Annotated in this window: 56 protein-coding genes, 3 tRNA genes and 2 pseudogenes (2 of these 61 only partly in view); 43 read left to right on the top strand and 18 right to left on the bottom strand. The window is 60.6% G+C overall.

Going from position 1 to position 56439, the window contains the following annotated elements:
• From ACM3N8_RS10905 to ACM3N8_RS10885, 5 genes are all read left to right on the top strand, one after another.
• On the top strand, positions 1-333 hold the 3' portion of the coding sequence (locus ACM3N8_RS10905) for an OmcA/MtrC family decaheme c-type cytochrome (protein ID WP_416016092.1). Its footprint begins 1782 nt before the window's first position; the window shows 333 of its 2115 coding nt (coding positions 1783-2115); its start codon lies off the left edge, out of view; its stop codon occupies positions 331-333.
• A 53-nt stretch (positions 334-386) separates the two neighbouring features.
• The gene (locus ACM3N8_RS10900; RefSeq protein ID WP_416016091.1) at positions 387-1361 is read left to right on the top strand and encodes a DmsE family decaheme c-type cytochrome; all 975 of its coding nucleotides are present in this window, start codon (positions 387-389) and stop codon (positions 1359-1361) included.
• A gap of 11 nt (positions 1362-1372) precedes the next feature.
• The gene (locus tag ACM3N8_RS10895; RefSeq protein ID WP_416016090.1) at positions 1373-3364 is read left to right on the top strand and encodes an MtrB/PioB family decaheme-associated outer membrane protein; all 1992 of its coding nucleotides are present in this window, start codon (positions 1373-1375) and stop codon (positions 3362-3364) included.
• A gap of 157 nt (positions 3365-3521) precedes the next feature.
• Complete coding sequence (locus tag ACM3N8_RS10890; RefSeq protein ID WP_416016089.1) at positions 3522-3707, top strand: hypothetical protein; 186 nt, start codon at positions 3522-3524, stop codon at positions 3705-3707.
• Positions 3708-3902: 195 nt separating this feature from the next.
• Entirely contained in the window at positions 3903-4079 is a 177-nt protein-coding gene (locus ACM3N8_RS10885; RefSeq protein ID WP_080741165.1) for a DUF3606 domain-containing protein, read from the top strand.
• 309 nt (positions 4080-4388) lie between these two features.
• Here the strand turns inward: ACM3N8_RS10885 and ACM3N8_RS10880 are convergent, their stop codons facing one another.
• Positions 4389-4832, bottom strand: coding sequence for a winged helix-turn-helix transcriptional regulator (locus ACM3N8_RS10880; RefSeq protein WP_290019552.1), 444 nt, complete (start codon positions 4830-4832; stop codon positions 4389-4391).
• Between the two features lie 104 nt (positions 4833-4936).
• Between ACM3N8_RS10880 and ACM3N8_RS10875 the strand changes: the two genes are divergently transcribed.
• The 4 genes and pseudogenes from ACM3N8_RS10875 to ACM3N8_RS10860 all read left to right on the top strand — a co-directional run.
• The gene (locus ACM3N8_RS10875; RefSeq protein ID WP_416016088.1) at positions 4937-5869 is read left to right on the top strand and encodes an alpha/beta fold hydrolase; all 933 of its coding nucleotides are present in this window, start codon (positions 4937-4939) and stop codon (positions 5867-5869) included.
• A gap of 14 nt (positions 5870-5883) precedes the next feature.
• Complete coding sequence (locus ACM3N8_RS10870) at positions 5884-6900, top strand: NADP-dependent oxidoreductase (protein ID WP_416016087.1); 1017 nt, start codon at positions 5884-5886, stop codon at positions 6898-6900.
• 51 nt (positions 6901-6951) lie between these two features.
• Entirely contained in the window at positions 6952-7746 is a 795-nt protein-coding gene (locus tag ACM3N8_RS10865) for an SDR family NAD(P)-dependent oxidoreductase (RefSeq protein WP_416016086.1), read from the top strand.
• Between the two features lie 106 nt (positions 7747-7852).
• Positions 7853-8269: pseudogene (locus ACM3N8_RS10860) on the top strand (replication endonuclease); the annotation flags it as partial.
• Between the two features lie 10 nt (positions 8270-8279).
• On the opposite strand, the pseudogene ACM3N8_RS10855 reads toward ACM3N8_RS10860, so the two are convergent.
• A pseudogene (locus ACM3N8_RS10855) lies at positions 8280-9437 on the bottom strand (IS3 family transposase).
• 92 nt (positions 9438-9529) lie between these two features.
• On the opposite strand from ACM3N8_RS10855, the gene lysB reads away from it, so the two are divergent.
• From lysB to ACM3N8_RS10750, 21 genes are all read left to right on the top strand, one after another.
• Positions 9530-9955 (top strand): Rz-like lysis system protein LysB, encoded by a 426-nt coding sequence (gene lysB / locus ACM3N8_RS10850; protein ID WP_253852692.1) that lies wholly within the window; start codon positions 9530-9532, stop codon positions 9953-9955.
• The gene (lysC, locus tag ACM3N8_RS10845) at positions 9840-10094 is read left to right on the top strand and encodes an Rz1-like lysis system protein LysC (protein WP_253852888.1); all 255 of its coding nucleotides are present in this window, start codon (positions 9840-9842) and stop codon (positions 10092-10094) included. Before lysB ends, lysC begins: the two co-directional genes overlap by 116 nt.
• Positions 10069-10539: a phage tail protein gene (locus ACM3N8_RS10840; RefSeq protein ID WP_275909271.1), complete on the top strand. Its 471-nt coding sequence runs from the start codon at positions 10069-10071 to the stop codon at positions 10537-10539. Before lysC ends, ACM3N8_RS10840 begins: the two co-directional genes overlap by 26 nt.
• On the top strand, positions 10521-10973 hold the full coding sequence (locus ACM3N8_RS10835; protein WP_416016085.1) for a phage virion morphogenesis protein: 453 nt from the start codon (positions 10521-10523) through the stop codon (positions 10971-10973). Before ACM3N8_RS10840 ends, ACM3N8_RS10835 begins: the two co-directional genes overlap by 19 nt.
• Positions 10974-11036: 63 nt before the next feature.
• Entirely contained in the window at positions 11037-11969 is a 933-nt protein-coding gene (locus ACM3N8_RS10830; protein ID WP_416016084.1) for a hypothetical protein, read from the top strand.
• Positions 11941-12201, top strand: a complete 261-nt coding sequence (locus ACM3N8_RS10825; protein WP_416016083.1) for a hypothetical protein — start codon at positions 11941-11943, stop codon at positions 12199-12201. The genes ACM3N8_RS10830 and ACM3N8_RS10825 overlap by 29 nt, the downstream gene beginning before the upstream one ends.
• A gap of 97 nt (positions 12202-12298) precedes the next feature.
• Positions 12299-13468: a hypothetical protein gene (locus tag ACM3N8_RS10820; RefSeq protein WP_416016082.1), complete on the top strand. Its 1170-nt coding sequence runs from the start codon at positions 12299-12301 to the stop codon at positions 13466-13468.
• 86 nt (positions 13469-13554) lie between these two features.
• Complete coding sequence (locus tag ACM3N8_RS10815; RefSeq protein WP_416016081.1) at positions 13555-14127, top strand: phage baseplate assembly protein V; 573 nt, start codon at positions 13555-13557, stop codon at positions 14125-14127.
• Positions 14124-14495 carry a GPW/gp25 family protein gene (locus tag ACM3N8_RS10810; protein WP_416016080.1) on the top strand — a complete coding sequence of 124 codons (372 nt, stop codon included), beginning with the start codon at positions 14124-14126 and terminating at the stop codon, positions 14493-14495. Before ACM3N8_RS10815 ends, ACM3N8_RS10810 begins: the two co-directional genes overlap by 4 nt.
• A complete protein-coding gene (locus tag ACM3N8_RS10805) occupies positions 14492-15373 on the top strand; it encodes a baseplate J/gp47 family protein (protein WP_416016079.1) in 882 nt (293 codons plus the stop codon). The genes ACM3N8_RS10810 and ACM3N8_RS10805 overlap by 4 nt, the downstream gene beginning before the upstream one ends.
• Positions 15374-15384: 11 nt before the next feature.
• Complete coding sequence (locus ACM3N8_RS10800) at positions 15385-15786, top strand: hypothetical protein (RefSeq protein ID WP_416016078.1); 402 nt, start codon at positions 15385-15387, stop codon at positions 15784-15786.
• Entirely contained in the window at positions 15786-17201 is a 1416-nt protein-coding gene (locus ACM3N8_RS10795) for a phage tail protein I (RefSeq protein ID WP_416016077.1), read from the top strand. Before ACM3N8_RS10800 ends, ACM3N8_RS10795 begins: the two co-directional genes overlap by 1 nt.
• A gap of 1 nt (position 17202) precedes the next feature.
• Positions 17203-18471 carry a phage tail protein gene (locus ACM3N8_RS10790; RefSeq protein WP_416016076.1) on the top strand — a complete coding sequence of 423 codons (1269 nt, stop codon included), beginning with the start codon at positions 17203-17205 and terminating at the stop codon, positions 18469-18471.
• Between the two features lie 19 nt (positions 18472-18490).
• Positions 18491-18913: a tail fiber assembly protein gene (locus ACM3N8_RS10785; RefSeq protein ID WP_290043409.1), complete on the top strand. Its 423-nt coding sequence runs from the start codon at positions 18491-18493 to the stop codon at positions 18911-18913.
• Positions 18914-19100: 187 nt separating this feature from the next.
• Positions 19101-20273 (top strand): phage tail sheath protein, encoded by a 1173-nt coding sequence (locus ACM3N8_RS10780; protein WP_416016127.1) that lies wholly within the window; start codon positions 19101-19103, stop codon positions 20271-20273.
• Between the two features lie 9 nt (positions 20274-20282).
• Entirely contained in the window at positions 20283-20801 is a 519-nt protein-coding gene (locus tag ACM3N8_RS10775; protein WP_416016075.1) for a phage major tail tube protein, read from the top strand.
• 66 nt (positions 20802-20867) lie between these two features.
• Positions 20868-21182: a phage tail assembly protein gene (locus ACM3N8_RS10770; protein ID WP_416016074.1), complete on the top strand. Its 315-nt coding sequence runs from the start codon at positions 20868-20870 to the stop codon at positions 21180-21182.
• An 8-nt stretch (positions 21183-21190) separates the two neighbouring features.
• Entirely contained in the window at positions 21191-21322 is a 132-nt protein-coding gene (locus ACM3N8_RS10765; RefSeq protein ID WP_024943529.1) for a GpE family phage tail protein, read from the top strand.
• Positions 21319-23826, top strand: a complete 2508-nt coding sequence (locus ACM3N8_RS10760; RefSeq protein WP_416016073.1) for a phage tail tape measure protein — start codon at positions 21319-21321, stop codon at positions 23824-23826. The genes ACM3N8_RS10765 and ACM3N8_RS10760 overlap by 4 nt, the downstream gene beginning before the upstream one ends.
• A gap of 12 nt (positions 23827-23838) precedes the next feature.
• Complete coding sequence (locus tag ACM3N8_RS10755) at positions 23839-24330, top strand: phage tail protein (RefSeq protein ID WP_416016072.1); 492 nt, start codon at positions 23839-23841, stop codon at positions 24328-24330.
• On the top strand, positions 24330-25490 hold the full coding sequence (locus ACM3N8_RS10750; RefSeq protein WP_416016071.1) for a phage late control D family protein: 1161 nt from the start codon (positions 24330-24332) through the stop codon (positions 25488-25490). Before ACM3N8_RS10755 ends, ACM3N8_RS10750 begins: the two co-directional genes overlap by 1 nt.
• 83 nt (positions 25491-25573) lie before the next feature.
• Here ACM3N8_RS10750 and ACM3N8_RS10745 read toward each other — a convergent pair.
• The 11 genes from ACM3N8_RS10745 to ACM3N8_RS10695 form a co-directional block, all read right to left on the bottom strand.
• Positions 25574-25660 (bottom strand) — tRNA-Leu (locus ACM3N8_RS10745).
• A 41-nt stretch (positions 25661-25701) separates the two neighbouring features.
• Positions 25702-25775 (bottom strand) — tRNA-Cys (locus ACM3N8_RS10740).
• 35 nt (positions 25776-25810) lie between these two features.
• A tRNA-Gly gene (locus ACM3N8_RS10735) sits at positions 25811-25886 on the bottom strand.
• Between the two features lie 183 nt (positions 25887-26069).
• Entirely contained in the window at positions 26070-26624 is a 555-nt protein-coding gene (gene pgsA / locus ACM3N8_RS10730; RefSeq protein WP_042036538.1) for a CDP-diacylglycerol--glycerol-3-phosphate 3-phosphatidyltransferase, read from the bottom strand.
• Positions 26625-27173: 549 nt separating this feature from the next.
• The gene (gene uvrC / locus ACM3N8_RS10725; RefSeq protein WP_416016070.1) at positions 27174-29027 is read right to left on the bottom strand and encodes an excinuclease ABC subunit UvrC; all 1854 of its coding nucleotides are present in this window, start codon (positions 29025-29027) and stop codon (positions 27174-27176) included.
• A 128-nt stretch (positions 29028-29155) separates the two neighbouring features.
• On the bottom strand, positions 29156-29800 hold the full coding sequence (gene uvrY / locus ACM3N8_RS10720; RefSeq protein ID WP_011706579.1) for a UvrY/SirA/GacA family response regulator transcription factor: 645 nt from the start codon (positions 29798-29800) through the stop codon (positions 29156-29158).
• A gap of 212 nt (positions 29801-30012) precedes the next feature.
• The gene (gene kdsB, locus ACM3N8_RS10715) at positions 30013-30774 is read right to left on the bottom strand and encodes a 3-deoxy-manno-octulosonate cytidylyltransferase (protein ID WP_098983579.1); all 762 of its coding nucleotides are present in this window, start codon (positions 30772-30774) and stop codon (positions 30013-30015) included.
• Positions 30771-30959 (bottom strand): Trm112 family protein, encoded by a 189-nt coding sequence (locus tag ACM3N8_RS10710; protein ID WP_042036532.1) that lies wholly within the window; start codon positions 30957-30959, stop codon positions 30771-30773. The genes kdsB and ACM3N8_RS10710 overlap by 4 nt, the downstream gene beginning before the upstream one ends.
• Positions 30960-31126: 167 nt before the next feature.
• Complete coding sequence (gene lpxK, locus ACM3N8_RS10705; RefSeq protein ID WP_416016069.1) at positions 31127-32122, bottom strand: tetraacyldisaccharide 4'-kinase; 996 nt, start codon at positions 32120-32122, stop codon at positions 31127-31129.
• Positions 32122-33891 (bottom strand): lipid A ABC transporter ATP-binding protein/permease MsbA, encoded by a 1770-nt coding sequence (gene msbA / locus ACM3N8_RS10700; RefSeq protein ID WP_274453894.1) that lies wholly within the window; start codon positions 33889-33891, stop codon positions 32122-32124. Before msbA ends, lpxK begins: the two co-directional genes overlap by 1 nt.
• A 191-nt stretch (positions 33892-34082) precedes the next feature.
• A complete protein-coding gene (locus ACM3N8_RS10695; protein WP_416016068.1) occupies positions 34083-36350 on the bottom strand; it encodes a DNA internalization-related competence protein ComEC/Rec2 in 2268 nt (755 codons plus the stop codon).
• 27 nt (positions 36351-36377) lie between these two features.
• Here ACM3N8_RS10695 and ACM3N8_RS10690 point away from each other — a divergent pair, with 27 nt between their 5' ends.
• From ACM3N8_RS10690 to ACM3N8_RS10680, 3 genes are all read left to right on the top strand, one after another.
• A complete protein-coding gene (locus ACM3N8_RS10690; RefSeq protein ID WP_043137408.1) occupies positions 36378-36896 on the top strand; it encodes a DUF2062 domain-containing protein in 519 nt (172 codons plus the stop codon).
• Positions 36890-37384: a DUF2062 domain-containing protein gene (locus ACM3N8_RS10685; protein ID WP_098983574.1), complete on the top strand. Its 495-nt coding sequence runs from the start codon at positions 36890-36892 to the stop codon at positions 37382-37384. The genes ACM3N8_RS10690 and ACM3N8_RS10685 overlap by 7 nt, the downstream gene beginning before the upstream one ends.
• A 137-nt stretch (positions 37385-37521) precedes the next feature.
• On the top strand, positions 37522-39024 hold the full coding sequence (locus ACM3N8_RS10680) for a helicase HerA-like domain-containing protein (RefSeq protein ID WP_416016067.1): 1503 nt from the start codon (positions 37522-37524) through the stop codon (positions 39022-39024).
• Between the two features lie 188 nt (positions 39025-39212).
• Here ACM3N8_RS10680 and ACM3N8_RS10675 read toward each other — a convergent pair whose 3' ends face one another.
• The 3 genes from ACM3N8_RS10675 to ACM3N8_RS10665 all read right to left on the bottom strand — a co-directional run bounded on the left by ACM3N8_RS10675 (position 39213) and on the right by ACM3N8_RS10665 (position 42822).
• Positions 39213-40403, bottom strand: coding sequence for an amino acid aminotransferase (locus ACM3N8_RS10675; RefSeq protein WP_290064866.1), 1191 nt, complete (start codon positions 40401-40403; stop codon positions 39213-39215).
• Positions 40404-40562: 159 nt separating this feature from the next.
• Positions 40563-41504 (bottom strand): hypothetical protein, encoded by a 942-nt coding sequence (locus ACM3N8_RS10670; protein ID WP_290064868.1) that lies wholly within the window; start codon positions 41502-41504, stop codon positions 40563-40565.
• Positions 41505-41736: 232 nt separating this feature from the next.
• Positions 41737-42822, bottom strand: coding sequence for a porin (locus tag ACM3N8_RS10665; protein ID WP_290064870.1), 1086 nt, complete (start codon positions 42820-42822; stop codon positions 41737-41739).
• A gap of 382 nt (positions 42823-43204) precedes the next feature.
• On the opposite strand from ACM3N8_RS10665, the gene dinG reads away from it, so the two are divergent.
• The 3 genes from dinG (at position 43205) to ACM3N8_RS10650 (ending at position 47096) form a co-directional block, all read left to right on the top strand.
• The gene (gene dinG / locus ACM3N8_RS10660) at positions 43205-45277 is read left to right on the top strand and encodes an ATP-dependent DNA helicase DinG (RefSeq protein WP_043137422.1); all 2073 of its coding nucleotides are present in this window, start codon (positions 43205-43207) and stop codon (positions 45275-45277) included.
• Between the two features lie 174 nt (positions 45278-45451).
• Positions 45452-46111: a DUF2057 family protein gene (locus ACM3N8_RS10655; protein ID WP_416016066.1), complete on the top strand. Its 660-nt coding sequence runs from the start codon at positions 45452-45454 to the stop codon at positions 46109-46111.
• A gap of 76 nt (positions 46112-46187) precedes the next feature.
• On the top strand, positions 46188-47096 hold the full coding sequence (locus tag ACM3N8_RS10650) for a histone deacetylase (RefSeq protein WP_290064872.1): 909 nt from the start codon (positions 46188-46190) through the stop codon (positions 47094-47096).
• Between the two features lie 177 nt (positions 47097-47273).
• Here ACM3N8_RS10650 and ACM3N8_RS10645 read toward each other — a convergent pair whose 3' ends face one another.
• The gene (locus tag ACM3N8_RS10645) at positions 47274-48422 is read right to left on the bottom strand and encodes an MFS transporter (RefSeq protein ID WP_416016065.1); all 1149 of its coding nucleotides are present in this window, start codon (positions 48420-48422) and stop codon (positions 47274-47276) included.
• 441 nt (positions 48423-48863) lie between these two features.
• Positions 48864-49814, bottom strand: a complete 951-nt coding sequence (gene ylqF / locus ACM3N8_RS10640) for a ribosome biogenesis GTPase YlqF (RefSeq protein WP_043137435.1) — start codon at positions 49812-49814, stop codon at positions 48864-48866.
• Positions 49815-50145: 331 nt separating this feature from the next.
• Here ylqF and ACM3N8_RS10635 point away from each other — a divergent pair, with 331 nt between their 5' ends.
• From ACM3N8_RS10635 to uhpB, 7 genes are all read left to right on the top strand, one after another.
• Complete coding sequence (locus ACM3N8_RS10635; protein ID WP_290017473.1) at positions 50146-51537, top strand: alkaline phosphatase; 1392 nt, start codon at positions 50146-50148, stop codon at positions 51535-51537.
• Between the two features lie 23 nt (positions 51538-51560).
• Complete coding sequence (locus ACM3N8_RS10630) at positions 51561-52952, top strand: alkaline phosphatase (RefSeq protein WP_290017474.1); 1392 nt, start codon at positions 51561-51563, stop codon at positions 52950-52952.
• Between the two features lie 53 nt (positions 52953-53005).
• Positions 53006-53689 (top strand): hypothetical protein, encoded by a 684-nt coding sequence (locus ACM3N8_RS10625; RefSeq protein ID WP_290017475.1) that lies wholly within the window; start codon positions 53006-53008, stop codon positions 53687-53689.
• A gap of 80 nt (positions 53690-53769) precedes the next feature.
• Positions 53770-54504 (top strand): substrate-binding periplasmic protein, encoded by a 735-nt coding sequence (locus ACM3N8_RS10620; RefSeq protein WP_209428875.1) that lies wholly within the window; start codon positions 53770-53772, stop codon positions 54502-54504.
• A gap of 230 nt (positions 54505-54734) precedes the next feature.
• Positions 54735-55130: a nucleoside diphosphate kinase regulator gene (rnk, locus tag ACM3N8_RS10615; RefSeq protein ID WP_043137446.1), complete on the top strand. Its 396-nt coding sequence runs from the start codon at positions 54735-54737 to the stop codon at positions 55128-55130.
• A 221-nt stretch (positions 55131-55351) separates the two neighbouring features.
• Positions 55352-55942, top strand: a complete 591-nt coding sequence (gene uhpA / locus ACM3N8_RS10610; protein WP_042036506.1) for a transcriptional regulator UhpA — start codon at positions 55352-55354, stop codon at positions 55940-55942.
• Positions 55939-56439, top strand: partial view of a signal transduction histidine-protein kinase/phosphatase UhpB gene (uhpB, locus tag ACM3N8_RS10605; protein ID WP_290017476.1) — the start only. It continues 1020 nt past the right edge of the window; only the first 501 of its 1521 coding nucleotides appear in the window; the start codon lies at positions 55939-55941; its stop codon lies beyond the right edge, outside the window. Before uhpA ends, uhpB begins: the two co-directional genes overlap by 4 nt.

Here is a 56439-nt window from a genome sequence, read left to right as displayed (position 1 = left end):
TCCTGCCACACCAAGGCGCAATACAACCTGCCCAACCAGCAAAACGAGCGCCCCTCCCTGGTGAGCACCACGGCAGACAACAAGCAACCCAAGTTCTTCAGCCCGACCCTGGTGGTCTGTGCCAGTTGCCACCTCAAGTCGCCGCTGGGTCTGGTCAAGCCGGACAACCCGGCCGCCGGGGACGAATGGGCCACCCACATGAAGAACAACGGCGCCATCTTTGGTGCAGACACGATAGAAGCCGCCACCGGGGTTGAACAGTGCGCGTCTTGCCATGCCGTCGGGCAGGAGCAGGGCGTCGACAAGGTTCACAAGGTGTATGACTTCCGTTGAGACCACCAGGCCAGGGGACTTGCCCCTGGCCCTTTGCCGTTGAAGGACACGATATGAAAATAACCACCCCGCAGTGGCTCCTGGCGGGTTTGCTGGCACTCAGTTGCCTGCCTGTCTGGGCCAAGAGTGATGCCCAGCCGGCAACGGCCGATGCCGATCCGCGCCTGCAGGTCGAGGCCACCCTAGACCAGAAATTCGATCAGGGAAAATACTCCCCCAAGGGCGCCGATACCTGCCTCAAGTGTCACGACGCCGACTCGCGCAAGCCCGCCACCGGCATCTTCCACAATGTGCACGGCAACCTTAGCAACCAGAATGGCCCCATGGCGGACAAGCAGTGCGAAGCCTGCCACGGCCCCGCCGGCAACCACCCGCGCAACCCCCGCAAGGGGCAGCAGCGGGAACCCATGATCACCTTCGGCCCCGACTCGCCGGTCCCGGTGGAGAAGCAGAACAGCGTCTGCCTCTCCTGCCATACCGACGCCAAGCGGATGGGCTGGCATGCCAGCGCCCACGCGGTGGAGGATCTCTCCTGCACCAGCTGCCACAGCCTGCACCAGGCCAAGGATCCTGTGATGGACAGCAAGAAGCAGGTGGAGACCTGTACCAGCTGCCACGCCCAGCAGAAGGCCGATCTGCACAAGCGCACCAGCCACCCCATCCTCAATGGAGAACTGCCCTGCTCCAGCTGCCACAACCCGCACCAGTCGCAGAACGAGGCCAGCCTGAAGCAGCCCAGCCTCAACGAGAGCTGCTACGAGTGCCACGCCGAGAAACGGGGCCCCTTCCTGTGGGAACACGAGCCGGTGACCGAGGATTGCTCCCTCTGCCACAGCCCGCACGGCTCCATCAACCAGGCGCTGCTCAACAAGCGGGTACCGCAACTGTGTCAGGAGTGCCACAGCGTGCCCCATGCCAACGTCTCCATCCCCGAGGGGGATCTCAAGGTGCGTGGCGGCAGTTGCCTGAATTGTCATAACCAGATCCACGGGACCAACCACCCCAATGGTCAATCCCTGCGACGCTGAGGAGAGAAGTCATGAAATATTCAACACTTTGGCTCTCCCTGCTGGCGGTCTGTTCGGCCCAGGCGGCCGAGCAGCCGCTGGCAATCGGGGATTACTCCCTGCAGCAGGCCAAGCCGGCCAAGACCGAGCGCTGGAGTTGCAAGTCATGCGAGCGCGACGAAGGCTGGTTTGGCGAGGTGGGGCTGGGGGCCGGCTATGCCAACGATGACGGCGCCACCCGCTTTCGCAACTGGGTGCCCAGCCAGCAGGACAGCGGCATGCTCGGCATCTTCAACGCCGATCTGCAATATCGGGGAGAAGGCTCCCGCTACGGCTCCCTCGAGGCGAAAAACCTCGGCATGGAGCGCTTCAGCCTGGCGCTGGAGCAGGGCCACTATGATGGGGTCCGTGCCAGGCTGGGCTACTCGGAGTCCCCCTTCTACTGGAATTCCCATGGCCGCAGCGTCTATCAGCCGGGAGAGAGCCAGCTGACCCAGGGCCAGCTGGCCGAGTTCGACAAGGAGGTGATGCGCAAGAAGCTGACCGCCGGGCTCGCCTATACGCCCAAGAGCCCGTGGCGCCCCTATGCCGATTTTTCTCATGAGAAAAAAGAGGCCACCCTCGCCTACTACCAGCCGACCGTACCCGGGGTCGGCGGCGTGCCCGGCCTCCTGCCCAAGCCCGTCGACGGCACCTCGACCACCCTGGTCAAGAGTGGTGTCAGTTATCTGGGCAAGGGCTGGCTGGTCGATCTCGCCTACAACGGCTCCCTCTACCGCACCGATGACACGGCCCTCTATTACGGCAGCGTCACCGACCCTTACGCCAACGAGCGCGCCTATGAGCCGGACAACAACTTCCACCAGCTGAGCCTCTCCGGCCAGTACAACTGGGACAGGCAGAGCCTGACCGGCCGCGTGCTCAGCAGCCAGGCCAGCTCCAACGGCAGCCTGACTGCCTTTCGCAATGCCCCCGTCGCCCAGGATGACTTCCACGGCGAGGTAAGCACCCTGCAGGCCGACGCCAAGTGGGTGGGCCGCTTTGGCCGGGATCTCACCCTGCGCGCCGGCGGCGAGTATCGGGATCGCAAGGACAAGTCGGACGAATACGCCGTGGTCGGCAAGCAGCGCAGCAAGAGCGATCGCACCCGCAGCAAGGCGGATCTGGAGGCCGACTACCGGCTCAGTCGCGCGGTCAAGCTCACCACCGGCTACCAGTACAAGGCCGATCAGCGGGAGCAGGCCGACCGGCGGGACACCGACGAGCACACCCTGTTCCTCAAGGGGCGCTATCGCCCGGCCGGGGCGCTGCAACTGGGCGGCAAGCTCGCCTGGAGCACCCGCAACGGCTCTGACTGGCGCCATGACAGCGACGGTGGCAACGGCAGTCCGACCCTGCGCCAGTTCTATCTGGCGGACAGGGACAGGGTGGAGCTCAGAACCGATCTCGGCTACCAGTTCAGCGAGGGGCTGGATGCCAGCCTGGAAGGCTGGTGGGCCAAGGATGATTACAAGGAGCCGGACATAGGGCGCAGCGAGGGCAAGGACTATGGCCTCGACCTCACCCTCAACCAGCAGTTTGACGACAATCTGAGCGGCCACCTGTTCAGCAACCTGCAGTGGATAAGCTCAGCCCAGAACCATGCCTACACAGGCGCGCCGGACTGGGATCCCTACAGCACGGCGGTGCGCGACGAGATCACCACCCTGGGGCTGGGACTGACCCAGAAGAAGGCGTTTGACCGGGATCTCGAGCTGGGGTTCGACTACAGCTTCGCCTATGGCCGCGGCAAGACGGACGCCAGCAAGGGCTATGACTACCCGGATCTGACCAGCAAGCAGCACAGGCTGGAAGGCTATGCCCTCTATCAGCTCACCAAGCAGCACTCGCTGCGCTGGGATGTGCGCTACGAATACTTCCAGGATGTGGATTACCTCTACACAGGCGAAGAGCGCAACCTCGGCAACCTGAATCAGGACTACAACGGCTACTTCACCGCCGTCTCCTGGCTCTACAAGTTCTGACCGCTATGCAACAAACCAAAGGGGAGCCTGGCTCCCCTTTTTCTTGCCTGATAAAGGGCCCCATACTCGCCACCCCGGCCTGAGGCTCGCTGATCTGGCCATGGCGCTTGCGGGCTCAAGCCTCCCGTGGCCATCAAGATGCTTTGGGGTATTCGGGATGCTCGGGATACTCGGGATACTCGGGATACTCGGGATGCTCGGGATGCTCGGGATGCTCGGGATGCTCGGGATGCTCGGGATGCTCGGGATGCTCGGGATGCTCGGGATGCTCGGGATGCTCGGGATGCTCGGGATGCTCGGGATGCTCGGGATGCTCGGGAGGATGACCCCGACAGCCACCTGATATGGCAACCTCTTTGCGCGCAATGCGCCTCATCCTGGCACCACGCCCGATGATTCGGGTAATGAGGGGCGCGTTGTTTCACCCGCTACCCGCGTTGTGTGAGCCCCATCACCACGCCCACGACTTATATAGAGGAACATGAGCACCGAGTCGGGACAGCTGTCTCGCCAACCATTTCAACAAGTTGAGGTTCCTATGCCTGACAACAATACCATCGCCCATCCCCTCGATGCCAAGAGCATCAACGTCAACGACCCCTATGAGATGAAGCTGTGGATCAAGACGTTCGAGTGCACCGAAGTCCAGCTGAAAAGAGCGGTGAAAGCCGTCGGCACCTCGGGCAAGGCCATCAGAAAGCACCTCAAAAAATAGAGGCCCGGATAAACATCACCTGACAACAAGCCCCACCCGCGGGGCTTTTGCATTCAAAGAGATGGCTGAAACACCCGGCTGCGCCCAGACCGACATCGCTAACCTCTTCGGGCTAGTGCTGCAGCGGATGAACCTGGTGGAGCAACAACATCCATTTCCCACCGACATGCCACATGAAGGGGCACAAGCAGGCCAATGAAGATTGCCCCCATCAGCCACCCACAATGGCGCAGCCGGTGTCAGTGCGAGCAGATCCAGGAAGTCGCCACCACATACCCTCTCCATCTATCCGTTTGCTCACATACCCCGTCAGACTTCTTCCGGCATGACCATACGCATAGGGCGAGTCCCTATCTTGGCCCCTGTGACCTCATCCACCGCGATGGCTTTGATTTCTGTGCCCGTTTCAGCATCGAGGAAACGAACCAGCTTGCCACCGCCCCTGTGCTGGCGTCCCCACGCGCCAATCATGAAGAGCACCGGCATAAAGTCGCGACCGGCAGCGGTCAGCAGATATTCCTCTCGTGGCGGATGCTCCGAGTAGCGCCGCTTCTCTAGCAGCCCCTCCTCCGTCAGTGTCGCCAGCCGGCGGGTCAGCATAGTCGGGGCAATACCCAGACTTTTTCTGAATTGGTCAAAGCGGGTAAGGCCCGCATGGGCATCCCGCAGGATCAATATGCTCCATGAATCACCCGCGACAGCCAAGCTGCGCGCGATCGGGCAGGAGAGATTGCAATTATTTTCCATGTTCATACTGTTTTGATAGTGACTTGTTGGTGAATCGATCGTATCGTTAGTACTAATTTGATACTAACACTTTGACTATGTGCAATCCACCCGGCACTGAGGTTTCATTGATGAGCACGAACGACAGAAGCATCGCCCCGGCAACCGGAGCATCTTCAGGTACCGACGCAGCGACTGCGGTACCACAGATAGGCAATGTGGCATGGAAAGATGTACCGACCCGCACGATTGACGTTGGCGGGGTACCTTTCGCCTACCGGGCCCTCGGTCCCGACTCCGGCGTACCGGTGATCTTTCTGCACCACCTGATGGCCGTGCTCGACGACTGGGATCCCCGCGTCATCGACGGCATCGCCGCACAGCGTCGGGTTATCGCCTTTGACAATCGCGGTGTGGGTGCCTCGGGGGGAGTGGTGCCGCAGACTATCGAGGAAATGGGGCGCGATGCCATCGCCTTCATCCGTGCCTTGGGACTTCGCAGCGTCGATCTGCTCGGATTCTCATTGGGCGGTGGCGTAGCCCAGATGGTGGCCTTGCAGGCTCCTGACCTGGTGCGTCGGATTGTCCTGGCTGGCACTGGACCACGGGGGGGCGGCGGTATCGATGGGATCACCAGCATTGCCGTCATCGCTTACCTCAAAGCGGCGCTCACGCTGAGCGATCCGAGGAATTTCTTGTTTTTCCCCCGCACGCCGGATGGCAAGCGCGCTGCGAAAGCGTATTTCTCCAGGCTGAAGGAGCGCACTCATAACCGTGACAAACCCATTTCCCTGCAGGCCAGACAGGCACAACTCAAGGCCATCAGAACTGCAGGATTGAGTGGGCCAGATGACCTATCTGTGATCACACAACCGGTGTTCGTCGCCAACGGTGACCGTGATCTGATGGTCGACAGCCGCCATTCGGCCGACATGGCTCGCCGTCTGCCGAATGCCAAGCTGACTATCTACCCGAATGCCGGGCATGGGGGCATCTTCCAGCACTACCAAGCCTTTGTGCCAGCTGTGCTGGATTTTCTGACTGACTCCAGTGATCCGATATGAATGAAAGGCCAAAGATGAAAAGCCAAACAATGAAAGCACTCACCTTCAAACGCTATGGCAAGTCGCCCGACATCGGGCTCACCGACCTGCCCCGTCCCACGCTTAGGCCCGACGAGCTACTCGTTGAGGTCCACGCTGCGGCCGTGAACCCGATCGACAATATGATCCTGACCGGGATATTCAAACCAATACTGGATTTCCAATTTCCGGCCACTGTAGGGAGCGATCTGGCCGGAGTGGTGACTGAGGTCGGCAGCCGCGTAACGCGCTTCAAGCCAGGCGATGCCATCTTCGCAAACATCTTCGACCTGGGTACGGGGTCGATCGCTGAGTTCGCGGTGGTGCCGGAAAGCGCAGCCGCATTGAAACCGGCCAATCTGGACTTCGTGCAGGCGGCATCTATCCCCATGGTCGGGCTCACCTCGTGGCAAGCGCTGAAGGAGCGAGCACATCTTCGGGCTGGCCAGAAGGTATTCATTCCCGCGGGAGCTGGCGGCATCGGCACGTTCGCTATCCAGCTGGCAAAACACCTTGGCGCCAAGGTGGGCACCACCACCAGCACGGGCAACGTGGCACTGGTGCGCAGCCTGGGCGCCGACGAAGTGGTCGACTACAAGAAACAAGAATTCGAGAACGTGCTGCGCGGTTACGACGCCGTACTCGGCACCATCAGGGGGGATGCGCTAGAGAAGTCCATTGGCATCCTCACGCCGGGGAGCAAGATCGTCTCGCTCGTTGGGCCGCTGAACGCCGCGTTCGCGCGTGATCGACGGCTGAACATAGTGCTGACCTGCCTGTTCCGGTTGATGAGCCGCAAGATCATGCGCCTTGCGAAGAAGCGGGACGTTACTTACTCCTTTCTCTTTGCGCGCCCAGATGGTGCTCAACTTGCCGAAATCGGCAAACTCCTCGAGCAGGGACATATCCGACCCGTGATCGACAGGGTGTTCCCGTTCGAGCAGGCAAAAGAGGCGCTGGCCTATCTGGCCCAAGGCCATGCCAAGGGTAAAGTCGTCATCAAAATGACGTAAAAAACCAACTGAATATCAAGACGTTAATCACCTGATTGATAGAGGAATACCATGAACTCATCTCGAAAAGTCGCGGTTGTCACCGGTGCGTCATCCGGTATTGGCGCCATCTACGCGGATCGTTTTGCCCAACGTGGCTATGACCTATTGCTCGTCGCACGGCGCGGTGACCGCTTGCAGCGTCTCGCGGCTCAGCTTGAGCAGACATACCGCATCAAGGCTGACACCCTGGTGGCCGATCTTGAGAAAGAAACCGACCTCGCGGCCCTGGAAAGCATCCTCGCGGGTCATTCCGCCATCAATGTACTGGTGAACAACGCCGGTATTGCCAAGCTGGGCCAAGTTGCCGACGCACAGCTGAAAGACTCACTGGCGCAGATCGCATTGAACATCACTGCACTGACGCGCCTGACGCAGGCCGTGCTGCCGGCGTTCAAGGCACGCAACGAGGGGGTCATTATCAACATTGCCTCGGCATTGGCACTTCATGCGTTGCCGGTCAGCGCCGTCTACAGTGGCACCAAGGGCTTTGTTCTCAACTTCAGCCGGGGTCTGCAGCAAGAACTGGTCAATACCAATATCAGGGTTCAAGTGGTGCTACCCGCGGCCACAGCCACCGATCTCTGGGATATTTCCGGGGTACCACTGGCAGCATTGCCGCAAGAAACTGTGATGTCTGCCGAGCATCTTGTCGACGCCGCCCTGGCCGGTTTCGACCAAGGCGAGTCGGTCACATTGCCGTCGCTGGCAGACACAGGCCTGTGGGAGCGATTCGACACTGCGCGCGCCGAACTGTTTGACGCGATGCAGACCAGTCAGCCTGCACCCAGGCTCCTTGCCCTCTGACCATGGCCGGGAAAGGCATCCTTGTTGCCATGCAACCCGATCCAGACTAGATAACCTGTCTCTGAAGAACCGCTTCGTTCTAGCACCGCTGACGTACCGCCGCGCCATTGGGCACCCGGTCAACCGCCGCAATGAAATGATGACCCGCATGCGCGGCTTTGAGGACTACGCCGAGGAGCAAGGCCATGTGGGGGTCTTCTTTACCTGGACAGCCCCGAGCAAATTTCACTCCTGGACACAGCAGCGCAACGGCCAGGCCATTGAGAACAAACGGTATGCAGGTGCCACCCCGCGTGAAACCTGCGTCTACCTGGCCAAACTGTGGAGCCTGACCCGAGCCGCCCTCAAGCGGAGCAATACCCCCGTCTATGGCTTTCGGGTCTGCGAACCGCACCATGACGGGACACCGCACTGGCACCTGCTGTTGTTTATGCGCCCGACCGATAAGTGGCGGGTGATCAGCACCCTGCAGCATTACGCCCTGAGCCATGACCATCAGGAGCTGGAGCGCAACAACCAGGGGATTGTAGTGGTCAACTAAATCCGGACACACAGTTAAGCCGTTTTTCGGCTTCTGCTGGCGGTATCCCATCATTGTGTTGATGCGGGCGCCGCCAGTTGTAATATTTCATTAGGTAGTTGCTGACATCCCGCTTCGCTTCCCGCAGGCTCATGTACCCCGTGGTCGGAAACCATTCAGTCTTGAGGCTCCTGAACAGCCGCTCCATCGGCGCGTTATCCCAGCAGTTGCCACGCCGACTCATGCTCTGGGTCATGCGATAGCGCCACAGCCGTTGCTGAAATACCCGACTGCCGTATTGGATCCCCTGATCGGAGTGAAACAGCACACCGGACGGACAACCTCGCTGCTAATACGCCATCTCGAGCGCTTTCACGACCAAGTCAACATCAGGTCTGTCAGACATTGACCAGCCCACGACCCGCCGGGTATGGAGGTCGAGCACCGCCGCCAGGTAATGCCAACGACCACCGGCCCACACGTAAGTGATATCGCCACACCTAGTTGGGCTACGGGGCAGCAAATTCATACGCCAGCAGATTCGGGATGTCTGGTCGTTCAGCCCGGGCGACCTTGTAGGTATGAGAGCCAGGTTGCTTGGACGGCCAGTCCCGCTTCCTTCATCAGTCGACTCACCTTGAACCGGCCAATCTGATGCCCCAACTCCCGCATCATCGACATTAAGGCCCGGCTGCCAGCTGAGCCTCTGCTCTCGTTGAACAGACGCCGTAACTCACTTCTCTGCTGCACCCGTTCACGGTCAATTGTACGCCTGCGAGCCAGATAGTCGTAAAAGCAGGAGGTTGGTATACCGAAAGCGCAACAGGCCAGGGTGATAGAGGCTTGCTCCCTTAATCGGTCTATCAGCGCGTACGTTCGAGTGCGTCCGCCATCAAGAGAGCAGTAGATTTTTTAGAATGACCTTTTCGCGTTCAAGCCGGTTGGTGCGGGCTTCCAGCTCCTGGATTTTCTGTTGCTCTGGGATCAGAGCCTTGCTGATAGGGGTTGTGCCAGTTCATTCTGATTGAAGTTGCTGAACCCATCGACGCAGCACTGTTGTGCCGACATCCAGTGAACGGCTGGCTTCGGGGACGAAATAGCCTTGGTCGAGCACTAGGCATGCGGCTTCCAGCTTGAACTCGGCAGTGAATGAGCGACGTAATCTTGTCATTGAACACCTCTAGTCATGGTGACGACTGTACCACCTAAAACGGTGTCCGGGATGATTAGACCACTACACCCCTCACCTGGTTGCTGATCGCCTTGGCCATCGCCTTGGGCGGCTGGGGCTGGTCTGCCACCTCGGCCGCCACGGCAGAGGGCCAGGTCACCACCCTGCAAAGTGACCTCAAGGCCGCCGACGACAAGGCCAAAGAGGCCGAGCGGCGGGAACGGCTCAAAGACACCACCATCAACACCCTTACTGGCGAACTGAACGCCCAGGCAGAAACCGCCGCCAAACTGCAAAGCCAGCTGGGCGAACTGTCGATGACCGCTGCCACCCGCGCCGATACCATCAAGAGGCTCAAACGTGAAAATGCTGAACTTAGGTCTTGGGCTGATAGCCCTCTGCCTGATCCTGTTATCAGGTTGCTCCAGCGCACCGCCATCACCGGCGCCGCAGATTATCAGGCTCACCTGTCAGGGGCTGACCCCCTGCCAACTGTCACCGGCCAGCCCGGCCAATAACGGCGACCTGCTCGACCAGTTGACCCAGACCGAGGCAGCCTGGGCCAGCTACGCCGCCAAGGTAGACAGTCTCATCACCTGCCAGCAACGGCAGCAACAACAAAGGAGTGGAGATGGAAAAGCCAAAACAGATCCGTGAAGTGCTGACCAACTGCGTGCCGCACCTCAAGACCAATCCGGACAAACTGCACATCTTCATCGCCCCTGGTAACGTCGAAAGCACCGGTGCCCGCTCGCTCTCGTTCGAGTGGCAATACCCGCTCTCTATCGGGATTGAAGATTTCGCCGGCCACCCGGACCAGATCATGGTGCCGCTGCTGGCCTGGTTGCGCCAACACCAGCCCGAGCTGATGACCAACGACGAACGGCGCAAGGATGGCATCACCTTCGAGGCCGAATACCTCGCCAACGACCTGATGGACCTCATCATCACCGTCAAGCTGACCGAGCGGGTCAGGGTCTGGCAGAACGAACAGGGGATTGGCTGGGAGCACCTGCCAGAGCCGCCGGAAGACCCCTACGACGGCATAACCTGGGAACTCTTCATCAACGGGGAGCATCAGCCATGGCCACCGACGACCTGAGCCGCCTGACCCAATGGGCAGATGGACTGCTGGCCAGCATGGAACCAGGAGCCCGACGCCAGTTAGCTGGTGAAATGGCCCGCACCTTGCGCGCCAGCCAAACCAAGCGGATCCGGGCCAACCTCCAACCAGATGGCAACCCCATGGCCCCACGCAAACCGCTCAAGAAGCTGGCGAAAAAACGCGGCGCCACCCGCCGCAAGATGTTTCAGCATCTGGTCAGCCCCCGCTGGCTCAAGGCAACCAGCACCGAACATCAGGCCATAGTCGAGTTTGTCGGCTCCGCCAACCGCCTCGCCACCATCCACCAATATGGCTTGAAAGACCGCATCAAGGGCCGCGAGATCCGCTATCCGGCGCGGGAACTGCTGGGCATCACTACCCAGGAAGTGGAGCTGTTGGAGGAGCTGTTGCTGGCCCATTTGAGCAAATAGAAGGTTGTCGAGCGAAGCTGAAAACCATACGATACGGCGCAAACTCTATCGTATGAGGCAAGGATGAATCAGCGTAGCGAACTGCGGCAGCGGCTCCGCCAACAAGCCAGCAAGAATGGGAAAAAACCAGCCAAATCCCCCGAACAAACCTTGGTGCTAGTACAGATTGCCTTAACCCTGCTGCCGCTACTGACGGCTTGTATCTACCTGTTTGGTATGACTCGGCATATGGGATATTTAGGTTTTTTTCACGTAGATAGCAGCGAATTCCCACTCTCTACGGAGCAAAACTTGCTGATGGGTGTCGTTGCATTAGCCAGTAATGTGTTGCCTTTAATCATATATCCACTCGCATTAGTGGGCGCCTTGATGCTGATCGGGGCAATCATTGCATTAACGTACAGGCTTATAAAAAAGTGCTCAGGTCACATTAGCTCCCTTGCATCTGACATCGGTAACAGTGAATGCATGCTCCGCTTCCTAAGAGCACTATTAAAATACGCCATGCAACCCCATGAGGCTAAATGGCTAGAAACCACATATGACGTAATCTTTACTTGGTACCTTCGCTTCTGTTACGTATTTTTCACCTGCGCCGTTGTCTTTGGATTAGCATTTTATAGCTATCGTAATGGTGAAGAGTCGGCCACAAAGCAAATTGAAAAAATGAAAAACGGATTGCCAGATTTTGCCGAACAGCTCACCTATGCCAAACATCCCGAAGGCATCCCAGCACTGCGCATCGCCTGCAATTCTACCCAGTGCACCTTCTGGACGGAGAAGGATGGCACCATCTACCTACGCCATGACCAAATTGATAGCGTGACCATCCCCCCTAAACCGGATGGTAAAAAAGCAACCACCGGCGAAAAGGCAAGCTGCTCCCAGTTAGGCAAATTGGATAAACTCCCTTCGGTGCGCTGGGCTGAGTGGGCTAGTAAACCGACTATGTCTAACTCGCCGCCTTGTGTTTACATTCTTCAGAAACAGACGTAGCACGCCACCTGCCATCAGCCTGACCGATGACGAGCTCTGCACCCTGACCTGGTGTTGGCGCGACGCCAGCCGCTACTACTCCATCATTCACGAGTACCCTTACCCCCTGAACCAGGCCCGCAAGATCCTGGCCGACCGCACCCGCCATATCCAACCCAACACCCACGGCGACAGCGACTGGCCCAAACTGATCCCCCACCGGCGCCGCGAGCCCAAAGCTATAGGCTTGTGAAACAATGTATAGCAGTCACAGAATCAAAGGCCCGTATGGGCCTTTTACGGAGGTTGTGATAGTTTAACCCGATTCATATAGCAACCGAGTACAGACTGTGAGTGACGATCATTTTTTCTCAAAAAAAGAAAACGAGACTTTAATAAAGAATGTCATGATGATCATTAAAAAAGATCAAGAAATGACTAAAGATAACTTTGAACGCGGCCTACATCACCACTCCGCACGTATCTTGGGTCATATTATATCCAACCCTAAAAATTGGGACGACACTTGTAAATATAGTATTAGGACCCAGGTGAGCGGAATACATGAAGAGCTATCTAACATAGTAAAAAACAGTGCAATTGATAGTTCATCATTAGAGATTCTTTTTAGCCACCTCATTGTTTTTGTACAGGAAAGGAATCTTTTAACTGGTGATTTTATACCCCCAGAACTGACTGACGCACTCGAATTTACAGAGTCTAATCTTGAACGTTTCGCCGGATTCCCAAGAAGAAAAATAGAGTTTTCTTTTAAAGGACTATCAACCGCATTATTTAAAGAGATATTTAACAATGAAAACGCCAGTGGATTAATCAACTTAGAAAAAACATTGGAAAGCGCAAAAAAACTCACCAAAGAGTGGGACAACTCTTTGAAAGAAAGAGAAGATAATATAGCCAGACTAGAGCTATCCTTAAATAAATTCGAGAACGCTTTTAATTTTGTTGGATTGCATGAAGGTTTTCAATCGCTGCACAAAAAAAAGAAGATTGAAAGGAATTGCTTAATTTTCATGATGCTTATATGCGCTTTATTAGCACTCTCACCACTTATTTACAAATTGAAATTCTTATACTTTAAAGAGACTGAGAAAGTTAGCTACATTTACAAGCACATACATAACTTTGGTCAGCCTACTGTACCAAGCAATGATACTGCCCAGGAAACCCCTCCAACATTAACCCATGAAATAATATCATTACTGCCTGTGGCATCTTTTATTGCAATAATGCTTTATCTCTTCAGGGTTCTGCTTTTTAATTATAAGTCAATTTGCGCTCAAATATTACAGATTGAGTTAAGAATGACTCTCTGTAGATTTATCACGAGCTACTCTGATTATGCTAGAGACATAAAAAATAATAGTGATGTGACACTAGAGCGTTTTGAAAACATTATTTTCTCAGGAATTGTTAACAATGATAGTGATCTACCAGCAACATATGATGGTGTAGAACAGTTGGCCTCACTCTTCAAATCCATGAAAACATCTAGTTAAGTTATCTTATTCATCAGCCAGTGTATCCAACGTGGATACACTGGCCTCCCCTCGCCTTCCCAGCCATTGCCCAAAACAATGGCCCCATGCAACCGACCCCGACTGAACTCCAACGCCTGATCGACAACCTGATCCGCATCGGCACCGTCACCGCCGTGCGCTCTGGGGAATGTCGCGTCAAAACCGGCGATATCATCACCAACTGGCGGCCCTATACCACAGAAAGGGCCGGGGCTAACCGTACCCGTCACCGCCTGAGCATCGGCGAACAGGTCATCTTGTTGTCAGTCAGTGGCGATCTGCGCAATGCGTATATCCTCGGCTCCATCAACGCCACCGCTGCAGACGAGCCACTGCGCGAGGATGACAACCCCGATCTCGACCGCACCGAATACAGCGATGGCGCCGTCATCGAATACAACCCGGCCACCGGCGCGCTCAACGCCACCGGCATCAAGTCTGCCAATATCGCGGCCAGCGTCACCGTCAAGCTGATCACCCCCCTGGTGGAATGCACCCAGGCGCTCAAGGTCGGTACCACCATCACCGCCGGCGGCAAAATTACTGCCCCCACCGCCAAGATTGGCAACGTCGAAGTCACCACCCACAAACACGGCGGCGTCAGCACTGGCGGCGGCCAAACAGGGGGCCCCGCATGAACTGGCTCGGCATGAACGCTGCGACCGGTCGCGCCATCAGCGCGACCAACCACATCATCCAGTCGGTGCGCGACATCCTCATCACACCGGTGGGCTCTCGCGTCATGCGCCGCGACTACGGCAGCGAGCTGTTTTACCTCATCGACCAGCCCCAGCATCAGGCCACCCGCCTGCGCCTGATGGCCGCCACCGTGCAGGCCCTCATCAACTGGGAACCCCGCATCACCATAACCAAAGTCGATGTGCAGAGCGGCGGCATGGATGGCTCACTCACCATTGAACTGACCTGGCAGCGCAAAGATGGCGGCGCCCCAGATACCAAAACTGAGACGGCCAGCATCACCATTCCCACAGGAGCCACCAATTGAGCAACGTAGATCTGACCCAGCTCCCGCCCCCATCGGTGGTAGAAACCCTCGACTTCGAAGCGATCCTGGCTGAACGCAAAGCCACCCTGATCAGCTACTACCCTGCAGACCAGCAGGCGGCTATCGCCGCCACGCTTGAACTCGAATCCGAACCGCTCAACAAGTTGTTGCAAGAGAATGCCTATCGGGAAGTGGTGCTACGGGCCCGCGTCAACGATGCCGCCAAACAGACCCTGCTCGCCTTTGCCAGCGGCACCACTCTCGATCACGTGGTCGCCGAATATGACATCGCGCGCCTGCTTATCACCCCGGGCGACCCTGCCGCCACCCCGCCACTCGATCCTGTCTATGAATCTGATGACCGCCTGCGCATGCGTGGCCAGATGGCCTTTGAAGGATTGGCTACCGCTGGCCCCATCAACGCCTACAAGTTTCACGCCCTCTCGGCCAGTACCGAAGTGGCTGATGTGGCCGTCGACAGCCCCACCCCGGGCACTGTTCGGGTGACCTTGCTCTCACCGGAAGGCCAGCCCAGCGCCGACACCATCAACCGGGTCAATCTGGCCCTCTCGGCAGAAGACGTGCGCCCCCTGTGCGATCTCGTTGCCGTCGAACCGGCCCAGATAAAAGCCTATGCCGTTGACGCCACCCTCAACACCACCGGCCTCGGCAAAGAACAAGCCATCGCAGCGGCTACAGACGCCATGACCAAAACAGCCGCCGCTTACTACCGGGTCGGGACCACAGTCCCGCTCTCGGCTATCTATGCCGCCCTGCATCAGCCAGGGATCGACAGCGTCACCCTGCGATCACCGCTGGCTGATGTCACTTGCGGCCCGCAACAAGCCGCCAAAATCACCACCATCCACCTCGATTAAGGAACCAGACCATGGCTAACGCCCTCTATGATAAAGGCCGCGAGAAGTTTCTCACCGGCGCCATCAATGCCAGTGCCGACCCCCTCAAGTGCGCGCTGATCAAAGACACCTACGCCCCCACTCTGGCCAGTGACGAGTTCTACAGCACGCTGTCAGCGCACGTGGTCGGTACCCCGCAAACCCTGACCAGCAAAACCGTGACAGCCGGCATACTGGATGCCGCCGATGTCACCTTCCTCGCCGTGCCTACCGCCGCTGTGAAGTTCTGCGCCATCTACAAAGACACCGGCACTGCCGCAACCAGCCCGCTGATCGCCCTGTTTGACACGGCGGCGGGTCTGCCGGTCAGCACCAATGGCGGCGACATCATCATCGCCTGGGACAACGGCGCCAATAAAATCTTCAAACTCTGATGGCCACCCTCTATCCCGTCTGGCGCGGGTCACTGACCTATCACGATGGCACCCTGTCTCACGACGGGGCAGCTATCTATCGGGGCACCCAGAAGGGTGAAGATGACCCCGCGCCAGATGCCATTGCCGGGGTCAGTGTCGGCCTGACAGTGGCCGGGATAGAAGAAGGTCAAGCAGGGCTGGCGTCGCTCACTCAGCGCGCGAAGCCAACCGGGATAAGCCAGTTTGCAGCTGGGGCCAACAAGCTGACCAGCCGCGCCAAGGCCATCGCTATCAGCGATGGCGCCCAAGGTGATCCAGCAACAACCATCCAGGCCACTGTTGCAACAATGGGCGACCTGCTCGCCATGGGGACGGCTGACATGTCAACACAGATCACCCTTGCCGGGCTTGATGCGGGGATTATCGGCACCGCGGGGGTAAGAACCCGGCTCGGTACCGGCGCGTTGCTGCCTGACGCCATCGAGGCGCCGACGGTTCAGCAGCTGCTGGCACCTGCAGGGTTCGATCTCGGCGCCCTGGGCAGCCACAAGGCCAAGGTGCGTCAGATCATCGGCGATCTGTCTGACGGCCAACAAGGTGCCCCACGTCTAAAGACCAAGCTGGCACAGGCTGTAACGGCCTTCACCGGCGCCATGGGAACCCCGATCGCCAAGTATGCCCAGATCATCTACCCGACGGCGCCAGCCTTGCCAGCCGCAACCCTGCCGGCCCTGACCATCACCCTTGCACACAGTGCGCTGGCTGCGCCGCTGCTATCGCCGATCACCGCCACCGCGCGCCTTGGTACGCGCGGGATAGACGCAGGGGCATACGGGTCAACAAAGGTGCACCGCCTGCCCCTGCCGTCACCCGCTACCCGGGATCTGCTGCCACCCTCGGTCACCAGGCTGGAACACTTGGCCGCCGCGACACTGGCCAGCAACCTGACGCCCGAGCTGATCACCTCCACCCGCTTTGCCGATACCTGCCCGGCACCATTGCTGCCATGGCTGGCATGGTCGCGCTCAGTGGACTGGTGGGAACTGGCCGAGTCTGAAGACCAGCGCCGCGCGCTGATCCGTGCCTCGTTCCGCCTGCACCAGCACAAGGGCACCCCATGGGCCATCAAGGAGGCGCTGTCCGTACTCGGGTTTGGTGACAGCACCCTCATCGAGCACGCCACCGGTCGCCGCTATGACGGCACCCTCAACTACAACGGCAATGAAACCCACGGCGACCCGACCCGCTGGGCGGTGTATCGGGTCATTCTTGCCCGCCCGGTCACCACCGATCAGGCCAACCGCATCAAACGCCTGCTGGCAGAAATGGCCCCGGCCCGCTGTCACCTGGCCGCACTCGACTACACCCTGGCGCCCGTCACCTACAACGGCGCCGCCACCTATAACGGCAACTACAACCACGGAGCCTCCTGATATGGCGAATTTACAAGAGGTAGTCAGCTGGGATGCTGGCGTCTACCAGCTCGAAACCAACGACCCTGTGCTGGGTGGCCCGGGTGGGACATCCAACAAGCAGGCCCAAGCCCTGGCCAACCGCACCGCCTACCTGAAACAGCATGTCGATGACATCGAGGGTGGCGTTACCGCCGCCGGCAAGGCGAACAAGCTCACCACCGCGCGCAACGTGGCGATCGCGGGTGATGTCACCGGCCAAGCCTCGTTCGATGGCAGCGCCAACATCACCATCACAGTGACCTACAAAAACTCAGGGGTAGCGGCGGGAACCTATCGTTCGGTCACTGTCGATGCCAAAGGCAACATCACCGCCGGCACCAACCCCACCACTTTGGCTGGTTATGGCATTACTGATGCGGTACCTACCTCGCAAAAAGGCGCTGTTAATGGGGTGGCGACCCTGGATGGCGGCGGCAAGGTGCCAGTCAGTCAACTCCCGGCCACTGCCATCGTCGACACCTTCGTCGTCGGCTCACAAGCTGCCATGCTGGCCCTGACTGCCGAAATAGGGGATGTCACAGTACGCACCGACCTGAACAAAACCTACATCCTGCGAGTGACGGGTGCATCCACGCTTGCCAACTGGCAAGAACTGCTGACCCCCACCGACTCGGTGCAATCTGTCGATGGTATGACCGGTGCCGTCACCATTCCCACCGCCACCGAAGCGGTAAAGGGTAAGACACAGATAGCGACCCAGGCAGAGGTGAATACCGGTACCGACGACACCAAATTCGTCACTGCCAAAAAACTGCTGGCATGGGTCAAACAGGCCACCGAAACCGTACTTGGCATGATGAAGGTGGCAACCCAGGTGCAAACCGATGCGGGTACCGCCGACGATGTCGCCATCACCCCGAAAAAGCTGCGGTTCGGCTTTTCGGCCAACCTGTCGGCAAACGGCTATATCGCTTTTCCGTCATGGCTGGGCGGGCTGATCTTTCAGTGGTTTGAATTCAACGTAACCAACGGCTGGACACAAGCAACCGCATCCGGCACATCGACCCCTGTCTGGCAGGCGCAAGCCTCGACCTCGTTGCCAATGGCCTTCCCGACCAACTCCTTCGGGGCATTGCCAGTGCCTGTCTACTCGGCTCAATCACTGACATGGGGGCCAGCCTCGGCCTTCGTCACTGGGCGAAATACCACGACCCTCACCGTCAGCGTGCTGTCAGGGTTTAACCCGTCTACCTCCATGACCATCCGGGCGTTTTGCATCGGGAATTGATAAGCAACAGGAGATAACCATGATGTATTACTCACCCACCACCGGCACCTTCTATGCCCGTGAGGTACACGGCGACAACATGCCGGCCGATGTTGTTGAGATCAGCAAGCAGGCATATAACGAACTGCTGGATGGCCGCGCCTTGGGCCGCGTCATCGTCATGGGGGATAGCGGCCTCCCAGTGCTGGCAGACCCGCCCCCAAAAACACAGCAAGAAATAGAGAACGAGGCCCGCAGCCAGCGAGACGGCGCGCTTCATTCCACTGACTGGATAGTGCAACGACACCAAGACCAGCTGGCCGTCGGGGCGACTACCACACTGACCGCCCCTGAATACGAGGCGCTGCAAGAATACCGGCAGGCGCTACGACTCTGGCCTGAACAAGCCGGGTGGCCAGGCATTGACTTGCCACAACCGCCAGCTTGGTTGCCACAGATGTAAACTAACACCCCGCCCTGTGCGGGGTGTTTCGTTACAGCCGCTCATCAACCCCTTGTCACCGCGTCGCCAGTGTGTCCGGCCCTCACACACTGGCCGCCGCTCGCCTGTCATCCCCTGCCCCTGCATCCTGACCCTGCTCGCATCACATGCACCAAGCTCCGTCCGGACAACAGGAGAACCTATGGCACTGGACCAATTTCACCACGGCGTGCGCGTCGTGGAAATCAACGAGGGCACCCGCACCATCCGCACCGTCGCCACGGCGGTGATCGGCATGGTCTGCACCAGCGCCGATGCTGATGCTGCCTACTTCCCTCTCGACAAACCCGTGCTGATTGCCAACCTGCCGGCAGCCATCGCCAAAGCAGGCAGCAACGGCAACCTCAAAAAGTCGCTGCAAACCATCTATGACACCGTCAACACCATCGTCATCGCCGTGCGCGTGGCTGACGGCGCCGACGCAGCCGAACTGACCAGCAACATCATCGGCACCATCAAGCCAGACGGCAGCTACACCGGCCTCAAGGCACTGGAACGGGCCGCCCCGGTCACCACCGTCAAGCCGCGCATCCTCTGCGTACCGGACCATTGCACCCTGCCGGTGGCCACCGCCCTGGCTGGCATGGCCAAAAAACTGCGCGCCTTTGCCTACGTGCCGACCATCGCCGAAACCGTCGAGGCTGCGCTGGCCTATCGTGAAAACTTCGCAAGCCGCGAACTGATGCTGATCCATGGTGACTGGACGGCGTGGGATACCACCGCCAATGCCAGCGTCAAGCTCGATGCCTGCCTCAAGGCCGCCGCTATGCGGGCCCTTATCGACAAAGAGATCGGCTGGCACAAGACCCTGTCCAACGTCGGCGTGACCGGGGTCGATGGCATGACCAAGTCCCTGTTCTGGGATCTGCAAGACCCCGACACCGAGGTCGGCCTGCTCAACGCCAACGAGGTAACCTGCCTGATCCAGGCCAACGGATTCCGCAACTGGGGCAACCGCACCTGTTCGGACGATCCCCTGTTCTGCTTCGAAAACTACACCCGCACAGCCCAGGTGCTGGCCGAGACCATCGCCGACTCACACATGTGGGCAGTCGATAAGCCCATGACCCCGACCCTGGTGAAAGACATCATCGAGGGCATCAAGGCCAAGGGCCGCGAACTGGTAACCGGCGGGTACCTGCTCGGCTTTGACTGCTGGTACAGCGAGGAGCTCAACGACAAAGACACCCTCAAAGCTGGCAAGCTGCGCATCGATTACAACTACACACCGGTACCGCCGCTTGAAGACCTCGGCTTCCAGCAGCGCATCACCGACTCCTATCTCATCGACTTCAGCGCCCGCGTCGCGGCTGCAGCATAAGGAGCCACCATGGCACTGCCACGCAAACTCAAAAGACTGAACGTATTCCTCAACGGCGACAACTGGGTCGGTGAAGCGGAAGACCTCACCCCGGCCAAACTCTCCCGCAAGTTTGAAGCCTATCGCGGCGGCGGCATGGGCGGCGCCGTCAACATCGACATGGGGCTGGATGACAGCGCCCTTGATGTCTCCTTCACCTTCGGCGGCTACGGCGACCAGCTCCTGCGCTGCATGGGTGAACCCAAGGCAGACGGCACCAGCTTGCGCTTTGCCGGTTCCGTCCAACGCGATGACACCGGTGAAGTCGTCGCCGTCGAGATCGTCTGCCGTGGCCGCTTCAAAGAGCTCGACCGGGGCACCCTCAAGGCAGGTGACAACACCCAGGCCAAGGTCAGCATGGTCAACACCTACTACAAAGAGACCGTCAACGGCCAGGTGATACATGAGATTGACCTGATCAACATGGTCGAGATCGGCCCCGATGGCGTCGACCGCATGGCCGAACACCGCAAAGCCATCGGCCTCTAACCCACCCAACAACCCAATGGGCGGCCAACAGCCGCCCTCACCACATCAACATCAGGAACAAGCACCATGGAAAACAAAGTCACCCAACTCGACACCCCCCTCCAGCGCGTCATCCACCTCGACAGCCCCATCCCACGCGGTAACACCACCCTCACCGAGTTGGTCATCCGACCACCGAAGAAGACGGGCCACTTGCGCGGCCTCAACACCATGGACATCGTGCAGATGAACGTCGATACCCTCATCAAACTACTGCCCCGCATCACAGACCTGAGCGAGCTCGAAGTTGCAGATATGGACCCAGCTGACCTTCTCAAGGCCGGGGTAGTGGTGGTCGGTTTTTTGATGGGCTCACAGCAGGAGGCTTACCTCACTGCATAGATGACCTGATGGCAGAGATCGCCATCATCGCCCACTGGCCGCCATCCGAGATGGCGGCTATGGAAATCAGCGAGCTGATGGGCTGGCACCAACGCCTCGTTGAGACTCACAACCGCATAAACGGGGCCGAAGAACAATGAACCCTCTCAAACTTCAAATCCTGCTCGGGGCGGTCGACAAGCTCACCGCCCCCCTCAAAGCAGTCAGCGGCCAAAGCCGAATCACAGCCAAAGAGTTGGTCGACACCAAGAAACGCATCAAGGAGCTGGAAACCCAGAGCGGCCAGATTGACGGCTATCGCACTCTAGGGCGCCAGATTGGCACCACCCGCGCCCAACTCACCGCCGCTCAGCGTGACGCCCAGCAGATGGCCCAAGAGTTCGCCAAGGTAGAACATCCGACCAAGGCAATGACCCGGGCCATGGAGCAGGCCAAGCAGAAGGTGCGCGACCTCTCCCAGCAAGAGCGTGAAATGGTCGCCCGCCACGGCAGCCTGAAACGCACCATGAACGAAGCAGGCATCAACACCAAACAGCTCGGCGATCACCAGCGCCGCCTCAAGACTGACCTGGCTGCCGCCAACGGCCAGCTCGACCAGCAGCGCGCCAAGCTGGGCCAACTGGCTGACCAGCAAAAGCGCCTCAACCAGATCAAAGCCAACTACCGTCAAACCCAAGAGCTGCGCGGCCAAATAGCGGGCCACGGCGCCACCGCTATCGCAGCCGGTACCGCCATCGGCATGCCGGTTTACAGCGCTATCAAAGAGTATTCCGGCTTTGAAGATGCCATGAAGGGCGTGGCCAAACAGGTGGATGGTGCCAGAACCGATTCCGGCGAACTCACCTCCGTCTACTACGACATGGCCAAAGAGATAAAGGCCATCTCAGAAGAGATCCCCCAGCTCAATGGCGCAATCGACATCGCAGCCTTGGTCGAAGGGGCCGCCCGCATGGGGGTGCAAGGCAAAGACAACCTGCTCAACTTCGCCAGAACTGCCGCCAAGGCGGCCACCGCCTTTGAACTGCCGGCCGGTCAGCTCGCCGAAGACATGGGCAAGATTGCCAACCTCTACAAGATCCCCATCGGCAACATCGAACAACTCGGCGATGCCATCAACTACCTCGACGATAACGCCCAATCCAAGGGGGCAGACATCATCGACGTGCTGCAACGTCTGGGGGGCGTGGCCGACAAGCTCGATTACAAGAAAGCGGCCGCGCTGGGCTCCACCTTCCTCAGTCTGGGGGCCGCACCGGAGATCGCCGCCAGCGCCTCCAACGCCATGGTGCGCGAACTATCCATCGCGACCATGCAAAGCAAGCGCTTCCAGGCAGGCATGAAAGCGGTCGGCCTGAAATCGACTGACGTTGAAAAGGCCATGGCCACCGATGCCATGGGCACCATCACCAAAGTGCTGGAGAAAATCAAAAAGCTCAAAGCAGAAGACCAGCTCAGGGTCACCACCCAGATATTCGGCAAGGAATACGGCAAAGATGCGGCCAAGCTCTCCAACAACCTGGATGAACTCTACCGCCAGTTGAAACTGGTGAACGCAGAGAAGTCGAGGGGGTCGATGCAACGCGAGTCCGACATCGACAAAGACTCGCTCTCATCCCAATGGCTGATCCTGCAGGCCGGGATAACAAACGTGAAGGCAAACCTTGGCGAGCTGCTGCGCGGCTCCCTGATGGACATCATCACATTCACCAAAGAGATCGTCGCCGGTACCCGTAACTGGGTTGAAGCAAACCCTGAACTGGCCAACACCTTGGTCAGGATTGCGGCCGTGACATCCATCATCGCCATTGCACTGGGCGGGTTGTCTTTGACCATCGCAGCCCTGCTTGGGCCTCTGGCCATCATGAAGCTCATCTTCGGGGTGCTGGGAGTCACCTTTGGCGGCATGCTGGGTGCGATAGGGGCACTCCTTGCCCCATTGGCAGCCCTTGCCGCACTGGGCATTGCCATCATCAAGTTTTGGCAGCCCATCAGCGCATTTTTCATCGGGCTATGGCAGGGAATCATGACTGGGCTTGCTCCCGTCTTTGAAGCCTTCAAGCCGTTCGCCCCTCTGATTGATGGCATCGGCACAGGAGTTAAAGCGCTATCTGGCTGGTTTGGCGACCTGCTAGAACCACTCAAATTTTCCAAGGAGACGCTGGAAGGGTTCGGCAGCGCTGGCCAGTTCGTCGGCCGCATCCTGGGCGAAGCCTTCAATCTGGCACTGACCCCGCTCAAGGCATTCCTGACAGGGATAGAATGGCTGCTCGAATCGATGGGGATTTTAGAAGCCAAGAAGCTTCCGAGCTTCCAGATGCCCGCGCCGACCCCCTCCACACCGGGTTACCTGAATGGGAACTTCGGCACACCTGCGCTTCCATCGGCTTATCGCTACGGCACAGGAAACTACAACCAGCCTGCGGTTGCAGGTGGTACTGGCTACGGCCCGCGCATTGTGCAGACCGCAAAGCCAGTTGCAGCGAGAGGAGCATCGTCAACCACCAAGATCAACGCACCGATCCACATTGTCCAGCAACCGGGCCAATCCGGTGCCGACGTGGCGCAAGAGATAAGCCGCGAACTGGACAAGCGCGAACGGCAGGCCGCCGCACGTGGCCGCGCCACTCTTGGCGATCGCAACTAAGGAGTAACCACCATGATGATGACCCTGGGCTGGTTCGTGTTTATGCGCTCGACCGTGGCCCCTCAATCCCAACAAGATGAATGGGCATGGCGCCACCCGGGCAATAACCGGGTCGGTGCCCGCCCTGCCTATCAGTTCCTCGGCCCCGATGATGAAACCAGCACCCTGAGCGGGGTGCTGCTGCCCGAGGTGACCGGCGGCCCCGTCTCCCTCGACATGTTGCGCCAGATGGGTGACAGCGGTGAAGCCTTCCCCCTGATCCAGGGCGATGGCGTCATGCGCGGGTCATTCGTGATAGAGGGCATCAGTACCACCCGTACCGAGTTTTTCGACGATGGCGCAGCCCGCAAGATTGAATTCAGCATCAAGCTCAAGCGGGTCGATAGCAACGACAGCGCCTTCGGCAACACCTTGCTGGGTCGCACGGCTGGCAACATGCTCGGCAGCCTGGGTGTGGGCAAGCTGATCGGCAGCATCGGCAATAAACTCGGGGGGATCCTCTGATGGGTGCCTTAGACCAGTTCGGCAGTCGCCTGGCCGAGAACTTAGGCATCACCAATCCGCTCGACGCCCTGCGCCAAGGTCATCCGGTACCGGCTTACCAGGTACTGGTCGATGGCAGTGACATCTCGGCAGCCATTCGCCCGCGCCTGATGTCGATGACCATCACCGACAACCGGGGCTTCACCGCCGACACCATCGAAATAACACTCGATGACAGCGACGGTCAGCTCGATATGCCACGCCGTGGGGCGACCCTGCGCGGCCTCATCGGCTGGCAGGGCAGCGCACTGGTCGACAAGGGCACCTTCAAAATTGACGAAGTGGAACACAACGGAGCCCCCGATGTGCTCACCATCCGGGGCAAATCGGCAGACTTGCGCGGTGGCATGAACAAACTGCGCGAACGCAGCTGGCACCAGACCACCGTCAGCAGAATCGTCGAACAGATCGCCGCCCCCTACCAGCTCACCCCCTGCGTGGGTGACTCACTCAAGGGCCAGCTGATCGACCACATTGACCAGACCAATGAAAGCGATCTGGCCTTCCTCACCCGCTTGGCGGGTCAGTGTGATGCCATCGCCACCGTCAAGTCTGGCCGCCTGATGTTCATCAAGGCAGGTCAGGGCACCACCGCCAGTGGCCAGCCCCTGCCGGCCATCACCATCACCCGCCAAGATGGCGATCAGCATCGCTTCTCGGTGGCCGACCGTGACGCTTACACAGGCGTGACGGCCTACTGGCAAGACAACAAGGCCGCCGAGAAAAAGAAAATAGAGGTGAAGCGCAAGAAGAAGACCAAGCCGAAACCGGAGCGGCCACTGCCACCGGGCGTGGTCGTCAACAAGAAGGAACATGAACTGCTGGTCGGCGACAGCGAGAACGTCAAAGAGCTGCGCCATGTTTACGCCAATCAGGCCAACGCCATGCGGGCCGCCCGTGCGGAGTGGGAACGGATCCAGCGCGGGGTGGCCGAGTTCGACATCACCCTGGCCAAAGGCCGCCCAGAACTCTACCCGGAACAGCCCACCACCGTCATGGGATTCAAACCCGACATCGACGCCGCCCCATGGCTGCTCACCCAGGTGGTGCACGACCTCACCAATCAGGGTTACACCAACCGCGTACAGCTCGAAGTGAAGCTGGAAGAGCTACCGGAATAAATCTGTGTGGATCAAATGTGGACACTGGGAGGAAAACAAAAAGGCCACTATCGCTAGTGGCCTTCGTAAGTCTTTGATTTTAATGGTGCCCGAGGCCGGAATCGAACCGGCACGACGCGAACGTCGAGGGATTTTAAATCCCTTGTGTCTACCGATTTCACCACTCGGGCACCGCAATCGGTATCAAGTCCGCGCGGCGGGCTTGTCAATATGGAGGCACGTTCCGGAGTCGAACCGGACTAAACGGATTTGCAATCCGCTGCATAACCGCTTTGCTAACGCGCCATGCAAAAGAGAGTTGGCTCTCTATTGTCTGAATTTGGAGCGGGAAACGAGACTCGAACTCGCGACCCCGACCTTGGCAAGGTCGTGCTCTACCAACTGAGCTATTCCCGCATTGGTCTGGCTGACTGCCTGACTACGAGGACGCATTCTAGCGATGTTCCTCGCCCAGTCAACCAAAAATGTTTAATACCCTGATCGTTCGAGTGTTTTTTACCCTTTTCCTGCACTTTTACCACTCATGATCGTTTCCCTGCCCCAATGGCGGGGAAACGATGCTTTATGCCAGGGCAGGCACTAGAAGCGGGAGTGGTAGGTCAGATCGCCCCAGGCGGCCTTCATGTACTGGAACATGGACCAGAAGGTGAGCACGGTGGCGACATAGAGCAGCACGTAGGCGAGCCATACCATCCAGATGTCGTACTGCCAGATGAGGCCGGTGAGCGACACCATCTGGATCATGGTCTTCCACTTGCCAATCCAGCTGACCGCCACCGAGGAGCGTTTGCCGAGCTCGGCCATCCATTCACGCAGGGCGGAGATGATGATCTCGCGGCCAATCATGGTCATGGCGGGTATGGTGACCCAGATGGTGTTGTAGTGTTCGACTATGACCACCAGCGCCGCCGCCACCATGATCTTGTCGGCGACTGGATCGAGGAAGGCGCCGAAGGCGGTGGACTGGTTCAGCTTGCGGGCAAGGTAGCCATCAAACCAGTCGGTCGCGGCCGCCAGAATGAAGACGAGGGCCGCCGCCAGATAGGACCACTGATAGGGTACATAGAACAGGATGACGAAGACGGGGATAAGCAAGATCCGAAAAAACGTCAGCAGGTTAGGAATATTTGTCATTATTTTCAGCCACTTCTTGTATGCCGCTACATGGTAGCCCCAAGCCGATCACGGATGCAACCGGACAGGCGCCCGCCTTGGTCTATTAATCCATCAACAACCTCAGGATGCGGGCTATTATGGCATTTACGGGCCCCCTGCGTCACGGCTCTTGTGCACCCAGAGGCGGGATTGCGGCCACGATTCAGAGCGAATGCAACGCATCCTGGATGGACTGGGTTGAATGCCGAGCGCGACGAGCCCTGACCCCTGGCTCAGATCGAATGCAAGGCATCGTGAATGGCGTGGATCAGACCTGCGCCTGGCTGATGCCGAGCGCTCTGCCGGCTCAAAGCGAGTGCAGGGCATCGTTAATGGTGTGGGTCAGACCAGCGCCTGGCTGATGCCGAGCACCCTGCCGCCTCAGATCGAATGCAGGGCATAGTGAATGGCGTGGATCAGACCTGCGCCTGGCTGATGCCGAGCACTCTGCCGCCTCAGAGCGAGCGCAGGGCATCGTGAATGGAACAAACTGGGCCACGCCGGGCTGATGCCCAGTACCCTGACGGCTCAGAGCGAGTGCAAGGCATCATGAATGGACTGGGCCAGCTCCTGGCTGATGCCGGGCACCTTGGCGAGCTCGTCCACCCCTGCCTTTTTCACCTCCTGCAAGCCGCCCAGGTACTTGAGCAGGGCCTGACGCCGCTTGGGCCCTACTCCCGGAATGTCCTCCAGGGTACTGGTGGTGCGGGCCTTGGCGCGGCGGGCCCGGTGGCCCGTGATGGCAAAACGGTGAGATTCGTCGCGAATATGCTGAATAAGGTGCAAAGCGGGCATATCTGCCGGCAAGTGCAGCTCTTCGTGGCTGTCCCCCAGGATCAGGGTCTCCAGCCCCGCCTTGCGGGTCACTCCCTTGGCGATGCCCACCAGCAGCGGGTATTTGCCACCGAGGAACTCCAGCTGACGGGCCAGGATCTCCTCGGCGCGGCGCAGCTGACCCAGGCCGCCGTCGATAAACAGCACGTCCGGCACCTTGTCCGGCTCCTGCAGCTTGCCAAAGCGCCGCTCCAGCACCTGCTCCATGGCGGCGTAGTCATCCCCCCCCGTGATGCCGTCGATATTGAAACGGCGGTATTCCGAGGAGAGTGGCCCCTCCCGGTTGAACACCACGCAGGAAGCCACGGTACGCTCCCCCATGGTGTGGGAGATGTCGTAACACTCCATGCGGGCGATGGGCTGCTCCAGCTCCAGCAACTCTTCCAGCTGGCTGAAGCGGGCCTGGGTGGTGCTCTTGTGGGCGAGGCGCGAGCGCAGCGCCGTTTGCGCATTGATGGAGGCGAGCTTGATAAAGCGCGCTCGTTCACTACGAGTACGGCTCACCACCCGCACCTTGTAACCTGCGGTCTGGCTCAGGGTCTCGGCAATCACGCTCTCGTCCTCGAGGGCCACGTCCAGCAGCACCTCGCTCGGGATCTGCCTGCCCCCCTGCCCCGACAGATAGAACTGCAGCAGGAAGGATTGCACCACCTCCTCCAGCGGCGTATCGCTAGGCACCTTGGGGAAGTAGCTGCGGGAACCCAGCACCTTGCCCTGGCGAATGAAGAGCACATGGATGCAGGCGGCGCCTTGCTCGAATGCCACCCCCACCACATCCAGTTCATCGAGCACATTGCCGCTCACCGACTGCTGCTCGGTCACCCGGCGCAGGGCCTGGATCTGATCCCGGTAGCGGGCCGCATCCTCGAAGCGCAGATCGCCGCTGGCAGACTCCATCTTGCCTACCAGCTCCCCTATCACCTGCTGGTTCTTGCCCGCCAGAAACAGCTTGGCCAGCTCCACCTGCTGGGCATATTCTGCCTCGCTCACCAGCCCCGCCACGCAAGGGCCGGCGCAGCGCTTGAGCTGATAGAGCAGGCAGGGACGGGTACGGTTGGCATAGACGGCATCCTCGCACTGGCGCACCGGGAAGATCTTCTGCATCAGGTGCAGGCTCTCGCGCACGGCGCCGCCGGAGGGGTAAGGGCCGAAGTACTCCCCCTTCACCTTGCGGGCGCCGCGATGGACGCCGATGCGGGGATGCCGGTGCCCTGTGATGATGATCCAGGGGTAGGATTTATCGTCGCGCAGCAGCACGTTGTAGCGCGGCTGGTACTGCTTGATGAGGTTGTGCTCGAGGATCAGCGCCTCTGTCTCGGTGTGGGTCACCATCACCTGGATATCGGCGATCTGGCGCACCAGAGTATGGGTCTTGATGCTGTCGACCTTGGTGCGAAAGTAGGAGGAGAGCCGTTTTTTAAGATCCTTGGCCTTGCCCACATAGATGACGGTGCCGCCGCTGTCATACATGCGGTAGACGCCGCTCTGGTGAGTCACGGCGCTCAGAAAGGCCTTGCTGTCAAAAAGGGGCTCGGGAGAAAGGGTCATCGGCTACTCGGCTCAACACAAAGGGGCGAAAACGATAGAAGTCAGCATCAACGGGGAGAGCATACTGCGCCAGGCCGGCGAAATGCAAAAAGGCGGCACCCGCCGCCTTTTTGACTCCCGCCACCCGCTTACAAGGTGTCGGCGTCCAGCATGCCATAGCGAATGGCCAGATGGGTCAGCTCCACATCGCCGTTGATGTTGAGCTTGCTGAACAGGCGGTAACGGTAGCTGTTGACCGTCTTCGGGCTCAGGTTCAACTGCTCGGAGATGTCGGTCACCTTCTGCCCCTTGGTGATCATCATCATGATCTGCAACTCGCGCTCGGAAAGGGACTTGAAGGGATTTTCATCCGCCGACGCAAACTGGCTGAGCGCCATCTGCTGGGCGATCTCGGGGGAGATGTAACGCTGGCCCGAGTGCACCAGGCGAATGGCGTGGATCATCTCGTCCGGGGCGGCGCCCTTGGTGAGATAACCGGCGGCGCCCGCCTGCATCACCTTGGTGGGGAACGGATTTTCTGAATGAATGGTCAGCACTATGATGCGCACATCGGGCCGGATCCGCAGTATCTTGCGGGTCGCCTCCAGGCCGCCGATGCCCGGCATGTTCATGTCCATCAGGATCACGTCTGGATGGTGCTGACGACAGAAAGTGACTGCGGTTTCCCCGCTCTGCGCCTCGCCCACCACCTTGATCCCGCGGACATCTTCCAAAATGCGTCTTATCCCTGTACGCACCAACTCATGATCATCGACCAGGAATACATTTATCACCCAAACACCCCGTTTTTTTATCTCGTTATATGCCAGTTAGGGTTAACACGGCGTCTTGCATCATAACCAAACTCGCTGGTTTGGCAAACCATGGGCGGGAAAAGTTTGAAAGTGCTCATAAATGACGTTTGTAATCAAATAATTATGCAAGGATTCAACACAAAAAACGGCGCCCGCAGGCACCGTTCAGAGTCATGTCGGTGGCGCTGGCATCAGTTCGCCAGCAGCGCACGCACCTTGTCCAGATCGGCCTGGGTATCCACCCCGACCGGCGGCGCTTGCAGCGCCTGGGCCACGTGGATCTTCTCCCCGTACCAGAGCACCCGCAGCTGCTCCAGGGCCTCGACCTGTTCCAGCACGCTCGGCGCCCAGTCCACGTAACGCTGGATGAAACCGGCACGATAGGCGTAGATGCCGATGTGACGCTGGTAGTGATCGCCAATCTGTTCGTGGCCCTTCGCAAAGCGATCCCTGTCCCAGGGAATGCTGGCCCGGCTGAAGTAGAGGGCGTAGCCATCCTTGTCGGTCACCACCTTGACCGCATTGGGGTTGAACGCCTCCTCCGCATCCACAATGGGCACTGAGAGGGTGGCCATGGGCGCCGTCGCCGCGGCCAGATTGTCGGCCACCTGACGTATGATGGCGGGCGGAATGAGCGGCTCATCCCCCTGCACATTGACGATGATGGTATCGCTGGCAAAGCCGTAGTGACGGCACACTTCCGCCAGACGCTCGGTGCCGGACTGGTGATCCTGCGAGGTCATGCACACCTCAAAGCCCGCGAGCGCGGCACAGGAGGCCAGCGCGCTGCGTACCCGCTCGTCATCGGTGGCGACGATCACCCGATCCGCGCCGGATTGCAGGGCCTTTTCCACCACGTGCTGCACCATGGGCTTGCCATGGATGTCCGCCAGCGGCTTGCCCGGCAAGCGGGTGGAGGCGTAGCGGGCAGGAATGATCACCACGAAACTCATGACGGCATCTCGTCGCTATTGAGGTGACGGGCGCGGTTCTCCAGCAGCACAGGGATCCCCTCCTCCAACGGATAGGCCAGCTTGTCGAAACGGCAGACCAGCTCGTGTACGGCCTTGTTGTAGTGCAGCTTCCCCTTGCAAACCGGGCAGGCGATGATGTCGAGCAATTTGATATCCAGTGCCAAAACGAAACTCCTTCAACGATGTCGAGCAAGCGACTATCTCGAGCGGGCCAAAATGCCGGGCACGCTATGATGTCGAGCCATTGATATTCTAAAACCCGGAGCCAAATCGCGGCTCCTTCCACTCTATCGAGCGGGCCAGGATGCCGGACCAGCCGGCATGCCATTCTTCAGTGTTCAGTGTCGGAAGCGGGCGCTTTTGCCGGATGCAATTTCTGCAACAGGCTGTCGAGCAAGGAAGCAGGCAACTCGGCACTGACCGGCAGATACCACCAGTTATCCGGCGCAAAGCCCCGACACTTGACCGCGTCTTTTTCGGTCATCAGCAACGGCCGTTCGCCGAAGCGGGCGAGCAGTTCATCCCGCTCAAACGCCTGATGATCCGCATAACCGACGCTCTGCTGCAGCTCATAACCAAGGCTGGTCAGGGTGGCGAAGAAACGGGGGGGATGGCCTATGCCGGCCAGGGCATCCACGCTGCGGGGCAAGGGCTCGCTGGCGGGCATGTCATCGCGCACCCGGCGCGGCGCATCGGCCACCAGCGCCATGGGGTACTCCCCTCGGGCTGGCGTGCCGCCGTTGCAGATGATGGCATCCACCCGCTTGAGCCGGGTCACGGGCTCGCGCAGCGGCCCCATGGGCAGCAGGCAGGCGTTGCCAAAACGACGCACGCCGTCCACCACCACCAGTTCGATGTCGCGGGCCAGCCCATAGTGCTGCAGACCGTCGTCTGTGATGATGATGTTCACCTCGCCACCTTGCTCCAGCAGACGCACCGCATCGGCCCGTTTCGGGGCGACCACCACGGGGCAGCCGCAGCGACGGGCGATGAGCACGGGCTCGTCACCCGCCTGCGCCGTGCCGCTATTGGCATCGAGCCGGTAGGGATAATGGGGCGCCTTGCCGCCATAGCCGCGGCTCACCACTCCGGGCCTGAACCCGCGGGCTTGCAGCTGTTCCACCAGCCAGACCACGACCGGGGTCTTGCCGTTGCCACCCACCGAGATATTGCCCACCACGATCACCGGCAGGCTGGCCCGATAGGCCCTGAACCAGCCGCGTCGATAGGCGACGCGACGGGCGCCGCTGATGATGGCAAACAGCAGGGAAAAGGGTGCCAGCAAACAGCGCCAGCGGCTTTGCCCATACCAGAGTTGCTGCAGCATTAGCCCTTGTTACCCGCAGCTACGTTGCCGAACTGGATGGCGCGCAACTGGGCATAGGTGCCCTGATTGGCCATCAAGGCTTCGTGGTTGCCGCGCTCGACGATATGACCCTCGTCGATCACCAGGATCTCGTCCGCCTTCTCTATGGTGGAGAGGCGGTGGGCGATCACCAGCGAGGTGCGCGCCTTGCACAGTTCGTCGATGGCAGCCTGGATGTGACGCTCGGACTCGGTATCGAGCGCCGAGGTCGCCTCATCCAGCAGCAACACGGGGGCATCGCGCAGCAGGGCGCGGGCGATGGCGATGCGCTGACGCTGACCACCGGACAGTGAAGCCCCGTTCTCGCCGACCACGGTATCGTACCCCTGGGTCATCTTGCTGACGAACTCGTCGGCATGGGCGATGCGGGCCGCCTGCTGGATCTCTTCCCGGCTGTATTTCTCTTCCGCCGCATAGGCGATGTTGCTGGCGACAGTGTCGTTGAACAGGTGCACGTGCTGGGAGACCAGGGCGTACTGCTTGCGCAGCTCGCTCAGGCGGTACTCGCGAATATTGACGCCATCCAGCAGGATCTCGCCCTGCTCCACGTCGTAGAAACGGGTCAGCAGGCTGGCGATGGTGCTCTTGCCGGAGCCGGAGCGCCCCACCAGGGCCACGGATTTACCCGCTTCCACCTTGAAGCTGACGTTGTGCAGCGCAGGGGTGTCCTTGGTCGGGTAGGTGAAGGTGACGTTGCGAAACTCGATCTCGCCACGGGCACGATCCAGGGTACGGGTACCGCTGTCCTCTTCCGGGGTGGAATCGAGCAGACCGAACAGGCTCTGACAGGCGGTGATGCCGCGCTGGAACTGGTTGTTGACGTCGGTCAGACTTTTGAGCGGCTTGAGCAGCATCATCATGGAGGTGACCATGACGGTGAAGGTACCGGCGGTCAGGGTCGCCTTGACCGAGTCTATGGTGGCCACGTAGAGGAACACAGCCAGGGCGACCGAGGCCACCATCTGCACTATGGGGCTGCCGATGGCATCGGCGGCGACCATCTTCATAGTCTGCTGGCGCATGTGGTTGCTGACGCGGAAGAAGCGTTTCTCTTCGACCTGCTGGCCACCGAACATCAGCACCTCTTTATGACCCTTGAGCATCTGCTCGGTCGAGGTAGTGATGTCGCCCACCGCCTGCTGGATGTGGCGGCTGATCTTGCGAAAACGACGGCTGATGAGGCCAATCAGTATGCCCACCACAGGGCCCACCACCAAGAAGATCACCGACAACTGCCAGGAGTGCCAGAACATCAGGCCGAGCAGACCGATCACTGTCGCCCCTTCTCGCACCAGCGAGACCAGAGTGGAGCTGGCGGCAGAGGAGACCTGACCGGCGTCATAGGTCACCTTGGCCAGCAGGTTGCCGGTGTTCTGGCGGTCGAAGAAGCTCATGGGCATGGCCATCAGGTGGCTGAACACCTGCTGTTGCAGCCGCATCACCACATGGTTGCCGACCCAGGCCATGCAATAGTTGGAGAGGAAGGTGGCGCAGCCACGCAGGGCAACGATGCCGAGTACGAAGAAAGGCATCCATTTCAGCACGCCGCTGTCATTGCCATTGAGGCCCTGATCGATCAGTGGCTTGATGGAGTAGACGAAGGTGGTATCCACGGCGGCATAGCCCAGCATCCCTATGATGCCGCCGACCAGACCCAGCTTGCGATCCCGGACATAACCGAGCAGACGCTTGAAGACGGGCCAGCTGTCTTGTGAGGTTTCTTGTTGCATGAATAGCCGTTAATAAGGGAAATGACGGGGTATTCTAGCCAAAGCTTGCGCATCCACCAAGCGCCGCCATCTTGATAGCCAGAGTCCGCACCGGAAATGACGGATTAATGCCCAAGCCAACGCCTGCGCATCCACCAAGCACCGCCATCTTGATAGCCAAAACCCGGCATTCGACAGAAGGAGATGATGGATTATTTCCTGGCCGGCTCCGGGCCAGCAGCCCCTCGCCACAGCGGATCCTGGCGGGAAATGGCAGAAGGCAAGCTGGGCCAGCCCGCAGGACGCCACCAGGCGCCGCCTCGGCGATACCAGGGGCCATGGTCGCGTTCGGCGCGGATGCCGAACCCGTCAGCCCGGGGTTCAATCAGGATGGCGCCATCCAGCCCGGTGACCCACTGGCTGGCCTGCCGATAGCGGGCCACCACCTCGGGACGAGGAAAGCCCCACTGATTAATAAATCCCGCACTGTGCACCACATACCGTGCATTCACAGCCGCGACGAAAGCCGGGGTGGACGAGGTGCGACTGCCATGATGAGGGCTCACCAGCAGGGTGCTGGCCAACTCGCCCCGATCCAGCGCCAGCAGGCGGCGTTCCGTCTCCTGCTCTATGTCCGCGCTGAGCAGAATGCGCCGGTTGCCGTCGCTTATCTGCAGCACGCAGCCGTCGTTGTTGTGGCCGCGCCCAGGTTGTTCGGGCCAGAGCACGGCAAAGTCGAGCCCCTGCCAGCGCCAGCGCTGGCCACGCCGGCACAGGGTGGTGAGCTTGCCAAACGCAAACGAGGAGAGCTCATGACGCACCGGCAGCGCCCGCAATATGGCCCGGCGATTGCCGGCGTGATCCCTGTCCTTGTGGCTGATGACGAGATAATCCAGCACCTGCACATCGAGCCGGTTGAGCAGTGGCAGGATGGCGGCATCCGCCATGTTGTAGCCGCCGGGATAACGATCGCCGGTATCGTAGAGGATGCCACGCTCCCCTCGGGTGATCAGCACGGACAAACCCTGTCCCACATCCAGCACCCTCACTTGCCAGCGCGTTGGCATAGGCCAGGCGGCAAGCAAGAGGGCCGCGACCACGGGTATACATAGCGGGCGAGCCCCCGGCACGTGCCAGGCGCACCAGAGCAGGGTCAGCACTGCGCTGACCGGCACCACCCAGCCCGGCACGGGCCACCAGAGCTGCCACTGGCTGGCCAGCTGCGTCAGCCCCCACAACACCCACTGCAACCCCAGATCCGCCAGCCAGAACAAACCGTGGGCCAGCCAGCCCCAGAGCGGCGCCAGCAGGACGCCGATCAGCGCCAGCGGAATGATCCCGATGCAAAACAGCGGCAACGCCAGCAGATTGAGCAGCAGCGCCAGCGGTGCTATGCCCTCGAACAAGGCCAGTTGCAGCGGCAGCAAGCCGAGCAGCAGCAAGCCCTGCAGCCGCACCAGACCGGGTTTGGCCTCAAGATAACCCGCCGCCAGCAGCAGGGCCACCGCCAGAAACGAGAGCCAGAAGCCGGCCGAGTAGAGGGCGAAGGGATCCCACAACACCAGCGCTACGAAGGCCCACAGCCAGATGCGATAAGCAGGCCACTCGCGCCGGCGCCAGCGCAGCAGGCTCCACACCAGCACCATGATGAGCGCCCGCTCTGTGGCCACCGCAAACCCTGCCAGCCAGCTGTAGACGGCGGCAAACAGCAGGGCGACCAGTATGGCCCCGCGCAGCCCGAACAACCGCCCGAGCCACCAGCCCAGCACGGCCACCAGCGCTATGTGCTGACCCGAGATGGCGATGATATGGGTCAGCCCGCTGCCGCGAAACAGCGTCCACTGCTCATCCGTGATGCCGCTCTGCTCGCCAAAGGTGAGTGCCGACAACAGGGGAGCATGGGTCAGCCCCTGCCAGCTGGCGGCAGCCTCATCCAGCCAGCGATCCCGCCAGCCCGGCGCGGCGGCCTGCGTCTTCATGATACGGCGCAGGTTGCCGGTGGCTGTGATGCCCTTGCCCAGCAACAGGCGCCGTCCATCCATGCCCGCCTCGTTGGCCAGCCCATGGGCCGGTTTGAGAGAGACCACCAGCGTCACCTGGCTGCCCGCCGGCAGAGCGGGCAGGGTCTGGTAGGCATTGATCCGCACCAGCGGCGCCGGGGTCAGCGCCTGACCATCGAGGGACGCCACCTGCAGCAGCAGCCGGACAAATTTATCGCCCTCGGGCTCTGCACTTTGCAAGCGTGCGGTTATGATGTGGCTCGCCTGTGCCTCCAGCTGATCCAGCCAGGCGAGCCGGTACTGCAGACTGGCCTGCATCCAGAGGATGCCGAGCAGCAGAAACAGCAGACGCCAGCAGCGACAACAGGCAAGGGGGAACGCGATCAGCAGCATCAGGCCCCCCCATTCCCATGAAGGTAACCATGGCCAGAGTAGCGAGGAGCTTGCCCCCAGGGCAAACGACAACAAGCGCAGATCCATGGTGCAAGTATTTAGCAAGGTTTCAATATGCCCAAACGACTCATAAAACGCTGGATGCCTGATCAAGAGAGACTCAAGGAACACAAGCACTTGCGGCTGTTCGGCAAGCTGCTGCTCGATGCCAATCTGTGGCATCTCAACCGGCGCTCCGCCGCCGGCGCGTTCGCGGTCGGCCTCTTCATGGCCTGGATCCCCCTCCCCTGCCAGATGCTGCTGGCGGCCGGTGGCGCCATCGCCTGTCGGGTCAATCTGCCCCTCTCGGTCGCCCTGGTCTGGCTCTCCAACCCCTTTACCATGCCGCCCCTGTTTTACGGCGCCTACCTGACCGGCTGCCAGCTGCTTGGGCAACCTTCCCAGCACATCGACATCGAGTTCACCTGGGCCTGGCTGGTGTCGGTATTCGAGACGCTGGCCCCGCCCCTGCTGCTGGGCTCCCTGGTGCTCGCCCTGCTGAGCTCGCTGATCGGCTATGCCCTGATCCGCACCTTCTGGCGCATCAGCACGGTACGCCAGTGGCAAAAGCGCAAGGAGGCGCGGGCATGCTGAGCCGCTGGTTTGCCCGTTTCAAGATAGATCCGGACACCTTGCGCCAACAGAAGTGGTTCGCCCTGTTTGGTGAACGCCTGCTGGCACCCGCACTCTGGCAGGGCGGAGCACGGGCCCTGAGCGGCGCCGTGGCAGCCGGCCTCTTCGCCTGCTGGATCCCGGTCCCCATGCATTCGCTGATCGCCGTCGCGCTGGCGCTGGCCTTCAGTCTCAACCTGCCGCTGGCCCTGCTGGCGGTCTGGTTCAACAACCCTGTGACGCTGCCCTTCATGTATCTCTATGCCTACCGCACCGGCTGTCTGGTGCTGCACAAGACGCCGGAGCCGTTTCATCTCACCTGGTCCCTGCACTGGCTGGAACAGGAGGCGGCAACCCTGGTACCGCCCTTCCTGCTCGGCAGCCTCTTGCTGGCGGTGCTGACCGCCGCCTGCGGCGGCCTCCTCACCCTGCTGCTGCTGCAACTGGCCAAGCTGGCGCGCGCACGCTGACCGGCTTCTTGTCAGGACAGCCCTTGTCCTGACAAGAGGGTGCCCCTCATATCCCCTCTCTTGCCATCATTTGGCTCTGCCGCCACACTCCTTGTAGCTAACTGCTGCGCGCCACCTGCCAGGACAAGGAGCCCACCATGACAGAACCGCTGACGCTGGCCTATGCCAATGGCCAACCCCTCTCCCTGCTGCCCGCCATGGCCAATCGCCACGGCCTCATCACGGGCGCCACAGGCACGGGTAAAACCGTCACCCTGCAGGTGCTGGCAGAGGGCTTCTCTCGCCTCGGGGTACCGGTTTTTCTGGCGGATGTGAAGGGGGACTTGAGTGGACTGGGCGCCGCCGGCACCCCATCCAGCAAGCTGGATGCCCGTCTGGCCCAGCTCGCCATGCCGGCTCCCGTCTTTGCCGCCAGTCCCGCCCTGTTCTGGGATCTGTTTGCCGAGCAGGGGCACCCGGTGCGGGCCACCGTCTCCGACATGGGCCCCCTGCTGCTGGCCCGGCTGCTCGGCCTCAACGACACCCAGAGCGGGGTGCTGGAGCTGGTGTTCAAGGTGGCGGACGATGAGGGCCTGCTGCTGCTCGACCTCAAAGATCTGCGCGCCATGGTGCAGTTTGCCGGGGAGAACGCCAAATCCCTGACCACCCGCTATGGCAATGTGTCGACCGCCTCCATCGGCGCCATATTGCGCAACCTGCTCACTCTGGAGAGCGCGGGGGGCGATCACTTCTTCGGCGAGCCCATGCTGGACATTCAGGATCTGTTGCAGACCGACGAAGCCGGTCACGGCCACATCAATGTGCTGGCGGCGAGCAAGCTGACCCAGTCCAGCCGGCTCTATGCCTGCTTCCTGCTCTGGCTGTTGTCTGAGCTGTTCGAACAACTGCCCGAGGTGGGCGACCCGGACAAGCCGGTACTGGTGTTCTTCTTCGACGAGGCTCATCTGTTGTTCAACGATGCCCCCAGGGCGCTGCTGGAGAAGATAGAGCTGGTGGTGCGCCTCATCCGCTCGAAAGGGGTCGGCGTCTACTTCGTGACCCAGAGCCCGGCCGATATTCCCGACAGCGTGCTGGGGCAGCTCGGCAACCGGGTGCAGCACGCGCTGCGCGCCTTCACCCCGAGCGATCAAAAAGCGGTACGGATCGCCGCCAACACACTGCGCGCCAACCCGGCCTTCGAGGCGGCCGGCGCCATTACCGAACTGGGGGTGGGCGAGGCCCTGGTCTCATTGCTCGATGAGAAGGGGCGCCCGAACGTGGTGGAGCGCGCCTTCATAGCAGCGCCCGCCAGCCGCATCGGGCCCTTGAGCGAGGCCGAGCGGCTGGCCCTGATCCGGGGCTCCCTGCTCTACGGCCGATATGAAAAGACCGAGGACCGGGATTCCGCCTTCGAGCGGCTCAATGGCAGCAAGGCTGCCGCCACAGCGGATGGCGAAACCAAGACCGACACCGAAGGCGGTCTGCTCGATGCCCTCAATGGCATCCTGTTTGGCCGCACAGGCCCGCGCGGTGGCCAGCACGACGGCGTGGTGCAGACCGCCGCCAGGAGCGTGGCTCGCACCATAGGCAGCGAGGTGGGGCGCCAGCTGGTACGCGGGGTACTCGGCTCCCTGCTGGGGGGCAACAAGCGACGCCGCTGAGGTGAAAACAGCAGGAACGAAAAAGCCCGCCGGGTCTCCCCGGCGGGCTTTTTACTGCTCAGGCAACATCACCTACGCAAACACTCAGCCATCACGGCTGAAGCATCACAGCACCTTGGCGATGGCGTCATACAGAGGATCAATGCTATCTGACGCGGGTGATGTCAAGTGCAGCCTGTTCGCCTCTGTTACAGCACCTTGGCGATGGCGTCGCACAGGGGATCTATGTTGGCGCGGGTGATCCCGGCCACGCTGATCCGGCCTGAACCGACGATGTAGATGGCAAACTCGCTCTTGAGGCGCTCAACCTGATCCTTGGAGAGACCGGAGAAGGAGAACATGCCGTTCTGTTCGCGGATGAAGCTGAAGTCCTGGCTCACACCGAGGGCAGACAACTTCTCCACCAGCAGCTCGCGCATCTCGCGAATGCGCACCCGCATGGCCGCCACCTCTTCCACCCACTCGGCATAAAGGGCCGGGTCACTGACGATGGTGGTCACCACGGCTGCGCCGTGTGACGGCGGGTTGGAGTAGTTGGCTCGGATGACGGTCTTGACCTGGGTGAAGGCCACGTCGGCGATCGCCTTGGTCGCGCTGACCAGGGTGAAGGCGCCGACCCGTTCGTTGTAGAGGCCGAAGTTCTTGGAAAAAGAGCTCGCCACCAGCAGCTCGTCGTGGCACTCGGCGAAGATGCGCAGACCTTCGGCATCCTCTTCGATACCACGGGCAAAACCCTGATAGGCAAAGTCAAACAGCGGCAGCCAGCCGGCGGCGGCACTCTGTTTGGCCAGGGCGCGCCACTGCTCGGTCGTCGGATCGATACCGGTCGGGTTGTGGCAGCAGCCGTGCAGCAACACCAGCTCACCGGCCTGTACGTCACTGAGCGACGCCTGCATGGCGGCAAAGTCGAGCCCCTTGGTGGCGGCGTCGTAGTACTTGTACCACTTGACGGTCAGGCCCGCAGCCTGGAACACGCTGACGTGGTTGGCCCAGGTGGGATCGGAAATCCAGATGGTCTTGGCCAGCCCGTTGCGCACCACGAACTCGGCGGCGATGCGCAGGGCACCCGTACCACCCGGCGCCTGGGCTGTCTTGGCACGGCCGCTGGCGATCAAGGCGGAGGCCTGTCCGAACAGCAGTTGCTGCACTATGCGGCCGTATTCGATATTGCCTTCGATACCGAGGTAATTCTTGGTCTTCTCGTCGGTGAGCAGCTTCTGCTCGGCTTTCTTGACGCAGTGAAGGATAGGGGTGGCACCGGTCTCATCCTTGTAGATCCCGACCCCCAGATTGATCTTGTGGCTGCGAGAGTCAGCGCGGAAGGCTTCGGTCAGGCCCAGGATCGGATCCGCTGGGGCGGCAACAACCTTTTCAAACATGGTATTCCCTGTATTCCGTTGAGTTCGTTGGGTGGCAAAGCGTGTCGGCAAACCGTCTGTGACACACGAAAGCGCCCGTTTGGCGAGCGCTTCGTCAACTCTTTATATCATCGCGCTCAATGGGGGAAAACCGCTTTCTCAACGACATCTGCGGCAATATCAACCGACCGCATGCCACTCTGGCGCCAGCGCGCACACCTCGGCGGACAAGCCACCATTGGACTCAACCAAACCGCTACAAACTGCTAACAATGGTTTGGGGATCCGACTCGTCTCCCAGGGACGGCCATCACCCAACGGCTGGGCATAGGCCGACACTATGGGAGAGAGGGCGGTTGGCAGCCACCAGCTGGCCGGACGGCCCAGTCGCTGAGCCAGCGCCAGTGTCCGATCCACACCGGCGGGATCGAGTGAGATGAGGTGGCTCCACTGTACATTGGGCGGCAGAGCGGCCACGACCTGTTGCAAGGCGACTTGCGCCGTCGTGGGCGCCCATACCAGCAGGGAGCCGGCACAGAGCGCCAGCTCGGCAAAGGCACCGACGCTGTCGGTGGTGATCACCCGCTCGATATTCCCCTCTCCCCACAGGATCTTGCCAAGCCCGGCCAGGGTACGCTCAGGCAAGGCAAGCTCCCCCAGTGCCTGCAACCAGGGGGCCGCATCGAGCAGGGTGCCGCCGCTGAAAAACAGGCTGAAGGGTTGCGGCGCACGCAAGCGCAGCAGCTGATCGGCGCAGAGCCGAATGCCCTTGTCCTCGAAATCGATCTGCTCGTTGGGGCTGAAGGTCGCCTCCGGTTTGCGATAGAGCGCCGCCAGTACTCGCTCATTGACTCGCTCACCAAGCTGCCAGCCATGGGCCTGCAGCCACTCCTCGGGGGTTGGCGGCGCAGTGGCAATTTCGGCCAGCGTCAACTCGCGGGTCAGATAGCGCCGCCCGGCAGGGGTCAGTTCATAGCTGTGATTGCCAAGGGCGAGCAGCAACTGGTTGTCCTTGAGCAGGCCTACCAGCGGCAGATACTGGCGAGCCCGGATCACCAGGGGGGAGTGATCCAGTAGCTGGCGGGCCAGTTCCCGCCATTGCGGGTGACTGAAGTCAATCAAGCGTCGTCCTTCCCTGTTTGTCGAGCGTCCTTCAACGAGTCAAATAATCTAGCGATTCAGCGGCCGGGAGCCAAGGACAAAAAAGAGACAACGTGAGCTGGCGCAGGTCAAAGAGGCCAAGGGGAAGTAATTAACGCAGGTGAAAGCGGGCAATAAAATGACAGACGACAGATAAAACAAAACGGCCAAGCAAGCTTGGCCGTTTACCAACTAAATCAGCGCAGAGGCTGGATTAGAAGTTGTATTGCAGGGCGACAGTCCACTCGTCGTCCTTGTCATCGATATTCTGGATTTTGTACTCGGTATAGGCTTTCAGCTTGGAAGTGAAGCTGTACTGAACACCCAGCAGGGTTTCGTCCAGAGTGTCTTTGTAGGAAGTGCCACTCAGGTTGGAGTTCTGCTTAGCTTCGGTGAAGTTGTAGCCAGCCAGGAAGGTCCAGGCATCAACGTTGTAGGAAGCAGCCAGTTCGTAACCGCGACCCTTGTCCTTACGGCCAGATGTGTCGTTCTTCACGTCACCCTGGGTGTACATACCGGCAAAGTAGAAACCGTTGATGGCATAGTGTGCACCCAGTGCCCACTCGGACTTCTCACCGCTCGCGTCTGTGGTTTTGCCTTCCAGGTCGGAGTAAGCGTAACCAGCGTTCAGGCCCAGACCGAAGTCGAAGTCATAACCGGCAGCAGCGGCGTAAGCATTTTTACGCTTAACATCAGTAAATACGGCTTCTTTGATAGAGCCACCAACGTCAGTGACTTTTACAGCCTGGTCATCGTTGGTTTGATAGGACAGCTTGCCTTTGAAACCACCATAGGTGTTGGAGTAGATGACCTGGCCTTCTTGACGACCGTCGTAGAAGTTACCTACGTCACCCCATTCGTTGAAGATATCGGTCGGTTCCAGCACATCGTAGAAGGCGGTATCGGTCTGACCGAAGATGATTTTGCCGTACTGGGAACCATCGAAGCCAACATAGACGTGACGAGCTTGGAATTTGCCACCGGAATCTTCAACGGTGCCAATCTTGTTACCATTAGCATCAAGAACATCGCGAACTTTGTTGTCGCTATTTTCAGCAGAAACTTGCCACTCGGTCTTGGCGATACCGGACCAGGTGTTGTTCAGCGCAATTTTACCGGACCAGCCCAGACGGGAGGCACCGACAAGCTCACCATCGGTGTCATCGTGCTCACCGTAGTAGTTAGCCTGAACACGGCCGTATACGTCAAAAGTGGTACCGTCTTTGTCATAGATCACTGCAGCGTTAGCGGCGGATGCAAACAGAGCCGGGATAGCAATAGCCAGAATTGTCTTTTTCATAGTTTCCAATGCCTACTGTAATTAAACACTAAGTTGTTGTTATTCCCTGTGTTAGCGATGTTCTTTGCATCACTATGGGGCCCGAGACTAGCACCGGGTTTTCCAATCCGCAATGAAAAAACTTGGAACTTTTTACGAAAAGCATAGTCATAGCGGAAAATTTGTGACCTGAATCCCACATTGTTTGCACCTCTTGGGAAAACGTTTACAGCGATAATGGCTGGCTTTAGCGGCCCATGCTGGTGATTTATCGCACAGTAACGAGGGCCCGCCTTATAAATAGAAGAAGAGGTCTGATCTGTGCGTTGCACCATGCCTCGACCCGGGTTGGCAGTTACGGGTATCCTGTCCTTCTCCACCCCCCGCAACGGTCTTTTCTTTCATGCTGTCTACCCGCCTCAAAGCCGCCATTCGCAATACCTATCGCCAAATCGCCGATGGTTTACCCGGTTTTGTGCCGCGCAAAGAGCAGAATTTTCTGGTGGCGGAGATAGCCAAGACCCTGACCGGAGAGTATGACAAGCAGCGTCGCATCTTGGTGGCCGAAGCCGGCACCGGCATCGGCAAATCCCTCTCCTATGCCCAGGGCGCCATCCCGGTGGCACGCCTGACCCAGAAGAAGCTGGTAATCTCCACCGCTACCGTCGCGTTGCAGGAGCAGCTGATCCACAAGGACCTGCCCTTTTATCACCGTCACAGTGAGCTGCCGTTTCGTTTCATGCTGGTCAAGGGGCGCCAGCGCTACTGCTGCGAACACCTGCTTGAACAAGCGGCAAGCGGCACCGAGATGGCCAACTTCGAGCTCGATTTCGGTAGCTTAAGCAAGCACAAGCCGTCAGATTCTGACAAGGAGCGCTATCAGGCGCTGTGGCAGGCTTATACGGACGGAAAATGGGATGGCGACCGGGACAACTGGCCCAAGCCCATCCCGGACCTGTGCTGGGATCGCATCGCCGCCGACCGCCACACCTGCAACAAGGCGCTGAGCCATCATCAGCACTGTCCCTTCCACCGCGCCCGCAACGACATGGATGCCGCCGACGTGCTGGTGGTGAACCATGCCCTGCTGCTCTCCGATCTCACCATGGGCGGAGGCATCATATTGCCGCCCCCCGACGAGTGCCTCTATGTGCTGGACGAGGCCCATCACCTGCCCACCATAGCCCGGGATCACGGCGCCGCCTCGGCCAGCGTCAAGGGCTCCCGTCGCTGGCTGGAGAAGCTGGTACAGAGTGCTGGCAAGCTGGCCAGGACGCTGAACAAGGACAGCTTGCTCGACCCCCAGTTGAAGCTGCAGGATGCGCTGGCTTCCCTGCAACCGGATCTCAAGGCACTGGAGCAGTGGCTCGGCGCCAACGACCGGCTGTTCAATGGCGAGGCACACTATCGATTCACCGAAGGTGTGCTGCCAGATCCCCTGCCCATGCTGGCGGAAAACCTGAAGGAGGCGAGCAAGAAGGCGCTGCGGGCACTGGATCGAATGCAGGGCGCCATCGGCGAGGCGCTCAAAGATGGCGAGATCCGGCGCAAGGAGGCCGAGCCCCTGCTGGCGGAAACCGGTTTTCACCTGCAGCGGCTGGAGAGTTTCTGCGCCCTGTGGGAGATGCTGGGGCGCCATGTGCCCGAGGGCAAGACACCGCTCGCCCGCTGGATGGCCAAGAGCGACGACGGCGACATCTGGTTGCACGCCTCCCCCATCGAAGTGGGGTATCTGCTGGAGGAGTGGCTCTGGTCCCGCTGTCTGGGCGCCGTGCTGGTGTCGGCCACCCTCACGGCTCTCTCTTCATTCAGCTATTTTCGCCATCAGGTAGGGCTGAAAGAGCACGACGGCACCCGTTATCTGCGTCTGAGATCCCCGTTTGATTACCAGAAAGCCGAGCTCTATCTGCCCAGGATGGAACATGAACCCAGCTCCCCCGCCTTCACCCAGGAACTCATCAGCGCCCTGCCCCGCCTGCTGGCCGGCAAGGAGGCAAGCCTGGTGCTCTTCTCCTCCTACCGGCAGATGAACGAGGTGGCGGTGGGGCTGCGAGCCAAGGGGCTCTCCTTGCTGGTACAGGGAGAAGCCTCCCGCAATGCCCTGCTCACCCTGCACAAGCAAAAGTGCGACGGCGGCCAGGCCAGCATACTGTTTGGCACCGGCAGCTTCTCGGAGGGGCTGGACCTGCCCGGCCACTACCTCACCAACCTGGTGATCACCAAGCTGCCCTTTGCGGTACCCAACTCGCCGGTGGAAGAAGCCACCGCCGAGTGGGTCGAGAAACGGGGCGGCAACCCCTTCCTGCAGCTGACGGTGCCGGAAGCCTCCCGCAAGCTGATTCAGGCCTGCGGCCGCCTCATTCGCAAGGAGGCGGACAGGGGCCGGGTCACCATACTCGACCGACGCCTGCTGACCAAGCGCTACGGCAAGGGGCTACTCGATGCGCTGCCACCGTTCAGCCGCCGGATTGAATAGGGTCCTGACACCCGGTGGGAGCAGGGCCGACTGGCACATACCGCTTTTGATAGAAAGATGGGCAACCGGGCCAATCCATGGCGTCATAAACGCCTATTGCTGCCCTTGGGCAAACCTGTAAAAATGAGCCCCTGTTTTTCAGTGGGCACTCGCCTGACTGTTCAAGGAGATGAAATGAAACTGACTGTTCTGGTGCCGGCCCTGGCTGGTCTGTTGTGGGCAGGTAGTGCCCTGGCCGATGCCCAATTGGAAGTCACCAACCCCTATGTCGTCCAGCTGATCGATGGTCAGTCCATCAATCCCAAGCTGCTCGACAAGACCAGCACCTACCCCATCAAGGCGGGTGATCATCAGCTGGTCGTCGCCTTCGAAGGCAACTACTCCAGCCGCAGCGACACCAAGCTGGTGACCGCCGAGCCGCTGGTGATCAACTTCACCGCCGCCGACAACCAGAAACTGGTGCTGGATTACAAGAAGCCGCGCAACGAAACCGAAGCCAAGCAGTTCGTCAAGGATCAAAAAGTGGTCCTGAAAGACAAGAGCAGCGGTCAAGTCGTTTCCAGCGAACAGTTCGTGCTGCCGAAAGTCGAAGGCTTCCAGCTGACCCGTGACTATCAGCAAGAGCTGCTGGGCATGGGCAAGGCCTTCAACCAGCCAGCCACGGTCGCCGTCTCCAGCGCCGCCGTCATGGCCGCCGCCAGCGCGCCGGTCCAGGTTGCCCCGAGCAAGGTTCAGAGCAACCCGGAAGCCCTGACCCAGCTGCAGAGCTGGTACAACAAGGCCGATGCAGAAACCCGCAAAGCCTTCCAGATCTGGGTTATTCAGCAGCAGTAATGGCGTATTGAATGCCATCTGGTGCAAGAAGGGGAGCCTGGCTCCCCTTCTTCATATCCGCCAAGGCCCTGCTTTCATGTCACTGCGCATCTTTTATCACCCTCTCTACTCAGCCCTGACCCTGCCCGAGCGCCACCGCTTCCCGCTGGCCAAGTATCAGGCGCTGTTTGAGCGCCTCGGCAGCCTCGGTTATCCGCTGGCAGAAGCCGCAGTAGCCACCCCTGAGCAGATAAAAAGGGTGCACAGTGCCGCCTATGTGGATGCTGCCCTCGCCGGTACCCTCGATACCGGCGCCATCCGCCAGCTCGGCTTCCCCTGGTCCCCCATGCTCATTGAACGCACCTTGCGCTCGGTGGGCGCCACCCTTGCCGCCAGCCGCCATGCCCTCGAACAGGGTTGCGGCCTGCAGATCTCCGGCGGCTATCACCATGCCCATCGGGACTTTGGCAGCGGCTTCTGCCTGTTCAACGATCTGGTGATCGCCGCCCAGGTTTGTCTGGACGAAGGGCGCTGCGAGCAGGTATTGATCGTCGATCTCGATGTACATCAAGGGGATGGCAGTGCAGCACTGTGCCTGGGCCGGCGCGACATCATCACCCTCTCCCTGCACGGGGAGCACAACTTCCCCCGCCACAAGCCCGCCTCCCACATGGACTTTGCCCTGCCAAGCGGCATGGCGGACGATGCCTACCTCACCACGCTGACAGAGGCGCTCAACCTGGCGCTGCGGCTCTATGCCCCCGACCTCATCCTCTATCAGGCCGGGGTCGATGTGCACCAGGGCGACGAGCTCGGCTATCTCGCCTTGAGCGACGAGGGGGTGCGCCAGCGCGATGCCATGGTATTTGACTACGCGTACCGGCACGGACTGCCCATTGCGGCCGTACCGGGCGGCGGTTATCGGCGCGACTGGCAGCAGTTGATCCCGCTGCACCTCTCCCTGTTCGAGGAGGCGCACCGTCGCTTCGGTCAGGACGCGCCATAAAGGGTCCGGTTGCTGACCAAATCTGGGTTCCTGTAAAAGTGGGTTCCCGTAAAAGAAGAGGCGGCCCCGGGGCCGCCTCTTCTTTAATGTGCAGCATGACTTCGCCGTGCCGAGGTCACCATGAGCAAGGCCGACCCGTGAACGCGTCATGCACTGCACATCGATGCGCGAGCAGCGTCAGGCGTGGGCCACCGGCGTCGGATGTTCACCCAGCTTGCGCAGCAACATCAGCAGATAAATGCACGACACACCAGCGATCACGATGAACAGCAGATTATCCGAGTAGTGCTGCATCAAGAGTGCGGTACAGGCCGGGCCGAGCAGACTGCCTATGGTGTAGCTCAGCAGCAGCGCCTGGTTCATCGCCACCAGCTGATGGTGCTCGACCTTCTCGCAGGCCCACGCCATGGCGACCGGGTAGAGCGTAAAACCCGCGGCCCCAAGGATGAACAGCGCCGGGCCCATCGCCACTGTGCCGAGCATGGCCACAGAGCCCAGGATCACCACCGACACCTGAACCCGCAGCACCGGCAGGCGCCCGAACCGATCCGCCAGACGGCCCACCGGCCACTGCCCCAGGATGCCCGCGCTCACCATCACCGCCATCCAGTAGCCAATGCCGGCATCACTCACTCCTCGGTGGTTCAGATAGAGCGGCATCAAGCCATACAGCGACCCCAATACCATGCCGGAGATGATGCAGCCATCGACCCCGAGCCGCGCCTGCCGCAGGCGCAGCATAGGCCAGACCCGGGTTGCCCCCTGCTGTTCGCTGCGCTCACTGACGATGTGGGTGAACAGCAGCGGCAGGATAGCCGCCAATACCAGACCGGTCACCCAGGGCAGTACATCCATCAGGCCGGTCGGCAGCTTGCTGACCAGCAGTTGCCCGAGCACGGTTCCCAGGTAATAAACCATCATGTAGGCGGCCAGCAGCCGTCCGCGATTGCGCGCATTGCCGCTGCACATCAGCGCGCTCTCCACCACCACCCAGATCATGGCGCAGCCAATGCCGGCGATGAATCGCCAGATAAGCCAGCTCCAGAAGCCAAGGGTGAGCCCCAAGCCGACAAAGCCTGCGGCAAAGAGGACGGACGCCAGGTAGTAGCTGCGGTTGAACCCGCAGTGCTTGATCAGCGCCCCCGCCAGCAGGGTTCCCAACAGGTTGCCGCTGAAATAGGAGGAGCCGACCATGCCCACCTGCCAGGTCGGCAGATTGTCATGGGCAAGCCAGAGCGGTACCAGCGTGTTCAACACCGCGATGGCCAGGGTCAGCAGCAGCAGGCCGCAGAGCAACAACAGCACTGGCCGGGTGTATGTGGTCATGGATAAAACCGTGAGGAGAGTCAAAATGCGAGCGCATCATGCCACCGCCAACGGCATTGTCAATCGGCCTGAAATCGCGCAGGCGATGTTTTTCTTCGCGCAGGCGTTGCCGCGTTGATCGGCACCGCACGACACCCTCTCGACATCAGGCTTATCCCCTTGATTAACCGGATCTTTGGCCGCCATGGCGGGCCATGGTCGGTCGGTCGATCATCGTCATCAACCTTTAGCGACGCCGTGAGTGTGGCGACGGGCTGCTGGCGCTCAAGAGCAGACGGGAAAAACAAACAGTGGCCGGTAACGGCTACCGGTTCGAGGGGTACACCATCATGTCGACCTGGGTGCACCACTGGCTTGCCTGGCGCCTCTGCTGACCCTGAACGCCCTAAAAGAAGAGGCGACCCCGGGGTCGCCTCTTCTTTATATAAAGCACAATAGCGGCTATTTCTGACGCTTCCTGGCGTACTTGCGACGGGCGCGCGCCTGACGCTCGTCTTCCCGTTCGGCCTTCTCCTTGGCCTTCTGCGCCGCGTCCTCTTCGGCCGCCACTATCTCGGCGCTCACCATCTCGGGGGTTTCCAGCGAGATGCGACCCAAGAAGCCTGCGCGGAACTCGTTGACCAGGATCTCGGACGCCTTGTGCAGATCGGCCAGGCCGCCCTTGCGCATGAAGGCGCGCTGGCGGGCGATCAGCTCCAGCAGCTCGATCTCGGTTTCCGGCAGATCGGCTATCTGGTAGCGCGCCTTGACACGCTCCGGATAGGCCTTGATGAAGTAATCGGCGGCAAACATGGCGATGTCGGCGTAGTCGAATACCGTGTCCTTGATGGCGGCGGTGATCGCCAGCCGATAGCCGCAGGAGGGCGGGTTGAGCTTGGGCCACAAGAAGCCCGGGGTATCGGTCAGGATGACGTTGTTGTCGAGCTTGATCCGCTGCTGGGACTTGGTCACCCCCGCCTCGTTGCCTGTCTTGGCGATGATGCGCCCGGCCAGGGTATTGATCAGGGTGGATTTACCCACGTTGGGAATGCCCATGATCATGGCGCGCACCCCGCGCAGGTCGAAGTTGCGCTCCGGCAGCATCTCGTGGCACAGGGTCAGCAGTTGCTTGATCTTCTCCGGCTCCTGCTGGGTCAGCGGCAGCGCCTTGATCCCCTTCTCTTTTTCCATGTGGGCCACCCACAGCGCCGTGATCTCGGGGTCGGCGAGATCGGCCTTGTTCAGCACCTTGATAACAGGGGTATCACCGCGCAACTCGGGCACCAGCGGGTTTTCGCTGGAGAAGGGGATGCGGGCATCGAGCATCTCTATGATGACATCGACCTGGGGCATGACCTCGGCAATCTCTTTGCGGGCCTTGTGCATGTGGCCGGGGAACCAGTTGATGGACATATCCGTTACTCTCTGTAGGGGCTGCGGGCGCTGGCTTGCTATGGAACGAGCGGCGGGCAATGGCGGACGTCAGGCGTCGCAAGGGGGCGTATTTTACCTGTGGATGCCCGGATTTGACAGGCCATTCTAGCCTCATGAGCGCAAACCACCAAGGATCGCGCCCCCTTGCCGCCAGCGAAGACCTTGGCGTCACTCGCCCGAGATTTGCAGATAACTGATTGATACAACATCACATTCAAACCCTGCCTTCACCGGATTGTCATCGATAGCCACTAAAAGTGTCATCTGATCCCTCTAGGCTTCGCTCAGGTTTTACAAGGAGCGAACCCCAATGAGAAAAATGGCAGGACTTGCATTGATGATCGGCGCCGCCCTGGCCGCCGGCTGCAACTCCAACAACGACAGCGACACTCCGGCACCCGGCGCCAAGAACGTCATCTTCTTCCTCGGTGACGGCATGGGCCTCAACACCCTGACCGCGGCCCGCATCTATGGCGTCGGGGAAGAGGGCAGTCTCACCATAGACACCCTGCCGGAGACGGCCTTCATCAAGACCTTCTCCCACGACTCCCAGGTCACAGACTCGGCCCCTTCCATGGCAGCCTACATGACAGGGGTCAAGAGCAATAACGGTGTCATCAGCATGGACGGCGATGCCACCTATGAGAGCGACTGCAGCAAGAGTGCCGGCAAGCCGGTCACCACACTGCTGGAGCTGGCCAAGGCCGATGGCCGCGGCACAGGTGTGATCACCAGCACCCGGGTCACCCACGCCACCCCGGCCGCCACCTATGCCCACATCTGCAACCGGGATCTGGAAAATGACATCGCCGTCCAGCTGGTGCCGGGCGGCACCGGTTACAACGGCGCCCTGAAAGAGGGGCTGGACGTGGTACTCGGCGGTGGCAGCGGCTTCTTCCTGCCAAAAGCCGACAAGGGCAAGCGGGAGGATGGCCGCAACCTCATCAGCGAGATGCAGGCCAAGGGCTACCAGTTCGCCAGCAACCTGGACGAGCTGAACAAGGCCGAGGCGGGCAAGCCGCTACTTGGGCTGTTTGGGGCGAGCCACATGAAATATGACCTGGACAGGCCCGCCAGCGAGCCCTCCCTTACCCAGATGACCCTGGCTGCCATCAAGCAGCTCAAGGATAAAGAGAAGGGCTACTTCCTGATGGTGGAAGGGGGACGCATCGATCACGCCCTGCACGACACCAACGCCAAGCGCGCCCTGCAAGATACCCTCGCCTTCGACAACGCCATCAAGGCCGCCATCGACGAGGTGAAGAAAACCGACCCCGAGCTGAAAAACACCCTGATAGTGGTCACCGCCGACCATGACCATACCCTGGTGCTCAACGGCTATGCCAAGCGCACTGGCAAGACCACGGCCGACAACCCGGGCGTGCTCGGGCTGGTGAGGAACTACGAGACAGGCGAACCGAGCAAGGATAGCGATGGCATGCCCTACACCATCATCGGTTTTGGCAACGGCTACAACCGGGTGGATGGCCCGCGCAGCAACGTCGCCGCGCTGGATGACGCCACCGTCTCCGCCAACGACTATCACCAGGAGGTGGTGGTCAAGGTGGGCGAGATCGGCAACGAGACCCATGGCGGCACCGATGTCTTCCTCGGCGCCATCGGCCAGGGAGCAGACAGCTTCCACGGCTCACTCGACAACACCGCCGTCTTTGGCAAGGTCAAGGCTGCAGCCGGGCTGTAAGGAGCATTCCCATGAAAGGATCCATGAAAAGAACCATGAAAAACAACCTGCACAGAACCCTCGTCTGCACCGCCCTGCTCACCGCCCTCGGCTCCTTTGCCCAGGCCCAGGCCAGCGATGCCAAAAACGTCATCCTGTTCATCGGTGACGGCATGGGCCCCACTGTGCTCACCGCCACCCGCCTGTTCAAGGTGGGTGAAGAGGGGGATCTCGAGATGATGAAGCTGCCACGCAGCGCCCGCATCAAGACCTTCTCCAACGATGCCCAGACCACGGATTCGGCCCCCTCCATGGCGGCCTACACCACGGGCGTCAAGATGAACAACGAGGTGATCGCCATGAGCAGCGACACCAGGGCCGTCGCTCCGGCCAAGGATGTCAACGGCAACAAGGGCATCAACAACTGCACCAGCGACAACGGCACGCCTGTGCCCAGCATACTGGAGCTGGCCAAGGCGGCGGGCAAGTCGGTCGGCGCCGTCACCACCACTGAGCTGACCCATGCCACCCCGGCCGCGACTTATGCCCATATCTGCCACCGGGATGCCGCCTATGCCATCGCCGAGCAGGCGGTACCGGGCGGGGCCGGCTTCAACGCCGCCCTCGGGGATGGGGTGGACGTGCTGATGGGGGGCGGTGCCAATCACTGGACCCCCTACAGCGCCAGCAACAAGGGCGGCCGCGCCGATGGCCGGGATCTCACCGCCGAGCTGACCGCCCAGGGGTACAGCTATGTCACCACCCAGAGCGATCTGGCCAAGATCAGCAGTGGCAAGCTGCTCGGCCTGTTCAGCGCCAAGTCCCACCTCGACTACGAGCTGGACCGCGTCGCCAAGGGGGCTGCCAATACCCAGCCGTCCCTGTCGGAGATGACGGCCAAGGCGATCGATCTCTTGAGCCAGAACAGCCAGGGCTACTTCCTGATGGTGGAAGGGGGCCGCATCGACCACGCCCTGCACGGCACCAATGCCAAGCGGTCGCTGACCGATGCGGTGGCGCTGGATGAAGCGGTCAAGACGGCGCTCGGCAAGGTGGACTTGAAAGATACCCTGATCGTGGTCACCGCCGACCACGACCACACCATGACCATCAACGGCTACTCCGCCAAGGGCAACAAGGTGCTGGATCTGGTCAAGAACGCCGACGGCTCGACCCAGAACGACGTGGATGGCAAACCCTTCACCACGCTAGTGTTCGGCAACGGCCCCAACCGCCCGGCGGTGCGCCCCACCCTCACCAGCGATGAGGTGATGGCGGATGACTACCTGCAGGAGACGGGCGTCAAGCTGGGCTCCGAGACCCACGGCGGCGGCGACGTCATGCTGTTCGCGGACGGCGCCGGCAGCAGCCGCTTCAAGGGCACGCTGGACAACACCAAGGTGTTCGGCAAACTGCGGGAGGCGCTCGGCCTGTAAGCGGCAGGGCCCGGGTTCCTGAACCCGGGCCCTGCTCTTTCGAGCGATCAAGCATGATGCGACTGTTACTTCCGTTATGGCTGCTTGGCAGCGCCCTCTCCTTTCAGGCTCATGCCGAGGAGACCCCCGATCTGGCCGCCCGGATCAGCTATCACGACAGGGTCACCAGCAGCGATGGCATCGCCAAGGAAAACAGCTGGCAGGAGAAGTGGATGCGGGTCGGCAACCAGGTGTGGAGCCAGCGGCTGATCCCGCTGCCGCTGGCACGCGCCTATCACGCCACCCACGATGCCAACCCGGGCCACAAGCACTTCACCCATCAGATGGCGGCGCGCTGGGTGACCCGCGACGCACAGGGGGAGCTGCAACTGCGCTACGCCGACAGCTGGCACAACCAGCTGGTGGAGGTGCCGGAGGAAGAGTATGGCCAGGTGGCCTTCAAGCCGGATTGGGAGCGGATCCGCTACCTCGTCAACCCGGCCCTGCTGCAAGGGATGACGCCCCTCGATGAGGCCGCCCCCGAGCAGGCGCGCTGGTATGAAGGGCGCGAGGGCAAGCAGCGCACCCGCATCCTCTGGTCAAGCCGTTGGCAGTTGCCGCTGGTGGTGGAGTCGGCAAGCCTGGACGGCTATCGCAGCTACCGGATGGAGGTGACCCTCAAGCCCTTGCCAAAGCAGCTGCCCTGGCAGCAGCTGCAGGGCTACCAGACCCTGGATCTGAGGGATTTCTTCGACTGACGCGCCACCCTGAATGGGGTGAGCTGACTTGCGGTAACGGGATGTTACACTCTGTGTACTCATCCCTGATCCGGTCTCCTATGCGCATTCCCGTTCTCATGCTGCTGTGCTGCAGCCTGCTCTTTCCGGCCATTCAGGCCCATGCCGTTGTGGTCATCGCGGCCGAGATCCCCCCTTATGTCATCCGCTCCTATCAGGGCGCCCCGAGCGGCATGGCCATAGAGGTGCTGGAGGAAGCCGCCCGCCGCCTCAAGGAGCCGCTGACCATAGAGCTGATGCCGCTGGCCCGCGCCCTCAGCCAGACCCGCCATCGCCAGAACGTCTTGCTGGTGCCACCGGTCAAAAGCCCCCAGCGCGAGCCGCTTTTTCTCTGGATTGCCCCCCTGCTGGACGAAGCCTTCGTGCTGGTCAGCCATCGCCAGCACCACCCCGAGCCACTCTCGGTCAAGGCACTGCCCGGCCTGACCATAGGGGTGATGCGCGGATCCTATGGCCAGAGCCTGATCCAGCCGCTTGGCCAGGTGAAACAGGACGTGGTGGCCGAGGAGGTCAGCAATGCCAGCAAGCTGGCGCTGGATCGCATTCAGGGCTGGGCCGTGGCCTGGAACAGCGCCCGCTACAATCAGCAGCAGGCCGGCTTGCCGCTGGCGGATCTGGTGCGCGGCGACACCCTGCAACAGACGGCACTCTACCTTGCCGCCAGCCCCCGCTTTCCCCCTGCCGAAGCGCTGCGCTGGCGCAAGACCATTCTCGCCATGCGCGACGATGGCAGCCTGGCGCGCATCATCAAGCAGTACGATTATCAGGCCCCCTGACAAGCCTATCAGGATAATTGCCAAAGCAGTCCAGAATGGTTATGGTATCCCCATGAAAGCGTTCATGATTTTTCCAAGCCAGCTCACACCCCGTTGAGCCCCCGCCCTCGCCCCTGACAGCGAGTCGTTCGGGGGCATGCGTTCCCGATCTGTTTTTTCGTATCGACCCCCCTTTTGCGACCAGCTTGCCCGCCATCCTGGTCATATGACCCATTGATAAGGAATATCCTATGCAAAGACCTCATCTCGTGATTTCCAGCCTGGATCTCGATCGCATCGAGCAACTGCTCGGCAACCACCCGCAGCACCTGGCATTGCAGGAGGAGCTGGACCGCGCCGAGATGCGCGAGCCGGCCGACATGCCGCCGGACGTGGTGACCATGAACAGCACGGTGCGCTTCAAGATGCAGAGCAGCGGCAACGACTTCTGCCTGACTCTGGTCTATCCGAAGGATGTGCAGGGGGATGAGTCAAAAATCTCCGTGCTGGCTCCGGTCGGCAGCGCCCTGCTCGGGCTGAAGGTGGGCGACAGCATCGCCTGGCCGGGCCCCGCCGGTCGCACCATCCAGGTCGAGATCCTGGAAGTGGTCTATCAACCGGAACGTGCAGGCGAGCTGCACCGCTAGCCGCCACGGGCACGCGCCGCCCCGAGCACCACGGGGACGGCGCGTGTTCTCCCCGGCCTGGGCCGGGTGCAAAGCCATCCCCTCCCTGATCCCGATCAAGCTTTGGGGCAGAAGCGCCCACCATACCGACCACAATGCGCCCTTCCTCTTGAGCCCGAGCGAGGCGGCAGGTATCTTGTTGGCCGCGCCAGCACCCTGGCCGCAGATTTCAGGCTGACATCATGATAAAGATTGCCCTCATCGACGATCACCAGATCGTCCGCTCCGGTTTTGCCCAGTTGCTCAATCTCGAGCCCGACCTCAAGGTCGTGGCCGAATTCGGCTCGGCCGCCGACGCCCTCGCCGGGTTGCCCGGCAGCGGCGTGCAGCTGTGCGTGTGCGACATCTCAATGCCGGATCAATCCGGGCTGGACCTGCTCAAGCGCCTCCCCTCCGGCCTCGCCGTGGTGATGCTGTCGGTGCACGACAGTCCGGCATTGATCGAGCAGGCGCTGCAGGCCGGTGCCAAGGGCTTTCTCTCCAAGCGCTGCAGCCCGGATGAGCTGATCGCCGCAGTGCGCACCGCCGCCCACGGTGGCTGCTACCTGACCCCGGACATAGCCCACAAGCTGGCCTGCAACAGTCAGGATCCCCTCACCAACCGGGAGCGGGAAGTGGCGCAGCTGCTGGCGCGGGGGCTGGAGGTCAAAGCCATCGCCGAACAGCTCGGCCTCTCCCCCAAGACGGTGCACGTGCACCGCGCCAACCTGATGGACAAACTGAAAGTCAGCAACAACGTGGAGCTGGCCCACCGCATGCTGGACAGCTGGTGATCTCCCGTCTCGCCAGCTATGTCGCCATCTCGCTGGCGGCCTGCTTCATCTTTGCCGCCGGCTGGTTTTGCCTGTGGAGCATCAGCCTGCATCTGGCGGGATCCCCCATACTGGCGGCGCTGCTGTTCCCGTTTGGCCTGCGCCTGGGCCTCTTGCTGCAAAGCCCGATCGCCTACTGGCCGCCGCTGCTGCTGTGTGAATCCCTGCTGCTCTACTGGCTCAATCAGGAGGTAGGGCTGCCGCTGTGGCCGTTGATCCAGGCGGGCAGCCTGCTCACCCTGCTGCCGCTGCTCATCGCCCGCCGCCAGCAGGTGCGCAACGACTGGCAACAGCTGCTGGTGCTGCTCGCCACCGTCACTGTGGCGGCGCTGCTGCAATCCCTGCTCTGGCATCTGGCCGGGGAAGATGGCCTCACAGCCCTGCTGCTCACCCTGACCGGCGGCCTGACCCTCACCTCCACCTGCATGCTGATCTGGCACTACCTCACCCGCGCCACC

Source organism: Aeromonas sp. A04 (genome assembly GCF_047780465.1).
GTDB lineage: Bacteria > Pseudomonadota > Gammaproteobacteria > Enterobacterales > Aeromonadaceae > Aeromonas > Aeromonas bestiarum.
The sequence above is the reverse complement of the archived record's forward strand: the minus strand, read 5'-3'. Positions and strand labels throughout refer to the sequence as shown.

Bases quoted from the DNA above. Each gene is read 5' to 3' on its own strand.
- ACM3N8_RS10900 (WP_416016091.1), top strand. From the start codon at position 387: ATGAAAATAACCACCCCGCAGTGGCTCCTGGCGGGTTTGCTGGCACTC.
- ACM3N8_RS10895 (WP_416016090.1), top strand. From the start codon at position 1,373: ATGAAATATTCAACACTTTGGCTCTCCCTGCTGGCGGTCTGTTCGGCC.
- ACM3N8_RS10890 (WP_416016089.1), top strand. From the start codon at position 3,522: ATGCTCGGGATACTCGGGATACTCGGGATACTCGGGATGCTCGGGATG.
- ACM3N8_RS10885 (WP_080741165.1), top strand. From the start codon at position 3,903: ATGCCTGACAACAATACCATCGCCCATCCCCTCGATGCCAAGAGCATC.
- ACM3N8_RS10880 (WP_290019552.1), bottom strand. From the start codon at position 4,832: ATGAACATGGAAAATAATTGCAATCTCTCCTGCCCGATCGCGCGCAGC.
- ACM3N8_RS10875 (WP_416016088.1), top strand. From the start codon at position 4,937: ATGAGCACGAACGACAGAAGCATCGCCCCGGCAACCGGAGCATCTTCA.
- ACM3N8_RS10870 (WP_416016087.1), top strand. From the start codon at position 5,884: ATGAAAAGCCAAACAATGAAAGCACTCACCTTCAAACGCTATGGCAAG.
- ACM3N8_RS10865 (WP_416016086.1), top strand. From the start codon at position 6,952: ATGAACTCATCTCGAAAAGTCGCGGTTGTCACCGGTGCGTCATCCGGT.
- ACM3N8_RS10840 (WP_275909271.1), top strand. From the start codon at position 10,069: ATGGAAAAGCCAAAACAGATCCGTGAAGTGCTGACCAACTGCGTGCCG.
- ACM3N8_RS10835 (WP_416016085.1), top strand. From the start codon at position 10,521: ATGGCCACCGACGACCTGAGCCGCCTGACCCAATGGGCAGATGGACTG.
- ACM3N8_RS10830 (WP_416016084.1), top strand. From the start codon at position 11,037: ATGAATCAGCGTAGCGAACTGCGGCAGCGGCTCCGCCAACAAGCCAGC.
- ACM3N8_RS10815 (WP_416016081.1), top strand. From the start codon at position 13,555: ATGCAACCGACCCCGACTGAACTCCAACGCCTGATCGACAACCTGATC.
- ACM3N8_RS10810 (WP_416016080.1), top strand. From the start codon at position 14,124: ATGAACTGGCTCGGCATGAACGCTGCGACCGGTCGCGCCATCAGCGCG.
- ACM3N8_RS10800 (WP_416016078.1), top strand. From the start codon at position 15,385: ATGGCTAACGCCCTCTATGATAAAGGCCGCGAGAAGTTTCTCACCGGC.
- ACM3N8_RS10795 (WP_416016077.1), top strand. From the start codon at position 15,786: ATGGCCACCCTCTATCCCGTCTGGCGCGGGTCACTGACCTATCACGAT.
- ACM3N8_RS10790 (WP_416016076.1), top strand. From the start codon at position 17,203: ATGGCGAATTTACAAGAGGTAGTCAGCTGGGATGCTGGCGTCTACCAG.
- ACM3N8_RS10785 (WP_290043409.1), top strand. From the start codon at position 18,491: ATGATGTATTACTCACCCACCACCGGCACCTTCTATGCCCGTGAGGTA.
- ACM3N8_RS10775 (WP_416016075.1), top strand. From the start codon at position 20,283: ATGGCACTGCCACGCAAACTCAAAAGACTGAACGTATTCCTCAACGGC.
- ACM3N8_RS10770 (WP_416016074.1), top strand. From the start codon at position 20,868: ATGGAAAACAAAGTCACCCAACTCGACACCCCCCTCCAGCGCGTCATC.
- ACM3N8_RS10765 (WP_024943529.1), top strand. From the start codon at position 21,191: ATGGCAGAGATCGCCATCATCGCCCACTGGCCGCCATCCGAGATGGCG.
- ACM3N8_RS10760 (WP_416016073.1), top strand. From the start codon at position 21,319: ATGAACCCTCTCAAACTTCAAATCCTGCTCGGGGCGGTCGACAAGCTC.
- ACM3N8_RS10755 (WP_416016072.1), top strand. From the start codon at position 23,839: ATGATGATGACCCTGGGCTGGTTCGTGTTTATGCGCTCGACCGTGGCC.
- ACM3N8_RS10750 (WP_416016071.1), top strand. From the start codon at position 24,330: ATGGGTGCCTTAGACCAGTTCGGCAGTCGCCTGGCCGAGAACTTAGGC.
- pgsA (WP_042036538.1), bottom strand. From the start codon at position 26,624: ATGACAAATATTCCTAACCTGCTGACGTTTTTTCGGATCTTGCTTATC.
- uvrC (WP_416016070.1), bottom strand. From the start codon at position 29,027: ATGACCCTTTCTCCCGAGCCCCTTTTTGACAGCAAGGCCTTTCTGAGC.
- kdsB (WP_098983579.1), bottom strand. From the start codon at position 30,774: ATGAGTTTCGTGGTGATCATTCCTGCCCGCTACGCCTCCACCCGCTTG.
- lpxK (WP_416016069.1), bottom strand. From the start codon at position 32,122: ATGCTGCAGCAACTCTGGTATGGGCAAAGCCGCTGGCGCTGTTTGCTG.
- msbA (WP_274453894.1), bottom strand. From the start codon at position 33,891: ATGCAACAAGAAACCTCACAAGACAGCTGGCCCGTCTTCAAGCGTCTG.
- ACM3N8_RS10695 (WP_416016068.1), bottom strand. From the start codon at position 36,350: ATGGATCTGCGCTTGTTGTCGTTTGCCCTGGGGGCAAGCTCCTCGCTA.
- ACM3N8_RS10690 (WP_043137408.1), top strand. From the start codon at position 36,378: ATGCCCAAACGACTCATAAAACGCTGGATGCCTGATCAAGAGAGACTC.
- ACM3N8_RS10685 (WP_098983574.1), top strand. From the start codon at position 36,890: ATGCTGAGCCGCTGGTTTGCCCGTTTCAAGATAGATCCGGACACCTTG.
- ACM3N8_RS10680 (WP_416016067.1), top strand. From the start codon at position 37,522: ATGACAGAACCGCTGACGCTGGCCTATGCCAATGGCCAACCCCTCTCC.
- ACM3N8_RS10675 (WP_290064866.1), bottom strand. From the start codon at position 40,403: ATGTTTGAAAAGGTTGTTGCCGCCCCAGCGGATCCGATCCTGGGCCTG.
- ACM3N8_RS10665 (WP_290064870.1), bottom strand. From the start codon at position 42,822: ATGAAAAAGACAATTCTGGCTATTGCTATCCCGGCTCTGTTTGCATCC.
- dinG (WP_043137422.1), top strand. From the start codon at position 43,205: ATGCTGTCTACCCGCCTCAAAGCCGCCATTCGCAATACCTATCGCCAA.
- ACM3N8_RS10655 (WP_416016066.1), top strand. From the start codon at position 45,452: ATGAAACTGACTGTTCTGGTGCCGGCCCTGGCTGGTCTGTTGTGGGCA.
- ACM3N8_RS10650 (WP_290064872.1), top strand. From the start codon at position 46,188: ATGTCACTGCGCATCTTTTATCACCCTCTCTACTCAGCCCTGACCCTG.
- ACM3N8_RS10645 (WP_416016065.1), bottom strand. From the start codon at position 48,422: ATGACCACATACACCCGGCCAGTGCTGTTGTTGCTCTGCGGCCTGCTG.
- ylqF (WP_043137435.1), bottom strand. From the start codon at position 49,814: ATGTCCATCAACTGGTTCCCCGGCCACATGCACAAGGCCCGCAAAGAG.
- ACM3N8_RS10635 (WP_290017473.1), top strand. From the start codon at position 50,146: ATGAGAAAAATGGCAGGACTTGCATTGATGATCGGCGCCGCCCTGGCC.
- ACM3N8_RS10630 (WP_290017474.1), top strand. From the start codon at position 51,561: ATGAAAAGAACCATGAAAAACAACCTGCACAGAACCCTCGTCTGCACC.
- ACM3N8_RS10625 (WP_290017475.1), top strand. From the start codon at position 53,006: ATGATGCGACTGTTACTTCCGTTATGGCTGCTTGGCAGCGCCCTCTCC.
- ACM3N8_RS10620 (WP_209428875.1), top strand. From the start codon at position 53,770: ATGCGCATTCCCGTTCTCATGCTGCTGTGCTGCAGCCTGCTCTTTCCG.
- rnk (WP_043137446.1), top strand. From the start codon at position 54,735: ATGCAAAGACCTCATCTCGTGATTTCCAGCCTGGATCTCGATCGCATC.
- uhpA (WP_042036506.1), top strand. From the start codon at position 55,352: ATGATAAAGATTGCCCTCATCGACGATCACCAGATCGTCCGCTCCGGT.